43 protein-coding genes are annotated in these 45,502 nt (G+C 69.1%); 23 read left to right on the top strand and 20 right to left on the bottom strand.

Annotated features, from left to right (window positions below; genetic code table 11):
• A partial coding sequence (locus OXS49_RS17255; RefSeq protein WP_267425840.1) for a glucan biosynthesis protein occupies positions 1-1,214 on the top strand: 1,214 nt, incomplete at its 5' end.
• Between the two features lie 153 nt (positions 1,215-1,367).
• On the opposite strand, the gene OXS49_RS17260 is transcribed toward OXS49_RS17255, so the two are convergent.
• From OXS49_RS17260 to moaA, 3 genes are all read right to left on the bottom strand, one after another.
• Positions 1,368-1,568 (bottom strand): hypothetical protein, encoded by a 201-nt coding sequence (locus OXS49_RS17260; RefSeq protein ID WP_243919120.1) that lies wholly within the window; start codon positions 1,566-1,568, stop codon positions 1,368-1,370.
• 123 nt (positions 1,569-1,691) lie between these two features.
• On the bottom strand, positions 1,692-3,164 hold the full coding sequence (gene zwf / locus OXS49_RS17265) for a glucose-6-phosphate dehydrogenase (protein WP_244006081.1): 1,473 nt from the start codon (positions 3,162-3,164) through the stop codon (positions 1,692-1,694).
• A gap of 130 nt (positions 3,165-3,294) precedes the next feature.
• Entirely contained in the window at positions 3,295-4,347 is a 1,053-nt protein-coding gene (moaA, locus tag OXS49_RS17270; protein ID WP_267425843.1) for a GTP 3',8-cyclase MoaA, read from the bottom strand.
• Between the two features lie 81 nt (positions 4,348-4,428).
• Between moaA and OXS49_RS17275 the strand changes: the two genes are divergently transcribed.
• On the top strand, positions 4,429-4,851 hold the full coding sequence (locus OXS49_RS17275) for a DUF971 domain-containing protein (RefSeq protein WP_244006083.1): 423 nt from the start codon (positions 4,429-4,431) through the stop codon (positions 4,849-4,851).
• Positions 4,852-4,878: 27 nt separating this feature from the next.
• Here the strand turns inward: OXS49_RS17275 and radA are convergent, their stop codons facing one another.
• Both radA and alr read right to left on the bottom strand, forming a co-directional pair.
• Positions 4,879-6,315: a DNA repair protein RadA gene (radA, locus tag OXS49_RS17280; RefSeq protein ID WP_267425844.1), complete on the bottom strand. Its 1,437-nt coding sequence runs from the start codon at positions 6,313-6,315 to the stop codon at positions 4,879-4,881.
• A 46-nt stretch (positions 6,316-6,361) separates the two neighbouring features.
• A complete protein-coding gene (alr, locus tag OXS49_RS17285; protein ID WP_267425845.1) occupies positions 6,362-7,456 on the bottom strand; it encodes an alanine racemase in 1,095 nt (364 codons plus the stop codon).
• A 278-nt stretch (positions 7,457-7,734) separates the two neighbouring features.
• On the opposite strand from alr, the gene OXS49_RS17290 reads away from it, so the two are divergent.
• The 5 genes from OXS49_RS17290 (at position 7,735) to OXS49_RS17310 (ending at position 12,502) form a co-directional block, all read left to right on the top strand.
• Entirely contained in the window at positions 7,735-8,343 is a 609-nt protein-coding gene (locus tag OXS49_RS17290) for a CvpA family protein (RefSeq protein ID WP_243919107.1), read from the top strand.
• A 131-nt stretch (positions 8,344-8,474) separates the two neighbouring features.
• Positions 8,475-9,959: an amidophosphoribosyltransferase gene (purF, locus tag OXS49_RS17295; protein WP_244006090.1), complete on the top strand. Its 1,485-nt coding sequence runs from the start codon at positions 8,475-8,477 to the stop codon at positions 9,957-9,959.
• Between the two features lie 143 nt (positions 9,960-10,102).
• Positions 10,103-10,852 carry an SDR family NAD(P)-dependent oxidoreductase gene (locus OXS49_RS17300; RefSeq protein WP_267425847.1) on the top strand — a complete coding sequence of 250 codons (750 nt, stop codon included), beginning with the start codon at positions 10,103-10,105 and terminating at the stop codon, positions 10,850-10,852.
• Between the two features lie 63 nt (positions 10,853-10,915).
• Positions 10,916-11,326, top strand: a complete 411-nt coding sequence (locus tag OXS49_RS17305; RefSeq protein ID WP_267425848.1) for a dihydrofolate reductase — start codon at positions 10,916-10,918, stop codon at positions 11,324-11,326.
• A gap of 57 nt (positions 11,327-11,383) precedes the next feature.
• Entirely contained in the window at positions 11,384-12,502 is a 1,119-nt protein-coding gene (locus tag OXS49_RS17310; RefSeq protein ID WP_267425849.1) for a carboxylate-amine ligase, read from the top strand.
• A 37-nt stretch (positions 12,503-12,539) separates the two neighbouring features.
• On the opposite strand, the gene der is transcribed toward OXS49_RS17310, so the two are convergent.
• From der to OXS49_RS17325, 3 genes are all read right to left on the bottom strand, one after another.
• Positions 12,540-13,886 carry a ribosome biogenesis GTPase Der gene (der, locus tag OXS49_RS17315; RefSeq protein WP_267425850.1) on the bottom strand — a complete coding sequence of 449 codons (1,347 nt, stop codon included), beginning with the start codon at positions 13,884-13,886 and terminating at the stop codon, positions 12,540-12,542.
• A gap of 26 nt (positions 13,887-13,912) precedes the next feature.
• Positions 13,913-14,623, bottom strand: coding sequence for a tetratricopeptide repeat protein (locus tag OXS49_RS17320; protein WP_244006094.1), 711 nt, complete (start codon positions 14,621-14,623; stop codon positions 13,913-13,915).
• Positions 14,624-14,871: 248 nt separating this feature from the next.
• A complete protein-coding gene (locus OXS49_RS17325) occupies positions 14,872-15,480 on the bottom strand; it encodes an NnrU family protein (RefSeq protein WP_244006095.1) in 609 nt (202 codons plus the stop codon).
• A 392-nt stretch (positions 15,481-15,872) separates the two neighbouring features.
• On the opposite strand from OXS49_RS17325, the gene OXS49_RS17330 reads away from it, so the two are divergent.
• Entirely contained in the window at positions 15,873-17,027 is a 1,155-nt protein-coding gene (locus OXS49_RS17330) for a hypothetical protein (RefSeq protein ID WP_244006137.1), read from the top strand.
• A gap of 59 nt (positions 17,028-17,086) precedes the next feature.
• Here OXS49_RS17330 and OXS49_RS17335 read toward each other — a convergent pair whose 3' ends face one another.
• Entirely contained in the window at positions 17,087-17,248 is a 162-nt protein-coding gene (locus tag OXS49_RS17335) for a hypothetical protein (protein WP_244006096.1), read from the bottom strand.
• Between the two features lie 124 nt (positions 17,249-17,372).
• Here OXS49_RS17335 and OXS49_RS17340 point away from each other — a divergent pair, with 124 nt between their 5' ends.
• Both OXS49_RS17340 and OXS49_RS17345 read left to right on the top strand, forming a co-directional pair.
• Complete coding sequence (locus OXS49_RS17340) at positions 17,373-17,699, top strand: hypothetical protein (protein WP_267425851.1); 327 nt, start codon at positions 17,373-17,375, stop codon at positions 17,697-17,699.
• Positions 17,699-17,959 (top strand): hypothetical protein, encoded by a 261-nt coding sequence (locus OXS49_RS17345; RefSeq protein ID WP_244006100.1) that lies wholly within the window; start codon positions 17,699-17,701, stop codon positions 17,957-17,959. The genes OXS49_RS17340 and OXS49_RS17345 overlap by 1 nt, the downstream gene beginning before the upstream one ends.
• A 27-nt stretch (positions 17,960-17,986) precedes the next feature.
• On the opposite strand, the gene OXS49_RS17350 is transcribed toward OXS49_RS17345, so the two are convergent.
• Positions 17,987-18,658 (bottom strand): SOS response-associated peptidase, encoded by a 672-nt coding sequence (locus OXS49_RS17350; RefSeq protein WP_267425853.1) that lies wholly within the window; start codon positions 18,656-18,658, stop codon positions 17,987-17,989.
• A 132-nt stretch (positions 18,659-18,790) separates the two neighbouring features.
• Here OXS49_RS17350 and OXS49_RS17355 point away from each other — a divergent pair, with 132 nt between their 5' ends.
• Positions 18,791-19,051: a hypothetical protein gene (locus tag OXS49_RS17355; RefSeq protein WP_244006105.1), complete on the top strand. Its 261-nt coding sequence runs from the start codon at positions 18,791-18,793 to the stop codon at positions 19,049-19,051.
• Here the strand turns inward: OXS49_RS17355 and OXS49_RS17360 are convergent.
• Positions 19,048-19,857: a methyl-accepting chemotaxis protein gene (locus OXS49_RS17360; protein WP_276081909.1), complete on the bottom strand. Its 810-nt coding sequence runs from the start codon at positions 19,855-19,857 to the stop codon at positions 19,048-19,050. The two genes, OXS49_RS17355 and OXS49_RS17360, sit on opposite strands and share 4 nt — an antisense overlap.
• A 516-nt stretch (positions 19,858-20,373) precedes the next feature.
• Positions 20,374-21,546 carry a zinc-dependent alcohol dehydrogenase gene (locus OXS49_RS17365; protein ID WP_244006106.1) on the bottom strand — a complete coding sequence of 391 codons (1,173 nt, stop codon included), beginning with the start codon at positions 21,544-21,546 and terminating at the stop codon, positions 20,374-20,376.
• Between the two features lie 254 nt (positions 21,547-21,800).
• On the opposite strand from OXS49_RS17365, the gene OXS49_RS17370 reads away from it, so the two are divergent.
• A complete protein-coding gene (locus OXS49_RS17370; protein WP_267425854.1) occupies positions 21,801-22,913 on the top strand; it encodes an alkene reductase in 1,113 nt (370 codons plus the stop codon).
• A gap of 74 nt (positions 22,914-22,987) precedes the next feature.
• Here OXS49_RS17370 and OXS49_RS17375 read toward each other — a convergent pair whose 3' ends face one another.
• The 3 genes from OXS49_RS17375 to OXS49_RS17385 form a co-directional block, all read right to left on the bottom strand.
• Complete coding sequence (locus OXS49_RS17375; protein ID WP_244006108.1) at positions 22,988-23,284, bottom strand: hypothetical protein; 297 nt, start codon at positions 23,282-23,284, stop codon at positions 22,988-22,990.
• The gene (locus tag OXS49_RS17380) at positions 23,281-23,592 is read right to left on the bottom strand and encodes an EthD family reductase (protein WP_244006109.1); all 312 of its coding nucleotides are present in this window, start codon (positions 23,590-23,592) and stop codon (positions 23,281-23,283) included. Before OXS49_RS17380 ends, OXS49_RS17375 begins: the two co-directional genes overlap by 4 nt.
• A 319-nt stretch (positions 23,593-23,911) precedes the next feature.
• On the bottom strand, positions 23,912-25,039 hold the full coding sequence (locus OXS49_RS17385; RefSeq protein ID WP_244006110.1) for a hypothetical protein: 1,128 nt from the start codon (positions 25,037-25,039) through the stop codon (positions 23,912-23,914).
• 538 nt (positions 25,040-25,577) lie between these two features.
• On the opposite strand from OXS49_RS17385, the gene OXS49_RS17390 reads away from it, so the two are divergent.
• From OXS49_RS17390 to OXS49_RS17405, 4 genes are all read left to right on the top strand, one after another.
• Complete coding sequence (locus tag OXS49_RS17390; protein ID WP_267425855.1) at positions 25,578-26,966, top strand: deoxyribodipyrimidine photo-lyase; 1,389 nt, start codon at positions 25,578-25,580, stop codon at positions 26,964-26,966.
• Positions 26,967-27,105: 139 nt separating this feature from the next.
• Positions 27,106-28,485: a chloride channel protein gene (locus OXS49_RS17395; RefSeq protein WP_244006139.1), complete on the top strand. Its 1,380-nt coding sequence runs from the start codon at positions 27,106-27,108 to the stop codon at positions 28,483-28,485.
• Positions 28,486-28,596: 111 nt separating this feature from the next.
• Positions 28,597-28,776, top strand: a complete 180-nt coding sequence (locus OXS49_RS17400) for a DUF1328 domain-containing protein (RefSeq protein WP_007566531.1) — start codon at positions 28,597-28,599, stop codon at positions 28,774-28,776.
• 10 nt (positions 28,777-28,786) lie between these two features.
• On the top strand, positions 28,787-29,641 hold the full coding sequence (locus OXS49_RS17405; protein ID WP_267425856.1) for an SDR family oxidoreductase: 855 nt from the start codon (positions 28,787-28,789) through the stop codon (positions 29,639-29,641).
• Between the two features lie 27 nt (positions 29,642-29,668).
• On the opposite strand, the gene OXS49_RS17410 is transcribed toward OXS49_RS17405, so the two are convergent.
• Complete coding sequence (locus OXS49_RS17410; RefSeq protein WP_244006115.1) at positions 29,669-30,628, bottom strand: cation diffusion facilitator family transporter; 960 nt, start codon at positions 30,626-30,628, stop codon at positions 29,669-29,671.
• Between the two features lie 158 nt (positions 30,629-30,786).
• On the opposite strand from OXS49_RS17410, the gene OXS49_RS17415 reads away from it, so the two are divergent.
• Entirely contained in the window at positions 30,787-31,224 is a 438-nt protein-coding gene (locus OXS49_RS17415; protein WP_244006116.1) for an HIT family protein, read from the top strand.
• A 3-nt stretch (positions 31,225-31,227) separates the two neighbouring features.
• On the opposite strand, the gene OXS49_RS17420 is transcribed toward OXS49_RS17415, so the two are convergent.
• The 3 genes from OXS49_RS17420 to OXS49_RS17430 all read right to left on the bottom strand — a co-directional run bounded on the left by OXS49_RS17420 (position 31,228) and on the right by OXS49_RS17430 (position 34,258).
• The gene (locus OXS49_RS17420) at positions 31,228-31,632 is read right to left on the bottom strand and encodes a PilZ domain-containing protein (protein WP_244006117.1); all 405 of its coding nucleotides are present in this window, start codon (positions 31,630-31,632) and stop codon (positions 31,228-31,230) included.
• Between the two features lie 215 nt (positions 31,633-31,847).
• Positions 31,848-32,078 (bottom strand): hypothetical protein, encoded by a 231-nt coding sequence (locus OXS49_RS17425; protein ID WP_243919075.1) that lies wholly within the window; start codon positions 32,076-32,078, stop codon positions 31,848-31,850.
• 116 nt (positions 32,079-32,194) lie between these two features.
• Positions 32,195-34,258, bottom strand: a complete 2,064-nt coding sequence (locus tag OXS49_RS17430; RefSeq protein WP_267425857.1) for an NAD(+) synthase — start codon at positions 34,256-34,258, stop codon at positions 32,195-32,197.
• Positions 34,259-34,763: 505 nt separating this feature from the next.
• Between OXS49_RS17430 and OXS49_RS17435 the strand changes: the two genes are divergently transcribed.
• Positions 34,764-38,093, top strand: coding sequence for a DNA translocase FtsK (locus tag OXS49_RS17435; protein WP_267425867.1), 3,330 nt, complete (start codon positions 34,764-34,766; stop codon positions 38,091-38,093).
• A gap of 134 nt (positions 38,094-38,227) precedes the next feature.
• Positions 38,228-39,115 carry an outer-membrane lipoprotein carrier protein LolA gene (locus OXS49_RS17440; protein ID WP_267425859.1) on the top strand — a complete coding sequence of 296 codons (888 nt, stop codon included), beginning with the start codon at positions 38,228-38,230 and terminating at the stop codon, positions 39,113-39,115.
• Between the two features lie 9 nt (positions 39,116-39,124).
• Here the strand turns inward: OXS49_RS17440 and OXS49_RS17445 are convergent, their stop codons facing one another.
• A complete protein-coding gene (locus OXS49_RS17445; protein WP_243921567.1) occupies positions 39,125-39,856 on the bottom strand; it encodes a lysophospholipid acyltransferase family protein in 732 nt (243 codons plus the stop codon).
• 154 nt (positions 39,857-40,010) lie between these two features.
• Between OXS49_RS17445 and xth the strand changes: the two genes are divergently transcribed.
• The 4 genes from xth to OXS49_RS17465 all read left to right on the top strand — a co-directional run.
• Positions 40,011-40,820 carry an exodeoxyribonuclease III gene (xth, locus tag OXS49_RS17450; RefSeq protein ID WP_244004469.1) on the top strand — a complete coding sequence of 270 codons (810 nt, stop codon included), beginning with the start codon at positions 40,011-40,013 and terminating at the stop codon, positions 40,818-40,820.
• A gap of 275 nt (positions 40,821-41,095) precedes the next feature.
• Positions 41,096-41,974 (top strand): SDR family oxidoreductase, encoded by an 879-nt coding sequence (locus tag OXS49_RS17455; protein WP_244004471.1) that lies wholly within the window; start codon positions 41,096-41,098, stop codon positions 41,972-41,974.
• A gap of 340 nt (positions 41,975-42,314) precedes the next feature.
• On the top strand, positions 42,315-44,483 hold the full coding sequence (locus tag OXS49_RS17460; RefSeq protein ID WP_267425864.1) for a hypothetical protein: 2,169 nt from the start codon (positions 42,315-42,317) through the stop codon (positions 44,481-44,483).
• Between the two features lie 80 nt (positions 44,484-44,563).
• Positions 44,564-45,502: ABC transporter transmembrane domain-containing protein (locus OXS49_RS17465; protein ID WP_267425865.1), on the top strand; the 939-nt coding region annotated here is incomplete at its 3' end.

The following is a 45,502-nucleotide window of genomic DNA, read 5'->3' on the forward strand; positions in this document are numbered from 1 at the left end:
TCGCCGGCCAGAGTTTCTCGCCGGATCTCGGCTTCGCGGGTTTCCGCCTGCACCACGCCTTCCCCGATACGCCCGCCTGGCGCCCGAAGGGCTTTCAGGAGGAGTTTCTGGTGTTCCTCGGCGCCTCGTATTTCCGCCTGCGCGCCGCCAACCAGGAATACGGGCTCTCGGCGCGGGGCCTCGCCATCGGCACCGGCGCGTCGGAGGGCGAGGAATTTCCGGATTTCGTCGCCCATTGGCTCTGCGAGCCCGAACCCGGGGCCCACAGCCTGACGGTGCTCTCGCTCCTTGACAGTCCGAGCGTGGCTGGTGCCTACCGTTTCGTCATCAGCCCTGGTGATCCGGCGCGGATCGACGTCACCGCCGCGCTGCATCCGCGGGTTCCGCTCGCCAAGCTGGGTCTCGCGCCCCTCACCAGCATGTTCCTGCATGGTGAGAACGGGCCCGGTGCTCGGGGCGCCAAGCCGTTCGACGACTTCCGCCCGCAGGTGCACGATTCCGACGGGCTCTGCGTCGCCGCGGGGACCGACCGGCTGTGGCGTCCGCTGGTCAACGGGCGCCGGCAGCCACAGATCTCGGCCTTCGCGTCGAAGCCGCTCGCAGGGTTCGGGCTGCTGCAGCGCGAGCGGAACTTTGCCGCTTATCTTGACGTGGAGGCCCGTCAGGAGGCGCGGCCCGGCCTATGGGTGAATCCCGATTCCGCTGGGGGCGCTTTCGCGGCCGGCGCGGTGCAGCTCTACGAGATCCCCGCGGTCGAGGAATACATGGACAACATCGTCGCGGCGTTCATGCCGGACGCGCCGGCGCAGCCGGGGACAGCTCTGCACCTCGCCTACCGGTTGACCACCGTGGGAGCCGAGCCGGTGCCGGCGATCCCCGAGACGGCGCTGGCCCGGGTGACGTCGACGCGATTCGGTTCGGCGGAGCGCCTGCGGCCCCTGACGCCGCCGCGCCCGGAGCGACGGCTCTGCGTGATCGATTTCGCGGGGCCGGGCCTGCCTGCCGGGCCGGACGAGTCGGTGACCGCGGAGGTCTCGGCCAGTGCCGGCACGATGCACGAACCGGTCTCCAACTTCGTGCCGCAGACCGGCGGCTGGCGGATCTACGCGGAGTGGCGCCCGCCGGAGCCGATGCCGGCTGGCGATGTCGTGCTCCGGGCTCGCCTCGTCCGCGGCGGGGTGCTGCTCAGCGAGACGTGGGACGCCGCCGTCTAGGAGGATCGTACCTCAGGCTGGTCATGGTTTCGAGAGGTCGAGACCTTTCTTGGGTCCAAGGCGGAGCCCTGGTCAAGCTCGCAGGGCTCCGCCCGGAGACCCCGCCAAAGGGCTCGTCCTTTAAAAATCCCCAGGGTTTCGACCGTGGCGGTGTTACGCCGTGCGCTGCGCCTGCTCCCGGCGGCGGGCAAGACGGGTGGCGCCATAGACCTCGCTCAGGCGGCGCCGGGCTGCGGAGATCGGCGGGGCCTGCCGCTCGTCATGGGCGGCCGCGATGATGCGCAGGGTCGCGGCGACCGAGCGCTCTAGGCGGCGCTCAGCGAGGGCGGCCGCGTCCCGATAGGTGTCGAGCATGCGATGATCCCTTGTGCGTGGCGGTATCCGCCCTCTGGCGGGGCGGTGACCGGCGGCACCGGCAGAGTTCCTCTCCGTGTTGACGGTATGATGGCAGCTTGGCCGTAAGCTGGGGATAGCGCGTCAGCGCAGCTCCTCGTGCCAGGTTCGGCCGTCCCGCTCGATCAGCGCGATGGCGGCGGTCGGCCCCCAGCTGCCGGCCGGATAGGGCCGGGGTGCCTCGGGCCGGTCGGCCCAGACCTTAAGCACGCCGTCCGCCCAGGCCCAGGCGGCTTCGACCTCATCGCGGCGCATGAATAGGGTGGCGTTGCCGCGGACCACGTCCATCAGCAGGCGCTCGTAGGCGTCGGGGTAGCGCTGCTTGAAGGTCTCTTCGAAGGAGATGTCGAGGTCGGTCGGGCGCAGGCGCAGGCCGCCGGGCCCGGGATCCTTGGTCATCACCTCGAGCTTCATGCCCTCCTGCGGCTGCAGGCGGATCACGAGGCGGTTCGGCTCGCGGCCGAATGCCTCCTCGGGGAAGATCGAGAACGGCGAGGCGCGGAACTGCACCACGATCTCCGAGAGTTTCCGGGGCAGGCGTTTGCCGGTGCGCAGGTAGAACGGCACCCCGGCCCAGCGTCCCGACTGGATCTCGACCTTCATGGCCACGAAGGTCTCGGTCCGGCTCTCATGGCCGAGCTCGGTGAGGTAGCCCTCCACCGGCTTGCCGTCGACAGCGCCCGCCACGTACTGGCCGCGCACGGTCACGGTCTGGATGTCGTGGGCGGTGATCGGCTTGAGGGCGCGCAGCACCTTCAGCTTCTCGTCGCGGACTGAGTTGGCTTCGAGGTTGAGCGGGCTCTCCATGGCGGTGAGGCAGAGCAGCTGCAGGATGTGGTTCTGCAGCATGTCGCGCATGGCGCCCGAGGTGTCGTAGTAGCCGGCCCGGCCCTCGACGCCGACGGTCTCGGCGACCGTGATCTGGACGTGGTCGATCACGTCCGAGGTCCAGAGCCGCTCGAAGATCGTGTTGGCGAAGCGCAGGGAGAGCAGGTTCTGAACCGTCTCCTTGCCGAGGTAATGGTCGATCCGGAAAATCTGTGATTCGGGGAAGACCTCGCCGACCGCGTCATTGATCGCCTTGGCGGATTTCAGATCCTTGCCGATCGGCTTCTCCAGCACGACGCGGGACTTCTCGCCGACCAGCCCGTGGGCCGCGAGGTTGCGGCAGATCGAGCCGTAGAGGTCGGGGGAGGTGGCGAGGTAGTAGGGCCGCACTTGGTCGGGCCGCTCGTCGAGCTTGGCCACGAGGTCGTCCCAGCCACTGTCGCCGGCACCGTCGACCGCCACGTAGTCGACGTGGTCGAGGAAGCGCTGGAGCATCTCCTCGTTCAGATCGGAGGCCGGCACGAAGCGCTTCAGGGCGTCACGGGCGTGCTCGTGAAAGGCGTCGCGCGACAGCTCCGAGCGCGAGGCGCCGATGATCCGGCTGGTCTCCGGGATCTGGCCGTCGCGGAAGCGGTAGAACAGGGCCGGCAGAAGCTTTCGTGCGGTCAGATCGCCGGTCGCGCCGAACACGACGCAGTCGAAGGAAGCGACGGGGATGATCGTGGCCAAGTGCGGCTCCCGGTTGTCGTGCGCTGATCCCGCGCGGCGCGTGCGCCGCACACACCTAGCCTGGGAGCCAGGGCTTCGCCAGACGAGGGCCGCCCTCGCATAGTTCGGGCCGTCGGCGGGACCGGAGCGCTCAGCCCCCCGTGACGCTCATGTGCCGCGGCACGGCGGCCGGGCGCTGGCGCTCGATGACGAAGTCGTGCCCCTTGGGCTTGCGGGTGATCGCCTCGACCACGGCCGCCGCCAGAACGGCATCGTCCTGCGAGGCGCGCAGCACCGCCCGGAGGTCGGCCGAATCCTCCTGGCCCAGGCACAGGTAGAGCTGGCCGGTGCAGGTCAGGCGGACCCGGTTGCAGCTCTCGCAGAAATTATGGGTCAGCGGCGTGATGAAACCGAGACGGCCGCCCGTCTCCTCGACCCTGACGTAGCGAGCCGGCCCGCCGGTCCGATCGGGCAGGGGGGTGAGCGTATAGCGGGTCTCCAGGCGCTGCCGGGCGACCGACAGGGGCAGGAACTGGTCGGTCCGGTCCGCCTCGATCTCGCCGAGCGGCATCACCTCGATCAACGTCATGTCCATGCCGAGGCCGTGGGCCCAGGCGATCATGTCGGGGATCTCGTCGGCGTTAAGGTCGCGGAGCGCCACCGCGTTGATCTTGACCTTCATCCCGGCCGCCCGGGCCGCCGCGATGCCGTCGAGCACCACCTTGAGGTCGCCCCGGCGGGTGATGTCGCGAAACTTCTGCGGGTCGAGCGTGTCCAGCGAGACGTTGATCCGGCGCACGCCCAGGCTCGCCAGCTCGTCGGCGTAGCGGGTGAGCTGCGTGCCGTTGGTGGTAAGGGTCAGCTCCTCCAGTGCCCCCGAATCGAGGTGACGCGCGAGGCGGCGGAACAGGTGCATGATGTCCCGGCGCACCAACGGCTCGCCGCCAGTGATCCGCAGCTTGCGCACCCCGCGGGCGATGAACACGCCGCAGAGCCGATCCAACTCTTCCAGGGTCAGCAGGTCGAGCTTGGGCAGGAACTCCATGTGCTCGGACATGCAGTAGGCGCAGCGCAGGTCGCAGCGATCGGTCACCGAGATGCGCAGATAGGAGATGGCCCGCTGGAACGGGTCAATCAGGGGCGCCGGCCCAGCGGGCGCGCCGGCCGCGATCGTCTGCGGCGTCAGGGAGCTGTCATCGAGCATCGTCCGGCATATGATGCCACAAAGGGTTGCGGGCAAGCATACGGCTGGCCGCAGCCCCCGATTGCGTGAGGAGTGTGACCCGTGAGCGAGGATCTGTGGCCGACCGAGATCCGCCTGTCGGCTGACCGGCGGAGTCTCAACGTCGCTTTCGAGGACGGGGCGCGCTACGCCCTGCCGGCCGAGTACCTGAGGGTGTCGAGCCCCTCGGCCGAGGTGCAGGGGCACTCGCCGCTGGAGCGCAAGGTGATCGGCGGCAAGCGCTCCGTCGCCATCCTGGCGGTGCAGCCGATCGGCAACTACGCAGTCAAGCTCGGCTTCGACGACATGCACGACACCGGCATCTACGGCTGGGGCTACCTGCACACGCTGGGCCGCGAGTACGAGGCGCGCTGGAGCACCTACCTGACCGAACTCGCCGAGCGCGGCCTCGACCGCGACACGGCGCGCCAAGCGCCCGCCAAGGACGGCGGGGGCTGCGGTTCGGGCTCATGCGGTTGTCATTGAGCATCGACACCGACTCAGGGGACTCGCCTAGATCTCCTCGTCGGCGTAGCGCGACGGCGCCCGCCCGCGGCCGCTGGGTGCTCTGCGCGGTGCTCCCGCGCTGATCCCTGCCACCAGATCGGCGATGTGACGCAGCGTCTCGACGGACAGCGCCTTCTCGCCCTCGCCGCGGCCCTGCGGGATCAGCGCCTTGGCAAAGCCGAGTTTCTGGGCCTCCTTCAACCGGGAGCCGGCCTGGGCCACCGGCCGGATCGCCCCCGACAGGCCGATCTCGCCGAAATACACCGTCTCTGACGGCAGCACGGCCCCGGACAGCGACGAGACCAGGGCTGCCGCCACCGCGAGGTCGGCCGCCGGCTCGGTGATGCGCAGGCCGCCGGCGACATTCAGATAAACGTCGTGCGTGCCGAGCCGGATGCCGCCATGGGCCTCCAGCACGGCCAGGACCATCGACAGCCGGTTCGGGTCCCAGCCCACCACGGCGCGCCGCGGCATGCCGAGCGAGGAGGGGGCGACCAGGGCCTGGATCTCCACCAGCAGCGGCCGCGTGCCCTCCATCCCGGCAAAGACCGCGGTGCCCGCCGCCTGATGGTCGCGCCCCGCCAGGAACAGGGCCGAGGGGTTCGGCACCTCGGCGAGTCCCGCATTGGTCATCTCGAACACGCCGATCTCGTCGGTCGGTCCGAACCGGTTCTTCACCGCGCGCAGGATGCGGAAATGGTGGCCCTGGTCACCCTCGAACGAGGCGACCGCGTCGACCATATGCTCCACCACCCGGGGGCCGGCGATCTGCCCGTCCTTGGTGACGTGCCCCACGAGAATCACCGCCGTGCCGGTGGTCTTGGCGAAGCGGATCAGCGCTTGGGCGGACGAGCGCACCTGCGTGACCGTGCCGGGGGCCGATTCCACCGTCTCGGTCCACATGGTCTGGATCGAGTCGATGATCGCCAAAGCCGGCGGCCGGCCCTGGCTCAGGGTCTCGACGATGTCCTCCACATTGGTCTCGGCGGCGAGGTCCACCGGGCGGGAACTCAGCCCCAGCCGTTCGGCCCGCAGACGCACCTGCCCCACCGCCTCCTCGCCCGAGATGTAGGCGACCCGTTCACCCGTCCCCGCCATGGCCGCGGAGGCCTGCATCAGCAGGGTCGACTTGCCGATGCCGGGATCGCCGCCGAGCAGGATCACCGAGCCGCGCACGAAGCCGCCGCCGGTCACCCGATCGAGCTCGCCGATCCCCGAGGGGATGCGGGGCGCCTCCTTGGCCTCGCCGGTCAGGCCCTCCAGCGGGAACACCCGGCCGCGGTTGCGCGACGGTCGGGTCGCGGCCGGACCCGACTGGCCGGGGGCGGCGGGCGCCTCCTCGACGATCGTGTTCCAGCCGTTGCAGGCCTCGCAGCGCCCGCGCCAGCGGTTGTAGACCGCCCCGCAGGACTGACACACGAAGGTCTGGTGGATCTTGGCCATGCGGGTCCAAGCGCCGGGCGACCGGCGGTCCAGGAGGTGAATCGGCTCAGTCTACATAGGTTCGAACATAACGAGAACCCAGACCGGTCAGGATCTCGTAGCCGATCGTGCCGGCGGAGCGGCCGACCGCGTCGATATCGAGGCTGTCGCCGATCAACACGGCTCCGACGCCGCGCTTCGCGGCGGGGGCCTCGGTGACGTCGAGAATAATCAGGTCCATCGAGACCAGGCCGAGGATCGGGCAGGGAATTCCACCGACCAGCGCCTGCCCGCGCCCGCTGATCGCCCGCGGAAACCCGTCGGCATAGCCGAGCGAGAGCGTGGCGAGCCGGCTCGGCCGGGGCGCGGTCCAGCGGCCGTTATAGCCCGCGGTTGCACCCGTCTCGACGTCGCGAACCTGCGCGATCAGCGCCTCCAGCCGCACCACCGGGCGCATCGGGTTCGCGGATCCCGGCGTCGGATTGCCGCCGAACAGGGCGTAGCCCGGCCGCAGGAGGTCATGGTGGGCACCATCGAGGAAGACCCCCGACGAATTCGCCAAGGAGGCCCGGATCCCGGGAAAGGCTGCCCGGACGCGGGCGAAATCGGCGATCTGCCGGGCGTTGACCGGATCCTCCGGCTTCTCGGCGCTGACGAAGTGACTGAGAATCAGATCGATCCCGGCCGCGGCGATCCGCGTATCACCCGCGAGATCGAGCGCGTCCGGAACGGGCAGGCCCAGCCGGTTCATGCCGGTATCGACGTGGAGCGCCGCGGGCAGGCGGCCGGCCGAGAGGGCTGCCCATTCCGTCAGCTCCTCGACGCTGCCCAGCACGGGGCGCAGCCCGTGCGCCGCAAAGGCCGCGGCGGCACCCGGCGGCAGGCCGTTCAGGATGTAGATCTCCGCCTCCGGCAGGGCGGCGCGGGCCGCGATCCCTTCGGACAGGTGCGCAACGAAGAAGGTCCGGCATTCAGCCGTCCACAGGGTCGGCCCGACACGGCTGATCCCGCAGCCATAGGCGTCCGCCTTCACCACGGCGGCGCAGGCGGATCCCGGGCCGCGGGCAGCGAGCGAACGCCAGTTCGCCGCGATCGCCCCGAGGTCGATCGTCAGCCGGGCGCCGTGTGCGCCGATCTCCGTCGCTGGTCTGGCCTCGGCCACGCAGACCGTCTCCTTCAGTCGCCACCGGGTTTCCGGAAGCACAAGCCGGACCCATAGCACCGGGGCGGGTTCTGCGTGGAGCCGAGCCACCTGTGGGCAGGCTTGCGTGCAGGATTGGGCAAGGCCGAAGCCCCCCGCTGATGCATGGACGGCACAGGCCCCGGATGAGACGGGTGCGCCAGGGTGACGGCCGAGGCCGGGCTTGGTATAAATCCACCGCGGTCCGGGGAAGCCGCACGGCCGACGCGGCATCCCCTCGGGTCCCTAGAAGCTTAACGATGCCGTTTACCGTCCTGGATCTCGTCGTGCTCGGCATTGTCGCGGTTTCCGCGCTGCTGGCGGCCGTGCGCGGCGTCACGCGCGAGGTGCTGGCGATCGTCGCCTGGGTGGCGGCGGCCGCGGTCGCCTGGACGCTCTATCCCATGCTGCTTCCCACCGTGAAGCAGCACGTGAGCAGCGACACGGTGGCGCTGGTCGCCTCGATCGCGGCGATCTTCCTCGGCACGCTGATCGTGGTCTCGCTCATCACGGTGAAGATTTCCGACGTGGTGCTCGACTCGCGCATCGGCGCGGTCGATCGCTCGCTCGGCTTCCTGTTCGGGGCGGCCCGCGGCTTCCTGATCTGCGTGATCGGCTGGGTGTTCCTGTCCTGGCTGGTCCAGGGCAAGGTGCCGGACTGGGCCGCGCAGGCGCGTTCGCGCCCGATGCTGGAAAAGTCGGGCGACGCCCTGGTGGCGCAACTGCCCGAGAATCCCGAGGGCTTCCTGAAGCAGTTCAAGAAGCCCAAGGCCGTCACGCCGCAGAACGAGGCGGCCGACGCCCCCGCCGAGACCGATCCGGCGCCTCAGCGCCGCACCGAGACCGCGCCGACCCCGACGCGACGCTGATCTGCGGTATTCGCCGTAGGCCGCTCCTCGTCGAACGCCTAGATAGCGGGTCCGGTCGCATACGGATTGCATCCGCGACGACCGGCGCGCCGGCCCGTCGCCGCCGGGACCTGTGAGTGATCGACAGCAGCATGTCACACGCCGCCCATTCCCAGGCCGCTTCGCCCCAGGCCGACTTCGATCTCGATGGCGACACACTCCGCGAGGAATGCGGCGTCTTCGGCATCTTCGGGCACCCGGAGGCCTCGGCCATCGTGGCGCTCGGGCTGCATGCCCTGCAGCACCGGGGCCAGGAGGCGGCCGGCATCGTCTCCTTCGACGGCTCGGTGTTCCATTCCGAGCGGCGCCCCGGCCTCGTGGGCGATTCCTTCTCGGACGGCGAGACCATCGCCCGCTTGAAGGGCCGCGCCGCCATCGGCCACGTGCGCTACTCGACCACCGGCGGGACGATCCTGCGCAACGTGCAGCCGCTCTTCGCGGAACTCGCAAGCGGCGGCCTTGCAGTCGCCCATAACGGCAATCTGACCAACGCCCTGTCGATCCGCCGCGATCTCGTGCGCGACGGCGCGATCACGCAGTCGACCTCCGACACCGAGGTGATCCTGCACCTTGCGGCCCGCTCGCGGAAGCCGCGGATCATCGAGCGCTTCATCGACGCCCTGCAGGCGATCGAGGGCGCCTACGCGATCGTGGCACTGACCAACAAGAAGCTGATCGGCGCCCGCGACCCGATGGGCATCCGCCCACTGGTGCTGGGCGAACTCGACGGCCGTTACATGCTGGCCTCCGAGACCTGCGCGCTCGACATCATCGGCGCCCGGTTCGTGCGCGACATCGAGAACGGCGAGATCGTGGTGATCTCCGAGGAGGGGGTCGAGTCGATCCGCTTCGCCGACGCCGTGCCAATGCGGCCTTGCATCTTCGAGTACATCTACTTCGCCCGGCCGGATTCCGTGGTGAACGGCAAGAGCGTCTACGAGGTGCGCAAGGCGATTGGCCGGGAACTCGCCCGCGAGGCTTCGGTCCCCGCGGATGTCGTGGTGCCGGTTCCCGATTCCGGCGTGCCGGCGGCTCTGGGCTTCGCGCAGGAGACCGGCCTTCCCTTCGAGATGGGGATCATCCGCAACCACTATGTCGGCCGGACCTTCATCCAGCCGACCCAGTCGGTGCGCGAACTCGGCGTGCGGATGAAGCACTCGGCCAACCGCGCGGCGATCGAGGGCAAGAGCATCGTGCTGGTGGACGACAGCCTCGTGCGCGGCACCACCTCGGTGAAGATCGTCCGGATGATGCGCGAGGCCGGCGCCGCGGAGGTGCATTTCCGGATCGCTTCGCCGCCGATCACGTACCCGGATTTCTACGGGATCGACACGCCCGAGCGCGAGAAGCTCCTCGCCGCGACCCACGATCTTGAGGCCATGCGTAAGTATATCGGCGCCGATTCGCTGGCCTTCCTGTCGATCCCCGGCCTCTACCGGGCGATGGGCGAGGAGGTGCGCAACGCGGCCTGCCCGCAATACACCGACCATTGCTTCACGGGCGAGTACCCGACTGGCCTAACCGACCTCTCCATCGCCGGCCCGAAGCGCTTCGCCATGCTCGCCGAGGCGGACTGACAGTCGGGGTTTCCAAAGGGCGGAACCCCGAGATCGGGCTTCGCCCAAACCCAGCAAGGCTCTGCCCTGTACCCGCAAAAGGTCGAAGACCTTTTGAAACCGGTCCCTCGACCCTTCGGGTGGGAATGCGCTAGGTCCTGCGCATGGCTGAGTCTCAGAGACCTCTGGAAGGCCGCGTTGCGGTCGTCACCGGCGCATCCCGCGGTATCGGGCGAGCCGCCGCCCTGGCGCTCGCCGGAGCTGGCGCGCACGTCGTCGCGGTGGCCCGCACCGTCGGCGCCCTGGAGGAACTGGACGACGCGATCCGCGCGGCGGGCTCCAGCGCCACTCTGGTCCCCTTCGACCTCACTGATTACGAGGCGATCGACCGCCTCGGCGCCGCGATCAACGAGCGCTGGAAGCGGCTCGACATCCTGATCGCCAATGCCGGCATCCTCGGCGCGCTCATGCCGATCGGCCACATCACCCCGAAGATCTGGGGGCAGGTGATGGACGTGAACGTCACTGCCAATTGGCGCCTGATCCGCTCGCTAGACCCGCTGCTGCGCATGTCGGATGCCGGGCGGGCGATCTTCGTCTCCTCGGGGGCGGCCTCCAAGTGCCGGCCCTACTGGGGGCCATACTCGGTCTCCAAGGCGGCGCTCGAAGCCCTGGTGCGCACTTACGCCGCCGAGAACGAGAGCACAGCCATCCGCGCGATGCTCGTCAATCCGGGCCCCCTGCGCACGGGGATGCGCCGCTCGGCCATGCCCGGCGAGGATCCCGAGACACTGCGGACACCCGAGGACCTCGCGCCCCATTTCGTGCGCTTCGCCAGCCCGGATTGGGCCGAGACCGGCGCACTCTACGATTTCCCCACCGACCGGGTGATGCGGTTCCGCGCACCCGCGTAGAGGGGTCCGGGGCCCGCGGCTCCGGCGAGTGGCGGGCAGAGTCCGCTGGGTTTGGGATTTGCGATGATCGACGTCCGCTGCATCTGTGCGATCGGCCTGCGCGGCCAGCTCGGCCTCAACGGCCACCTGCCCTGGGAGGGCAACACCGATCCGCTCTTCGTGGAGGACGTGACGCGCTTCTTTGCGCTGACCATGGGCCACGTGCTGATCGCCGGGCCGAAGACCGTGGCTTCGGTCCCCGAATTCGCCTTCAAGGACCGCACCATCGACGTGATCCGCAGCCACGAGGACCCGGAGCAGGTCCTCAAGCGCTATCCGGGCCGGCGGATCTTCGTGGGCGGCGGGATCGCGGTGTGGAACGTCTACGCCCAGTACATCCAGAACTGGGATATCACGCGCCTGCCCTATGACGGCGAGGCGGATCGCTGGTTCGATCCGGCCTGGCTGGTGGGCGGGGCGCTGCGGGCGGGTTGAGGGCACCTTCACGCGGGCCGGCGCGTTGGCGCACGCGTCGCGTTTGCGGAGACCCCGATGAGTGCCCACAGCTACCGGTTCGGCATCGAGGAGGAATACTTCCTCGCTGATGCCGAGACCCGCGGCACGCCGCGCGGCGACCTGGAGACCTTCCACGCGCGGGTGAAGGCGGACCTGCCCGAGACCGGGCGCGAGTTGGTCGCCGCCCAGGTCGAACTCTGCACGCCGCCGCTCACCGACGCGGCTGCCGCCCGGGATAACCTCGGCGGTCAGCGGGGGCAACTCACCGGGATCGCGGCGGCGAACGGCCTGCGGCTCCTCGCCTGCGGCACCCATCCCCTGGCGCATTGGTCGCGCCAGACCGCCACCGATGGGGAGCGCTACCAGGGTATCCTGTCGGATGTCGGCATCGCGGCCCGGCGGGCGCTGATCTGCGGCATGCATGTCCACGTCGAGGTGGCGGACCCGGAGGCCCGCGTCGACCTGATGAACCGGCTGCTCCCGTTCCAGCCGCTGCTGCTCGCGCTCTCGGCCTCCTCGCCATTCTGGCAGGGTGAGGCGACCGGCTTGCGGGCCTACCGGCTCAGCGTGTTCGGCGAATTGCCCCGCACCGGCCTGCCCGAACTCTTTGTCGATGCCGCCGCCCATGCGCGGTTCGTGGATATCATGACCCGCTCGGGCGCCATCGCGGATGCCAGTTTTCTCTGGTGGTCCCTGCGGCCGTCGATCAAGTTTCCGACCCTGGAGCTACGCATCGCCGATGCGTGCACGCGGCTCGACGATTCGCTGTGCATCGCCGCCCTGTTCCGCTGCCTCGTGCGCCTGTGCGTGCGCCGGCCGGACCTTCATTCCGGGCTCGATAGCGTCTCGCGGGCCTTGGCCTCGGAAAACCTCTGGCGTGCCCAGCACAGCGGCGTGCAGGCGACGCTGATCGACGAGACGCGGGGCGAGGCCGTGCCGTTCGCCGAGGCGCTGGAGGCCGTTCTCGCCCTGGTGGAGGAGGATGCCGAGGCCCTCGGCTGCGTCACCGATGTCGCCCGTGCCCGGGCGATCGTCGCGGAGGGGACGAGCGCGGACGGCCAGATCGCCGCCTACGAGGCGTCCCTCACGGCGGGACAGGATGAGCGCGCCGCGTTGGCCGCGGCGGTGGACTGGATCGCCGACGCGGTTTGCTAAGGGGGCTTGCGGAGCCCCGGGTCGCCTGGAAGCCCGGTTACCCCTTGTCGAACGGGTTCTGGGAAGTCCTGAGCGACAGGCGGATCGGCGTGCCCGGCAGCTCGAACGCCTCGCGCAGGCCGTTCACGAGGTAACGGGTGTAGGATTTCGGCAGCGCATTCAGCTGGTTGCCGAACAGCGCGAAATGCGGCGGCCGGCTCTTCACCTGGGTCGCGTAGCGGATCTTGATCCGCCGGCCCGAGACCGCCGGAGGCGGGTTGCGCGAGGTCGCCTCGCTTAGCCAGTCGTTGATGCGCGAGGTCGAGATCCGCTTGTCCCAGACCTCGGCGGCATCCACCACCGCCTGCATCAGCTTATCGATCCCGTCGCCGGCCAGCCCGGAGAGCGGTACCACCGAGACGCCGCGCACCTGCGGCAGCAGGCGGGTGCAATCCTCGCGCAGCTGCTTGAGCAGGCCCGGCTGGTCGGCGACCAGATCCCACTTGTTGAGGCCGATCACCACGGCCCGGCCCTCGCTCTCGACGAGATCGACGATGGTGAGATCCTGCTTCTCGAACGGGATCGTGGCATCGAGCAGCACCACCACCACCTCGGCGAAGCGCACGGCGCGCAACCCGTCCGAGACCGCGAGCTTTTCGAGCTTGTCGTCGATCCGGGCGCGGCGGCGCATCCCGGCCGTGTCGTGCAGCTTGATCCGCCGCCCGCGCCACTCCCAGTCCAGCGAGATGGAATCGCGGGTGATACCGGCCTCGGGGCCCACGAGCAGCCGCTCCTCGCCGAGCATGTGGTTGATCAGCGTGGACTTGCCGGCATTGGGGCGGCCCACGATGGCGACCTTCAGGGACCGGCCGCCGGGGGCGTCCTCGTCCGCCTCGTCGTCATCGCGCTTGGGCAGGGCACCCGTGAGCGCCTCGTGCAGTTCGCCCAGCCCCTCGCCATGCTCGGCCGAGAACGGGATCGGGTCGCCGAGCCCGAGGGTGAAGGCTTCGTAGGCCCCGGCGAGACCGGTGCCGCCCTCGGCCTTGTTGGCAATCAGGATCACCGGGCAGCCGGAGCGCCGCACCAGTTCGGCGAAGGGCTGGTCGGCCGGAAGCACGCCGGCACGGGCGTCGATCACGAACAGCACCACGTCGGCGGCCAGGATCGCCGCCTCGGTCTGCATCCGCATCCGGCCCGTGAGGGTCTTCTCGTCCGCCTCCTCGAGGCCAGCGGTGTCGATCACCCGGAACTGGAGGCCGCCGAAGGTGACGTCGCCCTCACGCCGGTCGCGGGTCACACCCGGGCGGTCGTCGACCAGCGCGAGCTTCTTGCCCACGAGGCGGTTGAACAGGGTCGACTTGCCGACGTTCGGCCTCCCGACGATCGCGACGGTCGGCATATCCATGATAGGTCTCGAAAAGTTCGAAGAAATCAGCGAGTGATCGGCGGGGGCGGTGCGGCGGGCTCGGGCTTGGCCTCGGTCACCGTGACGGGGCCACCCGCCACGATCGCCGCATAGACCTCGATCCGATCGCGCAGGTTCCGCGGGGTGTCGGGATCGGCCACGATCTGATCGAACCAGCGGCCGGCCTCCTCGTAGTCGCCCTTCTTCAAGGCGGAGAGCCCCAGCATCTCGCGCGCCGTGTGGCGGAACGGCGTGCCGGCGGCCAGACCCTGAAGGTTGGCGAGTGCCGGATCCGGGTTCGGTCCGTCGAGGCGCAGCAGGGCCGCGCGCAGGCGGGCGAGGTCACGCAGACCGTCGCCGAGGCCGGTATCGTCGGCGAGCTTGTCGAACTCGGCCGCGCCGGCAGCCGCGTCGTGCTTGCCCGTCTCGGCCGCGGCACGGAAGCGGGCCAACAGCCGGTAGCCCGCCGGAGCCTGCGCCTCCAGGGCGTCAAACGCCTTGTCGGCCTCCGTGACCTTGCCCTCCTTGGCGAGGCGGTTGGCCTCATCGAACTGGATCGAGGCCGTCTCGGCGGCGGCGCGCTGCTGGGCCTGCCAGTAGCGCCAGCCCGCCACCCCCGCCACCAGGAGCACAGCGAGCGCGATGATCACGCCGCTGTAGCGCTTCCAAATCTGGAGGATCCGGTCGCGGCGGTAATCCTCGTTGACTTCGCGAAGGAACTCGTTGTTCTCGGCCATTCTATCCCGGGCCGCCGATGCCGGCGCCCCACCTTGTACCTCGATTGGGACCCGCGCCTAACACACGGGCGGCGGGTTGGCGACAGGTCCTGTCCCGAAGCCCGTCCGCGCCGCGCACGAAGATGTCCCGGTTTCGAAAGGTCGAGACCTTTCGCGGGTCCAGGGCGGAGCCCTGGGCAACTGAGCTTCAGGGCTCTGCCCTGAAAACCTGCCCGAGGGCGAGCCCCTGGGAATCCCAAGATCCTCGATCAGGCCTGACCCGGCCAGACCGGCACGCCGATCACCGGGTAGTGCAGGTAGCGCGCGAAGACGAACCACGCCGCCGTGCCGATCACCACCGCCAGGATATCGTTGCGCCAGCCATGGGGCGCCACCGCGGGGCCGGCATGCTGAGCCACGACCGCGCCGGGGGCCAGCGCCCGGCGCTTGGCGCTGATCCGCGCCGTCACCGCCCAGGCCAGGAAACCGCCGAACAGCAACATCGAGCCGAGATCGCCGTTGGCCAGCAGATGCGCCGTCGCCCAAATCTTCACGGCGAGCAGCATCGGGTGCTTGGCCTTGGCGCGGATATGGCCCGGCAGATAGGCGGCGGCGAGGCTGATGAAGGCCAGCAAGACCAGCGTCAGCGCGAGGTGGCGCGTCCAGACCGGCGGATCCCAGACCGGGATGTAGCCGGCGAGTCGGTAGTCGTGGAAGCCGACACCGATCAGCACCAGCCCCAGCAGCGACAGGGCGGTGTAGCCGAGCTTGTACCGGCCCTCGCCGATCTGGCCGACGATCGCAGCGCGGCGGGTGCGCGCCATCGAGAAGGCATGCGTGCCGAGGAACAGCACGAGCCCGAGGATCAGGAGAACCATGGGAGACTCTTGGACGGGCCAGTCGAGTGCAAGCACTCTGTAAGGGTTCTCAAGCGAATCTCAGCCTGTTTGTCCAGGCGCGGCCGGGACGCAGCCGGATCGTTGCCATGGGCTTGCTGCCGGATCGTGTCGTCGGAGGATGGCGCGGGACTCTCCCGCCTTCCTTTGAGGACTTCAGGATCTCCGTATCGTGGGCGGCGATACGGTTGCAGAACAGAGTGCGGGTCCCCTCTCCCGTGCGGGAGAGGGACAGGGTGAGGGATAAGGACGCTCCGGATGCGGCGCGCCATTCACGCGCGTCGACGGCGTGCTCGATCCTGAGACTTCTCATCCCTCACCCCAGCCCTCTCCCGCACGGGAGAGGGGGCGCGTCGCGTCTCACGTCCGCGGCGATCACGCTGCTCTGCGCCGTCTTACCCCTCCCAGCCCTCGCCGCAGCCGATCCCCCGCTCTCGGCGCTGACCCTGGTCGGCCCGCCGTCGATCGTCTTCAAGGCGGGCCGCGATGCCTGCGATGGCACCGATGTCCCGGATGCCCCGGCCCGCGCCTTCCGCGATGCCATGGGCGCTGTGGCGCTCTTCGGATTGCATTACCGCAACCGGGCGCTACGCGGCCCAGACCTCGGCCACCTCAAGCTCGACTGCACGGTGGTGCTGGATTCGGGCGAGAAATCCGATCCGGCAGCCTACGACGACCGTTCGTGGATCACCGCCACCTGGACCGAGGACGGCACCCGCGTGGCCGCGCTGCTGCACCACGAGTATCAGGCCAACGAACATCCCGGCCGCTGTCCGGCGGGGGAATACATGGCCTGCTGGTACAACACGATCACGGCCGCCGCCTCTGTAGACGGGGGACGCAGCTTCACGCGGAAGAGCCCGCCCGTTGTGGTGGCCGGCGCCCCGTTCCGGCAGGAGATCGATCAGGGCCGTCACCGCGGCTTCTTCAACCCGTCGAACATCGTCGCCGACGGACGCTGGCGCTATTTCATGGCCTCGACCACCGGCTGGACCCGTCCCGGCAGCGACCAGGAGGCGGGACTCTGCCTGTTCCGCAGCGACGATCCCGCCGACCCGACCCGCTGGCGGGCCTGGACCGGCACTGGCTTCACCGCCGCCTTCCCGGATCCCTACGGAAGCCCCGCTCCGAAGCCCGCCACCTGCCGGCCGGTCGGTCCGTTCCCGGGGCCCGTCGGGGCCGTGGTCCGGCACCGCGGCTCGGGCGCCTGGATCGCGGTGTTCATGGCCAAGGCGGGGGAGGGGTTCGCGCGTTCCGGCTTCTACTGGACCAGCTCCCGCGACCTGATCGCCTGGGACCAGCCCCGCCTGCTCGTCGAGGGCGCGACCCTCTACGACGATCCCTGCACGGCGACCGCACCGCTGATCGCCTACCCGTCGCTTCTCGATCCGGACGCCAAGGGCCGCAACTTCGACGATGTCGGCGACACGGCGCTCCTGACCTATGCCAGCCTGCGGACGAAGGGCTGCAGCATCACCTCCGACCGGGACCTGCTGCGCCGCCCGGTGGCGATCCGGGTCTGGCCCTGACAGACAGCGACCGTCTCGGAAGCCCAGGCCGCGATCGCCGAGGGCTACCGGACGCGGCTCTACTGACCGATCCGCTGGCAGAGCACGGCGCCCAACGTCACGCTCAGCGTCAGGGCGGTGGCCGAGAGCATGACCGTGGTGGCGCGGGCATAGGCGCGGCCCGCGTGGATCAGCAGGCAACCGCAGGCGAAAATCGCCAAGGGCTGGAGCAGGTGCGACACGGGCGGCCTCCTCTCGAGCCGGGCGGGTGCGCGGTCGAAGAGGCTCCAGCCTCGGCCGGACGGCGTGAAAACCAGGTTAACGTCGGCTATACGAACTCTCCAACCAGCCGTGAAAGGGGCTCGCATGAGCGCATCGAGGATGCCCCGGGAGACGCGTGAACGGACGCGGGTGCGCGGGGTCGCGCCGCCCGCCCGGGATGCGGCTCTGCTCGGGTCCGGCGCCGTCGGGGCCGGGGCGGTCGGGGCCGGGGCGGTCGGCGCCTCGGCGCTGGGCGCGCTGGCGCTCGGAGCCGCTGCCTTCGGGGCGGTGGCGATCGGGGCCTTCGCGATCGGCCGCCTCTCGGTCGGCCGCGCCCGCGTGGGGGCGCTTGCGGTCGGATCGCTGGAGATCGACACTTTGACGGTCCGGTCGCTGCGCCTGCCCGACCGGGATCGTGGGGGAGAGCCCTGATGATTGATGCGAAGCCTCCTTTCCGCCCCTCGGACGCCGTGGATGTCCTCGGCGAGACGGAGGGCGATTTCGTCCTGCCGCTCTGCCTGCCGCAGCCCAACCTGCTGATCGGCGAGGAGCTCGCCATGGTCGTGCTCGATACGATCCACGGCCAGCGGATCGGCCTGCCCCTCAGTCCGCAGGGCGCGGCGGATCTGCACGCGGTTCTGGGCGAAGCCATCCGCCTGCTTCAGGCGCGGGACGGCGGCCCGGTTCAGTAGCCACGATCGGGCCGGGCTTTCCGCGGTTCAGGTCCCGTCCGCATCGGGTTCGGGCCCGTCCGCGCGCGGTCCGCGCGCCACCTCCCGCAGTGCCGAATCGGGCAGCGGGCGCTGGAGGCGCAGCGCCTCCGCGGTCGGTGCTTCGAGCCAGGTCGCCCATTCCTCGGGACTGGTCAGAAGGACCGGCATCGCCTTCGGGTGGACCGGTCCGACGATTCCATTGGCCTCGGTGGTCAGGAAGGCGAACAGCGTGTGCTCGGCCTCCGCGCGGTCCGGGTTTTCGCGCTTCGTCCCCCGGATGCCGGTCCAGGGGCGCCAGATCCCCGCGAAGGCGAAGAGCGGCCTGTCCTCCGCCAGGGCGAACCAGACCGGTGTCTTGCGCGGCTTGGTGTCGGCGTATTCGCTGAAGGCGGTGGCCGGCACGAGGCAGCGATGGGCCGGCCCGAGCCAGGGTCGCCAGTGCGGGCTCGCGACGTTGCGCACGTTGGTGATCGGCTGCTCGCCGAACGCCTTCGGGCCCGGCATGCCCCAGCGCAGTAGCGCGAGCTCCCGGCTGTCCGCGCCGTTGCGCATCACCGGGGCCATCTGGTCGGGGAAGATCGCCGGCAGGAGCGGCAGGTTGCCGGTGCGGTCGTCCGCGATCCCGAAGGCGCGGCGCAGGTCCGCCTGGCCGGTGCGCAGGCTGTAGAGGTTGCACATCGCCCGTCCCGCCCATCCCCGGTCCTGCCTTCGGGACCCCGCGCCTTCTCGGCGCGGGGCGCGGGACCGTCAACACCGGCGGTTGTGCGGCCGGATCAAGCGAGACTCTGGGCGGCGGTCCGCAACGTCTGTGTGGCTCGGTCCGCCTCGCTGGCCGATTGGGCGATCCTGCCGAGGCCCTGGGTGATCGCGCCGACGCCCTGCGAGGCCGTCTGCAAGTTCGCCGACATCTCACGCGTCACCGCGGATTGCTCCTCGACGGTTGTGGAGATCGCGCCTGCAACCTCGTTCAGCCGCACGATCGTCGCCTGGATCGCCCCGACCGCCTCCCGGGTGGCCTCCTGCGTTCCGGAAATCTGCGATCCGATCTGCTCGGTCGCCCGGGACGTCTAATTGCCCAGCTCCTTGACCTCGGCAGCGACCGCCGCGAAACCGCGCCCCGCCGCGCCGGCGCGCGCCGCTTCGATCGTGGCATTGAGGGCCAAGACATTGGTCGGCGCCGCGATGCTCTGGATCAGCGCCATGACCTCGCCAATCGGCGCGGCCGCCTCGCTGAGGCCGGCGATGCCCGTCAGCGTGGACTTCGCCTGTTCGACGGCCTGCCCGGAAATTTCCGAGGCCTGCAACACCTGGCCGCTGATCTCGGCGGCCGACGCGGCAAGCTGCTCGGCGCCCGAGGTCACCGCCTGGATCTCGCCGGAGACCCGCGTCGAGGATTCCGCTGCCTGCCCAGCTCGGTGCGAGACGTTCGGCGCGGCGTCCGCGATGGCGTTCAGGTCGCCGACGATCGCGCCTTGTATCTTCGCCCGGCGCGCGCGGTCTCGCACCAGCGCGGTGATGTCGGTCGCGAATTTGACGATCTTGAGCAGCCACGCTTCGCGGTCGAAGGCCGGGTTGTACGAGGCCCGGATATGGACGATGTGGCCGTCCTTGCCGATGCGTTTGAATTCGCCGGCCTGGAACGCACCGCTCCGCAGTGCCGCCCAGAATTCCCGATAGGCCGTGCTGGCGCGACGGGCCGGATCGACGAGGGAGGCATGCGGCTTGCCGCGGATTTCGTCGCGCTGATATCCGAGCGCGCCGAAGAAATTCTTGTTGGCCGTCAGGATCTTGCCGTCGAGATCGAACTCGATGACGGCTTGGGAGCGATCCAAAGCCGCAAGTTTGGATGTGAGGCTTCGATCGAACACAAAGGCCATTTGAATTGATCCCCCCTTCGATGGTGCCGACTCTTTCGACAAGAGCGTCGGATCGGCTCAGGCCGAAAGACCATACTTTCGAGGCAGGGAATGCAGCCTCACACTCTGTTGAGTAATCCGGTAAGGCTTAAGAATTAAGACCGAAGATATTTTTACTGAGCTACGTCTCGAATATATAAATTTTATATTTTAAAAGACCAATCCTCGATAAGACTTGAACGGTTATAAGTCTTCAGGAGCGTGTTTGCTCTTCCTGAGTCGCTGCTTAGTCTAAACGAGTACACGTTATGAGCGGATGATCAGCAGGTATGCGGGGGGGGCGCCTCTGATCCCCGCTCTTCTGTCGATTCTAGTTCGATCACGAGCTGCGTCGAAGGGCGGCCGCATGAGTATTTTGCCCGTGAAGCTGCCAATCCGGAGGCTACGGAATTCCGTCGGGGATGGCGAGGTCCGAGCAGTTCATCGCCGCTCGGACCATGCCGTGATTCGTGATCGACCAAGGCCGATCCCATCCTCTCAGAGGTGGAACACCACCTTCACACAGCCATCCTTCTTGTCGCGGAAGGTCTTGTAGAGGTCCGGACCCTCTTCAAGGTCGTGCGACCGGTGCGTGATCAGGCCGGTCATGTCGATCTTGCCCTCTTGGATCAGCTTGGTCAGCGTCTCGAGGTAGCGCTTCACGTGAGTCTGGCCGCTCTTCAGGGTCAGGCCCTTCTGGACGATCGAGCCCATGTTGATCGGCAACGGACCGCCATAGACACCCGGCACCGAGACGATTCCGCAGGGCCGCACCGCCTTGATCGCTTCAGCCAGCGCATAGGGCCGCTCGGTCGCGGTGAGCTTCTCCTGCACGGCCGAGAGCACGCCGGTGATGCCGCCGTGGCCGGCGCTCGCCTCCATACCAACACAGTCGATCACCGCGTCCGCACCCTGGCCCTTGGTGATCTCCTTGATCCGCTCGAAGACGTCCTCGTTCATGAAGTCGATGATGTCGGTGGCCCCCGCCTTCCTGGCCAGCGCGATGCGCTCGGGCACGGTCTCGATCACGATGATGCGCTCGGCGCCCATGATCTTGGCCGATTGGATCGTGAAGATGCCGACCGGGCCGGCGCCCCAGATCGCGATGGTCTCGCCGCCCTGGATCTCGCAATGCTCGGCGGCCTGCCAACCGGTTGGCAGGATGTCGGTGAGGAACAGGACCTGCTCGTCATCCATGCCCTCCGGGACCTTCATCGGGGCCACGTCGGCCATCGGCACGCGGACGTACTCGGCTTGGCCGCCCGCGTAGCCGCCAGTGAGGTGCGAATAGCCGAACAGGCCGGCCGTGGTGTAGCCAAACTGTGCCGCCGCCATCTCGGCGTTGCGGTTTGAGCGCTCACACACCGAGTAGTTGCCGAGTTTGCACTGCCGGCAGGCACCGCAATTGATGTTGAAGGGTACGATGATCCGATCGCCCTTCTTGAACTTGGTGAAGCCCTGACCGACCTCAACAACTTCGCCCATGAACTCGTGGCCGAGCACGTCGCCGCTTTCCATGGTGGGCATCAGCCCGTCCATCAGGTGAAGATCCGAGCCGCAGATCGCGCAGCTCGTCACCTTGATGATCACGTCGCGCGAATCCTCGATCTTCGGGTCAGGGACCGTGTCGCAACGGATGTCGTTTCGGCCGTGCCAGCACAGTGCCTTCATGACGCGGGTCTCCAGATGTCGGTGGGGTGAGGCCAAGTGCGGCCGTCTCCCCGGGTAAGCCCTGCGCGGTACGGCCAAGTTCCTGGCCGCTGACGTCGCGTCGAAGGAACCGGCGCTTGGATCTGCGTGGAACCTCGACCCTGCCGTCGCGGGTTGTTGGCTTGGCGGAGCGCTTCGATTGCGCTTCGGACCGTGACACGCGCACCCGACGCCCGGCGCATGCCGCCCATCGTTCAGAGCTTTTGCGAGCCCCCATGCCGAACAGCCCGATCCTGCAGCCGGTCACGATTGGTGGCCTGAGCCTCAAGAACCGCGTCGTGATGGCACCGCTTACCCGCAGCCGCTCGGACAACGACGGGGTGCCGCCGGAATTCGCCGCCGATTATTACGGCCAGCGGGCGAGCGCCGGCCTGATCGTCGCGGAGGCGACCAACGTCTCGCCCCAGGCCGTGGGCTACGCCTACACCCCCGGGATCTGGTCCGACGCGCAGGTGGAGAGCTGGTCGCGGATCGTCCGGACCGTCCACGCGAATGACGGTCTGATCTTTCTTCAACTCTGGCACACGGGCCGGATCTCGCATCCCGACCTGCAGCCGGGCGGGGACCTTCCGGTCTCGGCCTCGGCGATCAAGCCAGAGGGCACCGCTTTCACGCGCGAGGGGATGAAGCCCCACGTGACGCCCCGTGCCCTGGAGACCGACGAGATCCCCGGCATCGTGGCGGATTACCGCCGAGCTGCGGAGAACGCCAAGCGGGCGGGGTTCGACGGCGTCGAGGTCCACTCGGCCAACAACTACCTGCTCGAACAATTCGTGCGTGATTCGACCAACCGGCGGACCGACCGCTACGGCGGCTCGATCGAGAACCGTCTGCGCTTTCCCCTGGAGGTGGTTCAGGCCGTGACCGAGGTCTGGGGCGGCGGTGACCGCGTCGGCATCCGGATCTCACCGGCCACGACGCAGCCGGGCGAGACCCCGCTGGATTCCGATCCGAACGTTACCTACGGACGCTATCTCGATGCGCTCAACCGGTTCGGGCTTCTCTACGTCCACGCGATCGAAGGCGTGACGCAGCAGACCCGTGACGCGCCGGAGGGCGTCGATCTCCGGGCGCTACGCCGCCGCTTCGAGGGCGCCTACATCGGCAATAACGGGCTGACCCTCGATCTCGCCGAGCGGGAGCTGGCCGAAGGTCGGGCCGACCTGTTCAGCTTCGGCCGGCCCTACCTCGCCAATCCCGATTTGGTGGAGCGGTTCGCCACCGGCGCACCCGTGGCCGAGGCGCCGAAGGCCTATTGGTACGGGGGAGGTGCGAACGGCTATTCCGACTGGCCCGGCATGAATGGGCCGGTTCCCGTTCGTCGGTGAGCCGGCGTGCGACGCCCACCTGGGTAAACTGGTTTACGAATGTTTCACGTGAAACATCGCCGTTAACCGAGCCTTTATTCGTCCTCCAGCGGATCGCCAGTCCAGTGTGTCGCGAAAGCGGCGAGTTCCCGTGCCTCCGCAAAGGCCATGACGATGACGTCCCGTTCGGCCGGGCTTGCGCCCGGGTAGGGCGCGAGCTGGATCTTCACATGCGCGAGACGGCCACCGGGGGCGTTGGCCGCGAGCCAGGACTGGGCCTCAGCCGACAGCTTTTCCGGGCCGTCGAGCGCCCGCGAGTCGCCCCGCAGGACGATGACGTAGGTGCCGAGGCTGGGATCAGCCCCCTGCACCGCCTTGACGATATCGATCACGGGCTCTCCGCAAAGTCGTTGATCTGAACCTGGGCCTGCGCCTGGGTGAAGTTCGGGATATCGGCGAAGATCTCGGTGCCATGGGCGGCAACGGCTTTCCGGAACGCGTCGACCGATTCGAAGGTCAGCAGGGCCATGACCTGGATCGGCGCAGTGCCGCCATCCGGTGTCGCAACGCCCTTGACCACCTTGGCGTCGTGCAGGCCTAGCGCCGACCAGCGCTCCCGGACCAGCGGCATGTGATGGCCGAGGTAATAGCCCATATCGAAGCTCGGGCCGGACGGGTACATCACGCTCACGAGAATCATATTGGTCCTTCTCCCTGTGTCGCGGTCCGGCTGTCCGGCCTGATGGTAAACCCGATGCGCTTTGCGGAGTCCCAAGGGACGCTTCGAGGCAACTGGAGATCATAGGGGCAGCATCGGGCGAGCCGAAAGCCAGTGCTCGAACGAGACAAGGTTGGCCGGTTCGTACGCGGAAAGCTAGGGCGTTGGCCCTTGGAGGCGAGATTCGTTCGCGAGAACCCCCGGTCCGATCGGCCGATGCATCCTTCGACGCTATATGGCTTGCCCAGTAGGGCAAGCTTGGGAACGGGCCGGCGCGTGTCCATTCGTGTTCAGCGGCGGGTCACGGTACGCGTTTGGGCAAGCCGACATCCCCCACCGGGACGAATTTCTGCGCCCGCTTGCCGGTATCGACCTCTGTCGTGAAGACGTTCCCCTGCGAATCGATTGCTAGATTGTGGATCCAGTGAAACTGGCCTGCCATGCGGCCGTTCCGGCCGAAGGCGCCAACCACCGCGCCTGTGGCGCGCTCCAGGGTACGGACCTCGTTGTTGGCCCCGTCGGCATTGAGGAGATAGGTCTGGTTCGCGTCCGGCCAGAGCGCCAGTTCCCAGACCGAGCCGTTGGCCCGGGTGCTCTTTTCCACGAAGAACTCCGTGACGAAGCTCCCGTCCTTCTTGAACACTTGGACCCGGTCGTTGGTCCGGTCGCAGATGTAGACCAGCCCGTCCTTGGCGATGCGCACGCAGTGGACCGGGTTGGCGAATTGCCGGGCCGGGGCGGCCGCCGGGTCATAGGGGCCGAGCTTGTCGTCGGTGGGCGGCTTGCCGTAGGCGCCCCACATCCGTTTGAACGCCCCCGTATCCCGGTCGAACACGATAATGCGGTGGTTGTAGTAGCCGTCCGCCACGTAGACCTCGTTGGCCGCCATGTCGAAATCGACGTTGGCGGGCTTGCCGAGGCGGCTGGTGTCGCGGCTGTCTGTCTGCGGGCCGGACTTGCCGATCTGCAGCACGAACTTGCCCTCGGGGGTAAACTTCAGGAGCTGCCCGTCCAGATCGCCATTGCCGGCGATCCAGACGAAACCCTGGCCGTCGATTTGGATGCCGTGCTCGTTGGCCGGCCAGTCATAGCCGGTCCCGGGACCGCCCCAGCTCCGCAGCAGGTTGCCGGCCTGATCGAATTCCAGCACCGGCGGGGCCGGCTTGCAGCATTTGGTCCGGGGCGGATCGAGGCTTGCGGCCTTCTCGTCGTCGGTGAGGGTACGCGGTCGCTGGATCACCCAGACATGGTCCTGTGCGTCGATGGCGACGCCCGCGGCCTGACCCAGAATCCAGGCGTTCGGCAGCGGCTTCGGCCAAGCGGGATCGACTTGAAACCGCGGCGGGTCCGTGGCCGCCGCCGGACCCGCGAGGGCGAGCAGGCAGGCGAGCGCCGGCAGCGCGGCAACGATCCTCGCAGAGATCCGCATGGCGTGTCCTCCCGCGCCTGTCCCGGCGCTCGGCGCCAGCATGACGTCAGGACCCGGCCGGATCCAGTCGGACAGACACGGTTCGGTGACAGGCCCCCATGGACCACCGCACAGAAAAAAGGCCACTCCCGAAGGAGCGGCCCGAAGTCTAGGGAGGAAACGCCCAAGAAGGGCTGCGGGACCGCGACGCCATCGCCGTCCCGCGCTGCACAATCTGCGCCTGCGGCAAAAAATTGCAAGACCATCAGGACAGCACTGCTGTCCTTTTGTGCGGCGGCACACGTGTCCACGGAACCCTGTGTTGAAAATGCCGCAGGCTCGTTCCGGAGGGTAGATCTCGGAGATCCCGGATAAAACCGGTGTCGCCTGCCGCGTAAGTCGCTGGCCCGATGCAGAATTGGCACGTTCATCCCGGCTGCTTCCCCGGGACTCGATGATCGCCGGGCGTGTCCACGCCCGAGAGAGACGACGACGCATTCCGCTCTAGCTTTCATGTCCAGTGTTGGGCGCATGGCGCGAAGTGGGGATCAGGGTGAGCATGGCGATCCAGGGTGAGCGGATCCGGGTTCTCAACGATGTCGAGCCGCGCGAAGACGGAGCTTACGTGCTCTATCTCCTGCAGCAGGCCAATCGGGCCTCGTTCAATCCGGCGCTTGAACTCGCTATTGAGGAAGCGAACCGCCTGGACCTCCCGGTGGTCGCCTGCTTCGGTCTGCTCGATGGCGCCAGCGGCTTTCCCGAGGCCAACGCCCGGCATTACGCCTTCCTGCTTCAGGGTCTCGCGGATGCGAAGGCCGGTCTGGAGAAGCGCGGGATCGGCTTCGTCATGCGCAAGGCCTCGCCCGCCAAGGTCGCCATCGACCTCGCGAAGGATGCGGCACTCGTCGTCCTCGACCGGGGCTATCTCGCCATCCAGAAGGGCTGGTACGCGGAGATCACCAAGGCGGCGAAGGTCCGGATCGTCCAGGTCGAGGGCGACGTGGTGGTGCCAGTCGAGACCGCCTCGAAGAAGCACGAATACGCCGCCCGGACCCTGCGGCCGAAGCTGAACCGGCTCTGGGATCCGTTCATCGAAGAGCTGAAGCCGCGCAAGCCCAAGCATGCGGCCGAGACGCTCAAGCTGAAGAGCGCCATCGACGTCTCGGACCCCGAGTCGGTACTCGCCGGCATGACGCTCGATCGCGAGGTCGGGCCGGTGAAGCGCTTCATCGGCGGCGAGACGCAGGCCCGCAAGCGCTTGAAGGCGTTCGTGGCGGACAGCTTCGCGGGCTACGGCGCGGGCCGCAACATGCCGGAGGCGGCCGCCGCCTCGCACATGAGCCCCTACCTGCATTTCGGTCAGATCTCGCCCGTCGAGATCGCCCTGGCGGTGCGCGAAGCCAAGATCGGCGACGACGACGATCGGGGCGCCTATCTGGAGGAACTGATCGTCCGGCGCGAACTCGCGATGAACCACGTCTTCTACACGGAGGGCTACGATTCGTACGAGAAGGCCGTGCCGGATTGGGCGCGCAAGACGCTTGCCGAGCACGCGAAGGATGAACGCCCACACGCCTATTCGGAGGCCGAACTGGCGGCTGGCGAGACCCACGACCTCTACTGGAACGCCGCGATGCGGGAGATGCGCGAGACCGGCTACATGCACAACCAGCTGCGGATGTACTGGGGTAAGAAGATCCTCGATTGGTCCCCCACGCCCGAGGAGGGGTTCGCCCGCACGCTCCGGCTCAACAACCGCTACTTCCTCGATGGGCGCGACGCGAACTCCTTCACCAATGTCGCCTGGGTCTACGGCCTGCACGACCGGCCCTGGGCGAGGCGCAAGGTTTTCGGGACCGTCCGCTACCAGAGCGAGAACTCACTGAAGAAGTTCGACGCGAAGGGGTACGTGAAGGCGGTGGAGAACCTCTGCGCCGCGGAGGGTTGAAGGAGGCCGGTCCGGGATCAGGGCCCCCCAATCGTGCCCGGGCGGTATGCCGGGGCCGGCGTGCCATGACTGACCTGGGCCACGCCACAGCAAGTGCGGTATAGCGTCCGCTCCGGCGGCGCGGGTGCAGTACTCGATCATGGTGGACACACGGGACGACGTGCGGGAAACGACTGGAGCCCTCCGCCCGCGGCGCTCCCGCTACCGCCGCTCGATCATGCGCCTGCGCTCGGCCTCGCTGGAGGCCTACCCGCTCTGGCGCGGCCGGATGCTGTTCCTGGCCGGGGGCATCTGCGTCGGCCTCGCTGCCGTGCTGATGGCCAAGGGGGCGGACCTCGCGCAGGACGGCTTCCGGCGGGCGATCGCAATCTCGCCATTGATCGCCCTGGTGCTGACGCCGGCCGGCTTCGCGCTCGCGGCGCTGCTCGCCCGCACGGTGTTCCCGAATTCGCAGGGCTCGGGAATCCCGCAGGTGATCGCGGCCCGGCACGCCCGGGACGCGCGCTTCCGGTTCTCGCTGATCTCCCCCCGGGTTGCCCTCGGCAAGGTGCTGGTGCTGTTCCTGGGGCTGTTCTGCGGTGCCTCGGCGGGCCGCGAGGGACCGACCGTGCAGGTCGGCGCCGCCATCATGGCCGCCTTCGGTCGGCTCACGCCGGACCGCCTGCCGGGCCTGCTGCTCGCCGGCGGCGCGGCCGGCGTCGCGGCGGCCTTCAACACGCCGCTCGCCGGCATCGTGTTCGGCATCGAGGAGCTTGGCCGGGCCTACGAGGCGCGCTCCTCCGGCCTGATCGTGGCCGGCATCGTGGCGGCGGGCCTGACCTCCCTGTGGCTTCTGGGCAATTACACCTATTTTGGCACCACTCAGGCCGAGCTGCCGTTGGCGGCGAGTTGGGTCGTGCTGCTGATCGCGACCGTCGGCGGGCTCGCGGGCGGCCTGTTCAGCCGGATCGTGATCCTGTTCGCCCGCGGCCTGCCCGGACGGGCCGGCCGCCTGATCCGGGGCCGCCCGGTGGTGTTCGCGGCCATCTGCGGCCTATGCGTCGCCCTGTGCGGCCTCGCCTCCGGAGGCACCGCCTACGGCACCGGCTACGAAGAGGCCCGGAACATCCTCCACGGCGATGCCGCGGCCGGGTGGGCCTACGCGCCGCTGAAATTCGCCGCCACCGTGCTGAGCTCGATCAGCGGCATCCCGGGCGGCCTGTTCGCGCCCTCGCTCGCGGTCGGGGCTGGCCTCGGTGGCACGGTCCACGGCCTCCTGCCCGACATGCCGGTGGGCGCCCTCGTGCTGATCGGCATGGTGGCCTATCTGACGGGCGTGCTCCAGGCGCCGATCACCAGCTTCGTCATCGTCACCGAGATGACCCAGAACCACGCCATGATGATCCCGCTGATGGTGGCCGCGCTGGTCTCCGACGTCGCCTCGAAGGCGGTCTGCCGGGGCGGGCTCTACCACACGCTCGCAGAGATCATGCTGGAGCGGGCCGACGTGCCGGCGCAGCCGGTGAGCAAGACCGGCTGACCGGCCTTAAGAAAATAAGCGGCCTGGGAGCGAACCGCGGAACGGTCTCGCTTGGCATCGGTTGAGGCAACGAAACCTAGCCCGGTCGTCGGGCGCGTGTGGAGTGACGCCATGACCCTCCTGAAATGGGCCCTCATCTGCTTCGTGATCTCGCTGATCGCCGGCGGCCTCGGCTTCACAGGCATCGCCTCGGGCGCGGGCTCGCTCGCCCGGATCCTGTTCGGCCTGTTCCTGCTGGTCGCCATCGTAATCGTGGTCATCGCCTTCGCGGTCGGCCAGGCGGTGTTCTGAGGCGCGCGTGATGCGCGGCACGGTCTGCCTCGTCACCGGGGCGACCAACGGGATCGGCTACGAGACGGCCTTGGGCCTCGCGCGTCTGGGCGCGCGAGTCGCCATCGTCGGGCGCGATTCCGCGCGGACGCGGGCGAGCGCGGAGCGGATCCGCGCCGCGGTGCCGGGTGCCGTGGTCGATCCGCACATCGCCGACCTTTCGGCGCAGGCCGAGATCCACCGTCTCGCCGCGACCCTGCGGGACGCCTATCCGCGCCTCGACGTGCTGGTGAACAATGCCGGCGCGATCTTCGACCACCGCACCCTGACCGTCGACGGGATCGAGCGCACTTGGGCGCTCGACCATCTGGGCTACGTGCTGCTGACGCTCGAATTGCTCGATACCCTCAAGGCGTCCGCGGCGGCCGGCGGCAAGCCGCGGATCGTCAACGTCGCCTCCGCGGCGCATTACCGGGGGCATGTCGATTTCGACGACATCGAGGGGGCCCGGCGCTACGGGGCCATGCGGGCCTACGCGCAGGCCAAGCTCGGCAATGTACTGTTCACCTATGCCCTAGCTCGGCGGCTGCGGGGCGAGGGCATCACGGTGAATGCCCTGCATCCGGGGGTAATCAATACGGGTTTCGCCCGGAACACCGGCGGCCTGTTCGGCACCGCATGGTCGCTGCTGCGGCCGTTCCTGACCACGCCGGAGAAGGGGGCGCAGACCTCGCTCCACGTGGCGAGTGCCCCCGAGCTCGACGGCGTGACGGGCCGCTACTTCTCCCATTCCAAGCCCAAGGCCTCCTCGTCCGAGAGCCGCGACGAGGGTGTGCAGGAGCGGGTCTGGGCGCTGAGCCTGAAGCAGGTGGGGCGGAGTGGGTAAGTCGAGATAGGTTTAGTGCGGGCCGCCTCACGCGGCCCGCCGCACGCCGTGATCCCCCTGCTGCTGGATCTCGATGAACACCCGGGTCACGTCCGGATTGCGCTGCTTCAGCGCCCGGTCGAGGCGGGTCACGAGGCCCTCGACATCGCCCGCGCTCACGTCATCGACCATGTCGATGCTGAGATTGACGAGGATGTCGGAGGGGCCGAGGTGCTGGGTCAGCACCTCGTTGACGTGGAGCACGCCCGGCTCGGCGCGGGCCAGCTCGAAGATCGCCGCCACGACCTCGGGATCGGCGGCCTCGCCGATCAGCAGGCCATGGGTCTCGACCATCAGAAAGCCGGCCATCCCGATCAGCACGAGGCCGATCCCCACCGAGGCCCAGCCATCGAGGCTCGGCATCTCCAGGATATGACTCGAGGCAACCCCAGCGAGCGCGATCAGCAGGCCGATCAGCGCAGCAGTGTCCTCCGCCAGAACCGTGAACAGCGTCGGGTCCTTGCTGCGCCGGATCGCACGCACGGCCGAGTGCTGTCCCTTCTCGGCCCAGAACTGGCGCATCGCCACGAAGAACGAGGTGCCCTCGGCCACGATGGCGAAGCCCAAGATGCCGACATTCACCCAGATCCCGGGCAGCCGGTAGCCGAAGAGTTCGGCGTCCACGTCCGGCTCGGGGTGGCGGACGCGCTCGATGCCCTCGTAGACTGCGAAGACGCCACCCCCGAGGAAGATCATCAGCGCGACCACGAAGGCGTAGAAGTAGATCTCGCGGCCGTAGCCGAACGGGTGCCGGTCGTCGGCGGGCCGCTCGGACCGCTTCATGCCGACGAGCAGCAGCACCTGATTGGCCGTGTCGACCACCGAATGCACGCCCTCGGCGAGCATCGCGGTCGAGCCGGTCAGTGCCCCACCGACAAACTTCGCCACCGCGATGGCGAGGTTGGCGCCCGCCGCCGCGTAGATCGCCCCCGTGCTCTCGTGCGCCATCCGGTAAACCTCTGCACCCCGATCCGCGCCGCCCAACGGGACACCGCCACGCTCCAGCCGCGGCGGTGCAAACGTTCCGGTGCGCAGCCGGTTCCCATGTGGACGCAGCTGGGCGGCCCGTGCAACCTGTCGCCGCTCAAGGTTTTTACGGAGGCGGCATGGCCGACGCGCGCTACGACCCCGATAACATCTTCGCCAAGATCCTGCGCGGCGAGATCCCCTGCCACCGCGTCTACGAGGACGCGCAGACGCTGGCCTTCATGGACGTGATGCCCCAGGGCGAGGGCCACACCCTGGTGATCCCCAAGGCGCCGGCCCGGGGCCTGCTCGACGCCGAGCCCGAATCGCTCGCGGCCCTGATGGCGAGCGTCCAGCACGTTGCGCGGGGCGTGCAGGCGGCGTTCCAGGCTGACGGACTCACCGTGTTCCAGTTCAACGAGCCGGCCGGCGGCCAGACCGTGTTCCACCTGCACGTCCACGTCATCCCCCGGCGGGAGGGCGTGCCGCTGAAGCGTCACGAGGGCGGCATGGCCGACAACACGGTCCTGGCCGAGCACGCGGCGCGCATCCGCGCGGCGCTCGAAGCAGAGAGGTAGGCGTCAGGCCGCGCTGGCCGAATCGCCCTGGGCCATGCTGGCGAGCAGCCGGCGCAGGGCGGCGTTCTCGGTCTCCAGCTCGCTTACGCGCCGCAGCAGCAGGGTCACGGAGGCATCGGTCGCGACCGGATCGGGCACCGCCGCAGCCGGAGCCCGGGCGGCGTCCTCGAATGTGACGCCGATGCCGTCCTCCCGCCGCCAGCGCAGGGTCGCCCGGTAGGTGCGGTCCTTCTGCGGGATGTAGAGGTCGAACACCTCCGGCAGCGTCGTGGTCTCGCTCATGACGAGGCGCGCGCCGGACGAGGACATGTCGCGCACGAGGCAGTCGAGGCTGGACGACCCGTTGTTGAAGACGATGCGCCCCTTGAGGAAGACCCTCTGGCGCGTCTCTCGGCGGTGCTCCGACATGCGGGCGGCTCCGGAAGGCTGACAATTCGACAGAGTCTGCACGCCAGCTCTTAAGGAATCTTCGTCGGGATACCGGACTCGAGGCCTATTTCGCAGCCGAATTTTGATGGAGCGCAGGCGGACGCAGGTTCTCGACTGGGAGCAATGCGGCAGGCCCCTGTTCCGCATTTCTCACGTCCCCGCACACGAGGAGAGAGTGCGCGCGGAACTCCCACTCACGCCGTGAAGCGCCGGTCCACCGTCTGGAACAGGTAGAAGCCATTGAAGCGTACGGCGGTGTCGGCGGCCCGATCGTCGAAATCGAGGGGCTGACGGCTGCCGTCACAGAGCTTGCCGCCGAAAACCCACCGGCCGGCACCGATGAAAGGCGGCACCGTGCTCGCCTCCGGCACCGCACAGCAGAGGCCCTCCTCGCCCTTGAGCTGGAACAGGTTGTAGCTTCGCATTCGAAGTCCTCCGCCTGACCGCCCTCGGAGCCGCCTGTTCCCTGTGCTGGCGTCCACACTGGTAACAATCGGCTTGACCGTGCTCATAATGGCACAATCCGTCGAGTTTGTGACGGTCAAGTTTCGGGGACGTTTCGGTTCAGCTCGTCGATCCAGATGCGCGCCGAGCCGTCCGAGGGCGCGCGCCAGTCGCCCCGGGGCGACAGGGAGCCACCGGCCGAGACCTTCGGGCCGTTCGGGAGTGCCGAGCGCTTGAACTGGCTGAAGCCGAAATAGCGGTTCAGGAACACGCCGAGCCAGCGCCGGATCTCGGGAAGGTCGTAGGCAACCCGCTTGGCTTCGGGGAAGTCCGGCGCCCAGAAGCCATGGTCCTTGTCGCCCCAGGCGTGCAGCGCCAGGAAGGCGATCTTCGAGGGCCGGAACCCGTAGCGCAGCGTGTAGAACAGGTTGAAATCCTGCAGCGCGTAGGGGCCGATCGTGGCCTCCGTGCTCTGCGGGCTGTCGTCCTGGTCCATCGGTACCAGTTCGGGAGAGATCTCGGTGTCGAGGACTGCCTGGAGGGTGCGCGCCTCCTCGGGCCCGACTTCGCCGTTACCGATCGCCCAGCGGATCAGATGCTGGATCAGAGTCTTGGGCACGCCGGCATTGACCGCGTAGTGGCTCATCTGGTCGCCGACGCCGTAGGTGCACCAGCCGAGCGCCAGTTCCGAGAGGTCGCCGGTGCCGACCACGAGGCCACCCGCATGGTTGGCGAGTCGGAACAGGTAGTCGGTGCGCAAGCCCGCCTGCACGTTCTCGAAGGTCACGTCGTAGACCGCCTCGCCCTTGGCGAAGGGGTGGTCCATGTCGGCCAGCATCTGCCTGGCGGCCGGGCGGATATCGATCTCGGCGGCCGTGCAGCCCAGCGCCTTCATGAGCGCATGGGCGTTGGTCTTGGTGGCGTTCGAGGTGGCGAAACCCGGCAGCGTGTAGGCCATGATGTCGGAGCGCGGGTATCCCAGGCGGTCGAACGCCTTGGCGATCACGATCAGTGCGTGGGTCGAATCGAGGCCGCCCGAGACGCCGATGATGGCCTTGCGGGTGCGGGTGGCCTCAAGCCGCTGGGCCAGGCCGGCGACCTGGATGTTGTAGGCTTCGTAGCAATCCTGCGCGAGGCGCGACGGGTCGGCCGGCACGAAGGGGAAGCGCTCGATCCGGCGGATCAGGCCGAGATCGGCCTCGGGCGGGTCCAGCCTGAACGGCACCCGGCGATACGCGAGGGCGTGGCGGCGCGCGTCGTCGTCGAAGCTGCCGGCCTGGAGGCGCTCCTGGGCGATCAGGTCGAGGTCGATATCGGCCATGGTGGCGACCGGCTCTTGCGGGAAGCGCTGGCCCTCGGCGAGGCGCACACCCAGTTCGTCGATGCTGGTCTGGCCGTCCCAGGACAGGTCGGTGGTCGATTCGCCCTGGCCGGCGGCGGCGTAGACATAAGCGCAGGCGCCACGCATCGACGCAGCCCGCGACAGCAGTGCGCGCGACTCGGCCCGGCCGACCGTGATCGGGCTGCCCGAGAGGTTCGCCAGCACCGTGGCGCCGGCCAGCGCCGCGCTCATGCCGGGGGGCTCGGGCACCCATAGGTCCTCGCAGATCTCCACGCCGACCACGAGGCCCGGCAGATCCTCGGCCGGGAACAGCAGGTCGGTGCCGAACGGCGCATCGAAGCCCGCGACCCGGATGGTCTCGCCGACGATCCCTGCGCCGGACGCGAAATGGCGCTTCTCGTAGAACTCCCGGTAGTTCGGCAGGAAGGTCTTTGGGATCACGCCGAGCAGGCGGCCGCCCTGGATGGCGAGCGCACAGTTGTAGATCCGGTGACGCCAGCGTAGCGGCGCGCCGACGAGCAGCAGCGGCCGCAGGCCCTCCGATTCGGCGATCACCCGGGCGGCTTCCTCCTCTACGGCATCAAGCAGCGTCTGCTGGAGCAGCAGATCCTCGATCGCGTAGGCCGACAGCCCCAGTTCGGTGAAGACCGCCAGCGCCGCGCCCGCATCGTGGCAGGTCTGCGCGAGGGCGAGCACCGCGTCGGCGTTGCGCGCGGGCTCGGCCGGGTGACTGCGGCCCGTGCAGGCCGCGGCCCGGGCGAAGCCGTGGCGGTAGAGGGAGCGGAATCGCGTCGGCGCGGCGGAGGCGGGTTGAGACACGGGCACCTGTCCGGATGCGGGGTGGCAACCGGTATCATAAGGCATCCGGCTCCGTTCCGGCGACGCATCGTGAATGCCCGAGGCCGGTGGCCGTTCGATGGGTGAAGCTTGCGGGTGCGGACGGCTCCGGACGGTATCGAGTACCAGGGGAACAGGCTTTGAAAGCCTTTCTAGGCAGACCGCCCGCAGAGGGAGCGAGCCATATTGTCTTGGATTGGCCGAGCCCCTCACCGAGTCCCTGGGCGGAGCGCTTCGTCCGCTGCCCGGCGCGAGACGGGGTGGGCCCACATGGTTTCCGCCAGATGGCCCCATGGCAAGCCTCCATTAACGACGAATGGCCTAACTCGGAGCAGCCGCCGCGCACCGGCGGATCCCTGTTTCGAGTATCGTTCGAGAACCCATGCGCGCATCGGGACGGCCTCCGTACTCCCACCGTGATCCCGCCCGCCCGGTGCGCGGCGGCGACCGCTCGGGTCTCTCCCTGGGAGCCCTGGCCCATCGGCTGATGGCGCTCCGCGCCAGCCTCACCCGCCGCCTGTCCGGCTCCCCCGCCGGGCTGCCCGCCCGTCCGGCCCACGGCGCTCCCGGGCGCCGGGCCGAGCCGAGCTGGCTGACCACGCCCGCCGCGATGGTCGGGCGCGATATGCCGGAGCGTTCCATGCGTCCGCGCGCTGCCACGCCCGAGCATGTCTGGCCCGACGAGGTCTTCGACGACCGGGCGCGCCTCGATGCGTCGGAGGCACCGGTGTTCGAGAGCCGGATCGACCGCAGCGCCTCCTCGCCGGGCGTGCTGGTGCGCCAGCCGCGCCGGCCCGCCGCGATCGCGCCCGAACAGGCTCCGGACGGTGCCCCCTTGCACGCCCCGGTCCCCGCGCCGCATCCGGCCATGACCGCCTCGGCAGTGCGCTACACCCGCACGCCTGATTCGGTGCTGCAGGAGCGCCGCCAGCGCGCCCTGGAGGCCGAGCGCGTCGCCCTAGAGCGGGCCCGCGCCGAGGCGCAGGCCGCTGCCCTTGCTCAGGAGGCCGAGCGGACCGCCCGCGAGCAGGCGGAGCATGAACAGGCCGAGCGCGCCCGAACCGCCGACGCGCAGGTCGAGCAGGTCGTGGACGCCTCCGTCCTGTCCGATCCCGCCCACGAGGCCGAGGTGGTGCCGCTCTGGCGCCAGCCCTTCGTCGCCCCGCCGGGCGTCCGCTTCTTCCGGACGCCGGACCGCCGCCCGGCCCGGCCCGCCGTCGAGCTGGCCGCGTCGACGGCCGTGATCGCCCCGGTGGCGGTAGCATCAATCGCTCTTGAGCCGGCTATCAAAGACATGGTCGCCCAGACGGCCGTCATCGACGAGGCCGCCCTGACGCAGGTCGAGACCGCTATCGAGGCCCCTGCTCGGGACTGGTCCGATCTGCCGGACTGGTCGGGGGTCCAACCCTGGTTCGGCGGCGGCGACTGGTCGTCCGTGGAAGCCTGGGCGGCCCTGGAGCCGCAGCCTGCCGAGGCCGCCCCGGTGCCGGCCACCTTCGAGCCCGCCGTCTCGATGACCCCGGATGCCGTGCAGCCGCCGCGGCCGGTCTACGTGCTCGACCGGCTCGTGCGGTTCGATCAGCCGCCGCGCCCCGCCGATGGACAGGACAACGGCCGGATGCAGGCGCCCGAGACCGTACAGCGGGATGACGCGGACGCCGCGATCCGGAGTGCGTTCCTGCCCTCCGCCCCGACGTCGGCGCCGGCCGGCCTGTCGCTGGTCTTCGGCCCGGGCAGCGCCACGGCTGACTCGCACACCACCGAGGTGCCGACCACCGAGGCGCCGCGTCGCCCCCCGATGCTCAGCGCCATGGCGGCCCGGGCCGCGATCCGCGCCGCCGGCCAGCCGAGTTCCGCACCGGCGCTCCCTCTGGTCCAGGCCGAAGCTGTGGCGGTGGCACCGGCCGTGTCCGGACCGGAGCAGGCCGAGGTTGAGCGCGTGGTGATCCCGATGACCCCGCGTCCAGTCCTGCTCCGGGGCAAGCTGGCACCCCAGCCCGAGTCGGTGCAACCCGAGCCGGTTTCGGCCGAGATCGAGGCCGAAGGCGAGGCTGAGGTCGAAGCCGCGCCCGTCGCGTCCCTGATCGAGCCGGTCGCCGCCGCACCGGTCGTGCTGCCCATGGTTGCGTCCCGGGCGCACCTGATCCCGGCGGGCCGGCATCTGGAGATCGCGTCCATCGAGAATGCCGATTACGAGCTGCCGTCCCTGGAATTGCTCGCCCTGCCGGCCCCCGGCGGCAGCGAGGAAGTCGATGCCGACGTGCTGGAGCAGAACGCCCTCAACCTGCAGCAGACGGTCCAGGATTTCGGCGTGCGGGGCGACATCCTGGCGGTGCGGCCCGGTCCGGTCGTCACCCTGTACGAGCTGGAGCCCGCCCCCGGCACCAAGTCCAGCCGCGTGATCGGCCTGTCGGACGACATCGCCCGGTCGATGTCGGCGGTCTCGGCCCGCGTCGCGGTCGTGCCCGGCCGGAACGTCATCGGCATCGAGCTGCCGAACGAGACCCGCGAGACCGTCTACCTGCGCGAACTCCTCGCCTCGGCCGATTTCGCCGAGAGCAAGCACAAGCTGGCTTTGTGCCTGGGCAAGAACATCGGCGGCGAGCCGATCATCGCCGACCTCGCGCGCATGCCGCACCTGCTGGTGGCCGGTACCACCGGCTCGGGCAAGTCGGTGGCGATCAACACCATGATCCTGTCGCTGCTCTACCGGCTGAAGCCGGAGGAGTGCCGCCTGATCATGGTCGATCCCAAGATGCTGGAACTGTCCGTGTACGACGGCATCCCGCACCTGCTCTCCCCGGTCGTGATCGACCCCAAGAAGGCGGTGATCGCCCTCAAATGGGCCGTGCGCGAGATGGAGGAGCGCTACAAGAAGATGTCCAAGATCGCCGTCCGGAACATCGACGGCTACAACGCCCGCATGAAGGAGGCCCGCGAGAAGGGCGAGACCATCACGCGCACGATCCAGACGGGCTTCGACCGCCATACCGGCGAGGCGGTGTTCGTGGACGAGGCGATGGACCTGTCGCCGCTGCCCTACATCGTGATCGTGGTCGACGAGATGGCCGACCTGATGATGGTGGCCGGCAAGGACATCGAGGGCGCGATCCAGCGTCTGGCCCAAATGGCACGCGCGGCCGGCATCCACCTGATCATGGCGACGCAGCGCCCGTCGGTGGACGTGATCACCGGCACGATCAAAGCGAACTTCCCGACCCGGATCAGCTTCCAGGTGACCAGCAAGATCGACTCGCGCACGATTCTCGGCGAGATGGGCGCCGAGCAGTTGCTCGGTCAGGGCGACATGCTGTTCATGGCCGGCGGCGGGCGCACGACCCGGGTGCACGGGCCGTTCTGCTCGGACAGCGAGGTCGAGACCGTCGTGGCGCATCTCAAGCGCCAGGGCCGCCCGAGCTATCTCGACGCCGTCACGGCGGACGATGGGCCCGAGGAGCCCGCCAAGGAGGGCGGCCGGTCCGGCCGGGGCTCTAAGAGCGCCGCCGCCGACCGGGCGGACCGCTCGGAGGAGCCGGCCGAGGAGGCCCCGGTGTTCGACATCGGCGCCTTCGCGGCAGCCACGGGCGGCGACTCGGACGACCTCTACAAGCAGGCCATCGAGGTGGTGCTGCGCGACGAGAAGGCCTCGACCAGCTACATCCAGCGCCGCCTGCAGATCGGCTACAACCGCGCCGCCTCGATTATGGAGCGGATGGAGATCGAGGGCATCGTCGGCCCGGCCAACCATGCCGGCAAGCGCGAGATCCTGGTCACGGGGGCGTCGCACAGCTCGGCCGGGATGTACGACGACGAGTGAGACCCTGTCCGGGCCGCCTGCTCGTGAGGCGGACCGGACGTCGCATCTTCGCCACAGGGCGGGGCTCTAAGCCTCGGGTTCCGCCCTCGTTTGCCGCTGAGGCCCGCCCGCGGGCCCGCCAGGAGACTCTGCCGATGATCGGCCGCCGCATCCGCACAGCCGGCTCCGTGTTCGCCGCCGGGCTGTGGCTCGCGACCGCCAACCCGGCCGAGGCGCAGGTCGGCGCCTTCATCGACAGCCTGTTCGGCCACAAGGAGGAGCCGGCCCAGCAGCCGGAGGCCGCCCCGGCTCCCGCGCCCGCCAAGAAGGCCGCGCCGAAGAAGGACGCCGCCAAGGACGCGAAGGCGGGCGCCAAATCCGCGAAGGCCGCCGAGAAGGCCGACCACAAGGCACCCGAGTCCAAGGTCGCGGCGGTCGGCGCGCCTGCGGCGGTGGCCCCTGGCGAGCCGGCGGATGCCGCCACCCTGCTCGCCCAGGCCAACGCCTACTTCAACGGGATCAACACGCTGACCGGCAACTTCATGCAGATCGGCGCCGACGGGCGCCGGATCGGCGGCAAACTGACGTTGGCCAAGCCCGGCCGCCTGCGCTTCGACTACGACCAGCCCTCTCCGTTGGAGGTGGTGGCGGACGGCACCTCGGTGGCGGTGCGCGACCGCAAGCTCAACACCCAGGATCTCTACTTCATCGCTCAGACGCCGCTGAAATTCTTGCTGCGCGAGAAGATCGACCTCGCCCGCGACCTCACGGTGACCGATGTGGCCAACGATCCCTCCGGCGTGCGCATCAGCCTGGAGGACCGCGCGACGCTGGGCGGGACCTCGAAGATTCAGCTGTTCTTCGATGCCGATCTCAAGACGCTGAGCCAATGGCGGATCACCGATCCGCAGGGCTACATCACCACGGTGACGCTCTCGAACCTCCAGAGGGGTAAGAGCGTCGATGGCAGCCTGTTCTTCATCAATTACGGGCGCGCCGAGGACAAGGCGATGCAGCAGCAGATCCAGCAGTCGCAGCAGTAGGCGGCGCCCTCACGCCGCCGTCGCGTCGAGACCGGCGCTGCGCCAGCGGTCGAGCTCCCGGTCGATCGCCGCCTCGGTACAGCGCAGGAACTCGGCGGCCGGCAGGCCCGGGGCGACGGCGGCGAGGTAGCTGACCACGACGGTCCCGGCCCGGGTGGCCATCCCCCCCGGCCAGAACAGCCCGGAATTCACCGCCACCGGCACCACCGGTAGGCCGAGCCGCCCGTAGAGCAGTTCGACCCCGCGCTTGAAGCGCAGCGGCGCGGCAATGCCGCCGCGGGTGCCCTCCGGGAAGATCAGAACCGACCGGCCGGCCGCCACGGCGGCACGCCCCTCGTCGATCATGGTGCGCAGGGCCTGGGTGCCATTGCCGCGGTCGATGATGATCATCGGCGAGCGCCGCAGGAACCAGCCGACCACCGGGATCGACAGCAGCTCCCGCTTGGCGACGATCGCCACATCCGGCACCAGAACCAGGAAGGCCAGCGTCTCCCAGGTCGATTGGTGGTTGGCTACGATCAGGCAGGGCTCGGCCGGCAGGTGCTGGCGGCCCTCCTCGACGTAGCGCAGGCCGACGATGCCCCGCAGTCCAGCCAGGATCCCGCGCGCCCAAAGCCGCGTCGCCCGGCGGATCGGCCGCTGTGGCGAGCCGGACAGGAGGAAGATCACCAGGGGGACGAGGAACAGAGTCGTCCAGGCCGCCCAGTAGACGGCGAACAGGAACGAGCGGGCATGGGCCATGGCTGGGCTTCGACGCGGGGACAGGGCAGCGCCCGGGCATAGCGCGTGCCTGCCGGACACGCACGGCCTTTTGCCTCATCGACTGCGAGCGGACTGTCGCGGACCGCGAAATCCGCTATCGGAGCATAGCCCCGTCCGAACCCAGACCCTGCCCGTGCAACTCACCGTCACCACCTGGAACATCAATTCGGTGCGCTTGCGCATCGATCTCGTGCTGCGCTTCCTGGCCGAGCATAGGCCGGACGTGCTCTGCCTTCAGGAGACGAAGTGTCCGGACGATGCCTTCCCGCTGAAGGCCCTGCGCGGCTCCGGCTACGAGCACGTGATGTTCGCCGGCCAGAAGGGCTATAACGGCGTCGCGATCCTCTCGCGCTTTCCCCTGCACACCCGCGCCGTGATGGGCTTCTGCGAGCGTCAGGATGCCCGCCACATCTCGGCGGTGCTGGGACCGGAGGCAGGCGCCGCCGCGGGCATCGTGCTGCACGATTTCTACGTTCCAGCCGGCGGCGACACGCCGGACCGCGACCTCAATCCGAAATTCGCCCACAAGCTCGACTTCCTCGCCGAGCTGCGCGCCTGGGGCGGTAAGCGCGTCTCAGGGCCGGTGATCCTGATGGGCGACCTCAACGTCGCGCCGCTGGAGCACGATGTCTGGTCGCATAAGCAACTTCTCGACGTGGTGAGCCACACGCCCGTGGAGACCGAGGCGTTGGAGATCCTGCGTGGCGAGGCCGGCTGGATCGACACGGCGCGCCACCTCACTCCGGAGCCCGAGAAGATCTACACGTGGTGGAGCTACCGCTCCCCCGATTGGGCGGCCGCCAACAAGGGTCGGCGCCTTGATCACCTCTGGGTCTCCCCCGATCTCGCCGGTACGGTCCGCAAGGTCGAGGTGCTGCGCGACGCAAGGGGCTGGGAGCGACCCTCCGACCACGCGCCGGTCACATTGACGCTGGACCTCTGATCCCCGGCACCGGGCGGAACCGCGCTTGTTCCGGGGCATTGCCCGCTCACGAGCCCGTGACGTGAGGTGACCCGATGCGCAAGATCCTGATCGCCTTCCTCCTTCCCCGAGTCGTTTCGTTTCTCCGCAATCGCTACGGCAAGCCGCACGCGAACCGCAGCCGGGCGTTCTAAGCCGGCAAATGACCTGCGCGCGGCTGTGACGGCCGGGCGCAGGCGGTTCGATCGGCCGCGGCCCTAAATCCGGCGGGACCTATCCGCCCAGGAACCGTACCGATGACCCAAGATCCCCGCGAGGCCGGCCCACGCCCGCCCTATCCCGGCGACCAGCAACAGACCCGTCCGGGGCTGACCACGAAGATGACGCCGCGCCCCGACCATGGCGAGGAGAGCTACGTCGGCAAAGGCCTGCTCGTCGGTCAGGCCGCGCTGATCACCGGCGGCGATTCCGGCATCGGCCGGGCCGTCGCCATCGCGTATGCCCGCGAGGGCGCGGACGTCGCGATCTCCTATCTTGATGTCGAGCAGGACGACGCCGAGGACACGAAGGCCTGGGTCGAGAGGGCCGGCCGCCGCTGCCTGCTGCTACCCGGCGACATCCGTGACGAGGCTCATTGCCGAAGCCTCGTGGCGCGCACCGTGGAGGCGTTCGGCCGCCTCGACATCCTGGTGAACAATGCCGCCGCCCAGGTGGTGAATGCGGACCTCGACGATCTGAAAGCCCCCGACATCGAAGGCTCATTCCGGGCCAACGTGTTCGCGATGTACTACCTGACCCAGGCGGCGGTGCCCCACATGAAGCCCGGCGCCGCCATCGTGAACAGCACGAGCGTGCAGGCCAAGGTCGCCGATCCCAGCATGCTGATCTACGCGGCCACCAAGGGCGCGATTGCGAGCCTGACGATCGGCCTGTCGAACCTGCTCGCGCCGCAGGGCATTCGGGTCAACTGCGTCGCGCCCGGGCCGGTCTGGACGCCGATCCAGCCGATCGTGAAGGATCCCGAGCAGATCGCGCAGCTCGGCGCGCAGACGCCGCTCGGCCGCGCAGGCCAACCCGCCGAGCTGGCCCCGGCCTACGTGCTGCTTGCCTCCCGAGAGGGCAGCTACATGTCAGGTGCCTTGGTGCCGGTGACCGGCGGCATGCCGATGCTCTGAGCACTGGGTGGTGCGCAGGCCGGACAGCCCGGAGCCGCGCCGGACTCCCGGTGGGCTGAAGCCTGGCGGATGCGCCCGCGATCGGGCGGACTACGCCGGGCAAACCTGTACTTGCGTGAAGTAAGATCCGAGCCGATGGCGCCAAGCGGCGTCATCCGCGCGGATCGCGCGCTGTCGACTGGGCGTATACCGGTTCGGTCATGTGCGCACGCGGCCAACCCAGCAAATCGGTATTCAATACAACTATAAGTAATTTACGATACACGAAATTAACCACTTTTCGAAGGTAAAAGCAACCGAAGATTGCATATCCGGTTATTGGCGAAAATCGGAGGTGCTCATGTCGTCATCCCCACTCGCAATCCTCAGCCCGACCACGCGCTCGCTCGAATGGCTCGTCGGCCCAGGCGCGTTGCTCTGGTCCACCGCGCTCTCGACCGGCCAGCTTGCGAGCCTCGGCCCGATCGCCTCGCAGATCGAGGGGGCGCTCAGCGCCGGCACGGGAAGCGAGGGCGGCTCGCTTCTTCCCGACACGCTGGCCGAGGCCGCCAATACCATCGTCCTCGATACGCATGCTCAGCTCGAGACGGTCGGCCACAACGTCGCGCCGCTGAACGGACCGCTGCACGGCCTCACCAATCTCGGCGAGACGATTGGCCTGGGTCATATCGGCGAGGCCGGCAACCTGATCACCGATCTGTCGGGCGCCGTTGCGAATCCGGCCGGTCTCGATACGGCCGCGCCGCTCCTGGCCGATGCCGGCCATGTCACCGATGCAGCCAATGCGCTGGTGGACTTGGTGGCGGCGGTGCCGAGCGCCGGCAACGGTCTCGTCGGCTCCGGCAGCGTCCTCACGCCGGCGACCGACATCCTCAACCAGACGGTGCTCGATCTCCACACGACGCTCGAAGATGTCGGCCACGCGATCCCACAGCTGAATGGGCCGATCCACGGAGTCACAGGCCTCGGTGAGACGGTCGGCCTCGGCCATCTTGGCGAGCCGGGCAATCTCCTGACCGACACCCTCCCGGTCGCCGGGTCGATCCTGAACGGCGGCGGCCTCGCCTCGGCGAGCCCTGTCCTGTCCGACCTCGGCCATGTGCTGGGCGCAACCGACACGGTGCTCGGCTCCGTCACCGGCGCCGTCAGTGGCGGCAATCTGCTGGCGTCGGATGGGCTCCTCGCCCCGGTCATGAACCTCGCGAACACGGGCGTCCTCGACCTTCACATGACCCTTGAGAATCTCGGCCATGAGATTCCCCTGCTCAACGATGCCATCCACGGCCTGACCAACCTCGGCGAGACGGTCGGCCTCGGCTATCTCGGCACGAGCGGAAACCTCGTCACCGACGTGGTTGGTCTGCCTGGCGACGTGCTGGGTGGCCACGGGCTCGGCGCGGTGTCCCCGATCCTCGGCGATCTCGGCGCGGTGACGCAGTCCGCGGGCGGCCTTCTCGACGGGGTGACCGGCATCGTCGGCGGCCTCGGCAGCGGTGGGACCGGCATCCCGGCCGTCGGCAGCCTCCTCACCCCGGTGACCGCCACGGTGGACGGCCTGCTCGCCGATCACGCCGCGGATCCGCTCGCCGGCCTCCTCGGCGGCGTGACCGGCGGGGCGCAGAACGGAACCGGTGCGCTGCTGGGAGTCGGCGCCCCCCTTCAGCCGGTGGGCGCTGTCGCCAACACGCTGATCGATACGGTCCATGCCGGCTTGGAGCAGGTCGGCCACGACGTGCCGGTGCTGAACGACCCGCTCCATGCCGTCATCAACCTCGGCAACACGGCGGGCCTTGGCGAGCTCGGCGAGACGAGCAACCTCGTCACCGACGTGGTCAACCTGCCCGGGTCCGTGCTGGCCGGAAGCAGCGTGCCGGCAGCGGGGCAGATCGTGAGCGACGTCGGTCATATCGCGGATGCGGCCGGCGGGGTCCTGGGCTCGGTGACGGGTCTCATCCCCGCAGGCGGTGGCGCGGGATCGGGCGCGGTTCTCGACGGCGTCCTGACCCCGGTGACGACGGCTTTGGGCTCGGTCGGGTCCGGGACCACCGGAAATGCGGCCGGCACCCTGCTCGGCACCCTCACCGGCGGCACGATCGGCGACGGCGGCGCCGGGACGCACCCGCTGGTCGACGTGTCCGCAGGGCCGGCGACCACAGCACCGGTGGCGGACGCCGCGATCCTCACGCCCTCCGCCGATCCGGCTCACACCGTTCAGGTGAGCGCGGTCGCGGTGGGTGCCGATCAACCGAGCCTGGCGACGGCGAACCTGCTGAGCGGTGACAGCATCCAGCTGCCGCAGACCAGCGGCGGCGGCGCGGATGCCCTGGTCGGCCAGCTCGCCAGCGTTGTCTCGGCCACGCATGCGGGCTCGGCCGATGCCGGGGCGTCCCATGGCGCCAGCATCGATCTCGGGATCGTCACGCTCGATCTCGGCGGCCACGCCGATGTCCAGCACACCGACCCGACCCCGCACACCACCACCAGCGGTCTGCACCTGCTCGGCCTCTGAGGCCGAGAGCCCCCGCCGCAGTCGCGGCGGGGGCCGTTATCGCCGTCGCCGCGCCACACCGAGCAACCGGGGAAGTACCTGTGACCGACGAGCGCGTGTTGCATGTTGCGAGGCGTCGCGAGTTCTGGGCCGCCCTCCAAGCCGGGCGCGCCTGCCTGATCACCGTGATGGTGGTCAGCGGCCTGATCAACCTGCTGATGCTGACCGCGCCGATCTTCATGCTGCAGGTCTACGACCGGGTGTTGCCGAGCCGGAGCATCGCCACGCTGGTCGGCCTCGCCGGCATCACGCTGATGCTGCTGGTGATCCAGAGCGTCTTCGAGATCTTCCGCGCGCGGATCCTGTCGCGGTTCGGACGCCTCATCGACGAGCGCCTCGGCCACCGGATCTTCCGCACGCTGCTGGCCCGCGGCTCCGAGATGCCGCGCAGCGACGAGGGACCCCAGGCCCTGCGCGACCTCGATACCGTGCGCGGCTTCGTGTCGAGCATGGCGGTGAGCGCCTTCTTCGACCTGCCCTGGGTGCCGCTCTACGTCGCGGTCTGCTTCCTGTTCCATCCCTGGCTCGGGGCGGCAATCGCCGGGGGCGCCCTGTTCCTCTGCGTCCTGACGGTCTTGACCGACTGGGCCTCGGCCGCCGTCACCCAGGAGGCCGTCCGCGTGGCGGGCGAGCGCCGGTCCTTCACCGACATGGCGCACCGGACCGCGCCGCTGCTCTCGGCCCTCGGGATGCGCTCCCGCATCGCGTCGATCTGGCAGGTCCGGACGCGCCGGAACCTCGACGTGGCGACCCGGGGGAACGACCTCGCCATCGGCTTCGGCACGACGGCACGCCTGCTGCGCACGCTGCTGCAATCCGGCATCCTCGGCCTCGGGGCGCTGCTGGTCGTGCGTGAGGAGGCGACCGCCGGGGTGATGCTCGCCGCCACGATCCTGTCGGCCCGGGCGCTGGCGCCGGTCGACCTCGCGATCGCCAACTGGAAATCGTTCACGGCCGCCCGGCAAGCGTGGGGCCGGCTC

This window comes from Methylobacterium sp. GC_Met_2, assembly GCF_026540795.1.
GTDB lineage: Bacteria > Pseudomonadota > Alphaproteobacteria > Rhizobiales > Beijerinckiaceae > Methylobacterium.

Excerpts from the sequence above, each read along its gene's own strand:
- OXS49_RS17385 (WP_244006110.1), bottom strand. The coding sequence starts at position 25,039 with ATGCGGATCTCTGCGAGGATCGTTGCCGCGCTGCCGGCGCTCGCCTGC.
- OXS49_RS17460 (WP_267425864.1), top strand. The coding sequence starts at position 42,315 with ATGTCGTCATCCCCACTCGCAATCCTCAGCCCGACCACGCGCTCGCTC.
- OXS49_RS17410 (WP_244006115.1), bottom strand. The coding sequence starts at position 30,628 with ATGGCGCACGAGAGCACGGGGGCGATCTACGCGGCGGCGGGCGCCAAC.
- OXS49_RS17290 (WP_243919107.1), top strand. The coding sequence starts at position 7,735 with ATGCCGTTTACCGTCCTGGATCTCGTCGTGCTCGGCATTGTCGCGGTT.
- OXS49_RS17380 (WP_244006109.1), bottom strand. The coding sequence starts at position 23,592 with ATGATTCTCGTGAGCGTGATGTACCCGTCCGGCCCGAGCTTCGATATG.
- OXS49_RS17445 (WP_243921567.1), bottom strand. The coding sequence starts at position 39,856 with ATGGCCCATGCCCGCTCGTTCCTGTTCGCCGTCTACTGGGCGGCCTGG.
- OXS49_RS17370 (WP_267425854.1), top strand. The coding sequence starts at position 21,801 with ATGCCGAACAGCCCGATCCTGCAGCCGGTCACGATTGGTGGCCTGAGC.
- OXS49_RS17420 (WP_244006117.1), bottom strand. The coding sequence starts at position 31,632 with ATGTCGGAGCACCGCCGAGAGACGCGCCAGAGGGTCTTCCTCAAGGGG.
- OXS49_RS17395 (WP_244006139.1), top strand. The coding sequence starts at position 27,106 with ATGGTGGACACACGGGACGACGTGCGGGAAACGACTGGAGCCCTCCGC.
- OXS49_RS17390 (WP_267425855.1), top strand. The coding sequence starts at position 25,578 with ATGGCGATCCAGGGTGAGCGGATCCGGGTTCTCAACGATGTCGAGCCG.
- OXS49_RS17435 (WP_267425867.1), top strand. The coding sequence starts at position 34,764 with ATGGCGCTCCGCGCCAGCCTCACCCGCCGCCTGTCCGGCTCCCCCGCC.
- OXS49_RS17440 (WP_267425859.1), top strand. The coding sequence starts at position 38,228 with ATGATCGGCCGCCGCATCCGCACAGCCGGCTCCGTGTTCGCCGCCGGG.
- OXS49_RS17455 (WP_244004471.1), top strand. The coding sequence starts at position 41,096 with ATGACCCAAGATCCCCGCGAGGCCGGCCCACGCCCGCCCTATCCCGGC.
- der (WP_267425850.1), bottom strand. The coding sequence starts at position 13,886 with ATGGATATGCCGACCGTCGCGATCGTCGGGAGGCCGAACGTCGGCAAG.
- OXS49_RS17405 (WP_267425856.1), top strand. The coding sequence starts at position 28,787 with ATGCGCGGCACGGTCTGCCTCGTCACCGGGGCGACCAACGGGATCGGC.
- OXS49_RS17260 (WP_243919120.1), bottom strand. The coding sequence starts at position 1,568 with ATGCTCGACACCTATCGGGACGCGGCCGCCCTCGCTGAGCGCCGCCTA.
- purF (WP_244006090.1), top strand. The coding sequence starts at position 8,475 with ATGTCACACGCCGCCCATTCCCAGGCCGCTTCGCCCCAGGCCGACTTC.
- OXS49_RS17305 (WP_267425848.1), top strand. The coding sequence starts at position 10,916 with ATGATCGACGTCCGCTGCATCTGTGCGATCGGCCTGCGCGGCCAGCTC.
- OXS49_RS17360 (WP_276081909.1), bottom strand. The coding sequence starts at position 19,857 with ATGGCCTTTGTGTTCGATCGAAGCCTCACATCCAAACTTGCGGCTTTG.
- radA (WP_267425844.1), bottom strand. The coding sequence starts at position 6,315 with ATGGCCAAGATCCACCAGACCTTCGTGTGTCAGTCCTGCGGGGCGGTC.
- OXS49_RS17340 (WP_267425851.1), top strand. The coding sequence starts at position 17,373 with ATGAGCGCATCGAGGATGCCCCGGGAGACGCGTGAACGGACGCGGGTG.
- OXS49_RS17310 (WP_267425849.1), top strand. The coding sequence starts at position 11,384 with ATGAGTGCCCACAGCTACCGGTTCGGCATCGAGGAGGAATACTTCCTC.
- OXS49_RS17350 (WP_267425853.1), bottom strand. The coding sequence starts at position 18,658 with ATGTGCAACCTCTACAGCCTGCGCACCGGCCAGGCGGACCTGCGCCGC.
- OXS49_RS17425 (WP_243919075.1), bottom strand. The coding sequence starts at position 32,078 with ATGCGAAGCTACAACCTGTTCCAGCTCAAGGGCGAGGAGGGCCTCTGC.
- OXS49_RS17365 (WP_244006106.1), bottom strand. The coding sequence starts at position 21,546 with ATGAAGGCACTGTGCTGGCACGGCCGAAACGACATCCGTTGCGACACG.
- OXS49_RS17325 (WP_244006095.1), bottom strand. The coding sequence starts at position 15,480 with ATGGTTCTCCTGATCCTCGGGCTCGTGCTGTTCCTCGGCACGCATGCC.
- OXS49_RS17345 (WP_244006100.1), top strand. The coding sequence starts at position 17,699 with ATGATTGATGCGAAGCCTCCTTTCCGCCCCTCGGACGCCGTGGATGTC.
- OXS49_RS17400 (WP_007566531.1), top strand. The coding sequence starts at position 28,597 with ATGACCCTCCTGAAATGGGCCCTCATCTGCTTCGTGATCTCGCTGATC.
- OXS49_RS17415 (WP_244006116.1), top strand. The coding sequence starts at position 30,787 with ATGGCCGACGCGCGCTACGACCCCGATAACATCTTCGCCAAGATCCTG.
- OXS49_RS17320 (WP_244006094.1), bottom strand. The coding sequence starts at position 14,623 with ATGGCCGAGAACAACGAGTTCCTTCGCGAAGTCAACGAGGATTACCGC.
- OXS49_RS17300 (WP_267425847.1), top strand. The coding sequence starts at position 10,103 with ATGGCTGAGTCTCAGAGACCTCTGGAAGGCCGCGTTGCGGTCGTCACC.
- moaA (WP_267425843.1), bottom strand. The coding sequence starts at position 4,347 with ATGCTCGATGACAGCTCCCTGACGCCGCAGACGATCGCGGCCGGCGCG.